At 56.0% G+C, this 41,258-nt stretch carries 38 protein-coding genes and 1 pseudogene; 24 read left to right on the forward strand and 15 right to left on the reverse strand.

Annotated elements, in window-relative coordinates:
- Positions 1 to 249: 249 nt before the first annotated feature.
- Positions 250 to 1,353, reverse strand: a complete 1,104-nt coding sequence (locus ACQZ5Y_RS27615; RefSeq protein WP_174049461.1) for an O-antigen ligase family protein — start codon at positions 1,351 to 1,353, stop codon at positions 250 to 252.
- A 336-nt stretch (positions 1,354 to 1,689) separates the two neighbouring features.
- Positions 1,690 to 1,938, reverse strand: coding sequence for a hypothetical protein (locus ACQZ5Y_RS27620; RefSeq protein ID WP_174049460.1), 249 nt, complete (start codon positions 1,936 to 1,938; stop codon positions 1,690 to 1,692).
- A gap of 69 nt (positions 1,939 to 2,007) precedes the next feature.
- On the opposite strand from ACQZ5Y_RS27620, the gene ACQZ5Y_RS27625 reads away from it, so the two are divergent.
- A complete protein-coding gene (locus ACQZ5Y_RS27625; RefSeq protein ID WP_174059872.1) occupies positions 2,008 to 3,069 on the forward strand; it encodes an acyltransferase family protein in 1,062 nt (353 codons plus the stop codon).
- On the opposite strand, the gene ACQZ5Y_RS27630 is transcribed toward ACQZ5Y_RS27625, so the two are convergent.
- Positions 3,066 to 3,782 (reverse strand): SGNH/GDSL hydrolase family protein, encoded by a 717-nt coding sequence (locus ACQZ5Y_RS27630; protein WP_174049458.1) that lies wholly within the window; start codon positions 3,780 to 3,782, stop codon positions 3,066 to 3,068. The genes ACQZ5Y_RS27625 and ACQZ5Y_RS27630 overlap by 4 nt on opposite strands.
- 52 nt (positions 3,783 to 3,834) lie before the next feature.
- Here ACQZ5Y_RS27630 and ACQZ5Y_RS27635 point away from each other — a divergent pair, with 52 nt between their 5' ends.
- Positions 3,835 to 4,905, forward strand: coding sequence for an acyltransferase family protein (locus tag ACQZ5Y_RS27635; protein WP_174049457.1), 1,071 nt, complete (start codon positions 3,835 to 3,837; stop codon positions 4,903 to 4,905).
- Between the two features lie 86 nt (positions 4,906 to 4,991).
- Here ACQZ5Y_RS27635 and ACQZ5Y_RS27640 read toward each other — a convergent pair.
- A pseudogene (locus tag ACQZ5Y_RS27640) lies at positions 4,992 to 5,675 on the reverse strand (IS5 family transposase).
- 273 nt (positions 5,676 to 5,948) lie between these two features.
- Positions 5,949 to 6,287 carry a hypothetical protein gene (locus ACQZ5Y_RS27645; protein ID WP_003515252.1) on the reverse strand — a complete coding sequence of 113 codons (339 nt, stop codon included), beginning with the start codon at positions 6,285 to 6,287 and terminating at the stop codon, positions 5,949 to 5,951.
- 319 nt (positions 6,288 to 6,606) lie between these two features.
- Between ACQZ5Y_RS27645 and ACQZ5Y_RS27650 the strand changes: the two genes are divergently transcribed.
- The 9 genes from ACQZ5Y_RS27650 (at position 6,607) to ACQZ5Y_RS27690 (ending at position 16,811) form a co-directional block, all read left to right on the forward strand.
- On the forward strand, positions 6,607 to 7,695 hold the full coding sequence (locus tag ACQZ5Y_RS27650) for a septal ring lytic transglycosylase RlpA family protein (RefSeq protein ID WP_025593441.1): 1,089 nt from the start codon (positions 6,607 to 6,609) through the stop codon (positions 7,693 to 7,695).
- A gap of 76 nt (positions 7,696 to 7,771) precedes the next feature.
- Positions 7,772 to 8,944 carry a D-alanyl-D-alanine carboxypeptidase family protein gene (locus ACQZ5Y_RS27655; protein WP_174049456.1) on the forward strand — a complete coding sequence of 391 codons (1,173 nt, stop codon included), beginning with the start codon at positions 7,772 to 7,774 and terminating at the stop codon, positions 8,942 to 8,944.
- A 137-nt stretch (positions 8,945 to 9,081) separates the two neighbouring features.
- Positions 9,082 to 9,756, forward strand: coding sequence for a dTMP kinase (gene tmk, locus ACQZ5Y_RS27660; protein WP_003515249.1), 675 nt, complete (start codon positions 9,082 to 9,084; stop codon positions 9,754 to 9,756).
- Entirely contained in the window at positions 9,749 to 10,774 is a 1,026-nt protein-coding gene (locus tag ACQZ5Y_RS27665; RefSeq protein ID WP_013636095.1) for a DNA polymerase III subunit delta', read from the forward strand. The genes tmk and ACQZ5Y_RS27665 overlap by 8 nt, the downstream gene beginning before the upstream one ends.
- A gap of 104 nt (positions 10,775 to 10,878) precedes the next feature.
- Complete coding sequence (metG, locus tag ACQZ5Y_RS27670; RefSeq protein WP_174049455.1) at positions 10,879 to 12,429, forward strand: methionine--tRNA ligase; 1,551 nt, start codon at positions 10,879 to 10,881, stop codon at positions 12,427 to 12,429.
- 11 nt (positions 12,430 to 12,440) lie between these two features.
- On the forward strand, positions 12,441 to 13,223 hold the full coding sequence (locus ACQZ5Y_RS27675) for a TatD family hydrolase (RefSeq protein ID WP_174049454.1): 783 nt from the start codon (positions 12,441 to 12,443) through the stop codon (positions 13,221 to 13,223).
- Positions 13,224 to 13,225: 2 nt separating this feature from the next.
- Positions 13,226 to 14,056, forward strand: coding sequence for an MBL fold metallo-hydrolase (locus ACQZ5Y_RS27680; RefSeq protein WP_174049453.1), 831 nt, complete (start codon positions 13,226 to 13,228; stop codon positions 14,054 to 14,056).
- A gap of 21 nt (positions 14,057 to 14,077) precedes the next feature.
- On the forward strand, positions 14,078 to 15,859 hold the full coding sequence (locus ACQZ5Y_RS27685) for a chloride channel protein (RefSeq protein WP_174049452.1): 1,782 nt from the start codon (positions 14,078 to 14,080) through the stop codon (positions 15,857 to 15,859).
- A gap of 178 nt (positions 15,860 to 16,037) precedes the next feature.
- The gene (locus ACQZ5Y_RS27690; protein WP_013636092.1) at positions 16,038 to 16,811 is read left to right on the forward strand and encodes a class I SAM-dependent methyltransferase; all 774 of its coding nucleotides are present in this window, start codon (positions 16,038 to 16,040) and stop codon (positions 16,809 to 16,811) included.
- Between the two features lie 65 nt (positions 16,812 to 16,876).
- On the opposite strand, the gene ACQZ5Y_RS27695 is transcribed toward ACQZ5Y_RS27690, so the two are convergent.
- Positions 16,877 to 17,257: an RDD family protein gene (locus ACQZ5Y_RS27695; RefSeq protein ID WP_013636091.1), complete on the reverse strand. Its 381-nt coding sequence runs from the start codon at positions 17,255 to 17,257 to the stop codon at positions 16,877 to 16,879.
- A 118-nt stretch (positions 17,258 to 17,375) separates the two neighbouring features.
- On the opposite strand from ACQZ5Y_RS27695, the gene ACQZ5Y_RS27700 reads away from it, so the two are divergent.
- The 12 genes from ACQZ5Y_RS27700 (at position 17,376) to ACQZ5Y_RS27755 (ending at position 29,832) form a co-directional block, all read left to right on the forward strand.
- Complete coding sequence (locus ACQZ5Y_RS27700) at positions 17,376 to 17,849, forward strand: ribonuclease H family protein (RefSeq protein WP_174049451.1); 474 nt, start codon at positions 17,376 to 17,378, stop codon at positions 17,847 to 17,849.
- A 300-nt stretch (positions 17,850 to 18,149) separates the two neighbouring features.
- Positions 18,150 to 19,172 (forward strand): substrate-binding domain-containing protein, encoded by a 1,023-nt coding sequence (locus tag ACQZ5Y_RS27705; protein ID WP_003515239.1) that lies wholly within the window; start codon positions 18,150 to 18,152, stop codon positions 19,170 to 19,172.
- 119 nt (positions 19,173 to 19,291) lie between these two features.
- Positions 19,292 to 20,785, forward strand: a complete 1,494-nt coding sequence (locus ACQZ5Y_RS27710; protein ID WP_174049450.1) for a sugar ABC transporter ATP-binding protein — start codon at positions 19,292 to 19,294, stop codon at positions 20,783 to 20,785.
- On the forward strand, positions 20,782 to 21,726 hold the full coding sequence (locus ACQZ5Y_RS27715) for an ABC transporter permease (RefSeq protein WP_019566277.1): 945 nt from the start codon (positions 20,782 to 20,784) through the stop codon (positions 21,724 to 21,726). The genes ACQZ5Y_RS27710 and ACQZ5Y_RS27715 overlap by 4 nt, the downstream gene beginning before the upstream one ends.
- 1 nt (position 21,727) lies before the next feature.
- Entirely contained in the window at positions 21,728 to 22,696 is a 969-nt protein-coding gene (locus tag ACQZ5Y_RS27720; RefSeq protein ID WP_003515236.1) for an ABC transporter permease, read from the forward strand.
- 3 nt (positions 22,697 to 22,699) lie between these two features.
- Complete coding sequence (locus tag ACQZ5Y_RS27725; RefSeq protein ID WP_003515235.1) at positions 22,700 to 23,722, forward strand: LacI family DNA-binding transcriptional regulator; 1,023 nt, start codon at positions 22,700 to 22,702, stop codon at positions 23,720 to 23,722.
- Between the two features lie 33 nt (positions 23,723 to 23,755).
- Positions 23,756 to 24,805 carry a sugar phosphate isomerase/epimerase family protein gene (locus tag ACQZ5Y_RS27730; RefSeq protein WP_174049449.1) on the forward strand — a complete coding sequence of 350 codons (1,050 nt, stop codon included), beginning with the start codon at positions 23,756 to 23,758 and terminating at the stop codon, positions 24,803 to 24,805.
- Positions 24,806 to 24,816: 11 nt separating this feature from the next.
- Positions 24,817 to 25,986 (forward strand): Gfo/Idh/MocA family protein, encoded by a 1,170-nt coding sequence (locus ACQZ5Y_RS27735; RefSeq protein ID WP_065687374.1) that lies wholly within the window; start codon positions 24,817 to 24,819, stop codon positions 25,984 to 25,986.
- A gap of 128 nt (positions 25,987 to 26,114) precedes the next feature.
- Positions 26,115 to 26,969, forward strand: coding sequence for a sugar phosphate isomerase/epimerase family protein (locus tag ACQZ5Y_RS27740; protein ID WP_025593424.1), 855 nt, complete (start codon positions 26,115 to 26,117; stop codon positions 26,967 to 26,969).
- 153 nt (positions 26,970 to 27,122) lie between these two features.
- Entirely contained in the window at positions 27,123 to 28,808 is a 1,686-nt protein-coding gene (locus ACQZ5Y_RS27745; protein ID WP_174049448.1) for a GMC oxidoreductase, read from the forward strand.
- On the forward strand, positions 28,808 to 29,368 hold the full coding sequence (locus ACQZ5Y_RS27750; protein WP_112959057.1) for a gluconate 2-dehydrogenase subunit 3 family protein: 561 nt from the start codon (positions 28,808 to 28,810) through the stop codon (positions 29,366 to 29,368). Before ACQZ5Y_RS27745 ends, ACQZ5Y_RS27750 begins: the two co-directional genes overlap by 1 nt.
- A gap of 68 nt (positions 29,369 to 29,436) precedes the next feature.
- Positions 29,437 to 29,832: a c-type cytochrome gene (locus ACQZ5Y_RS27755; protein WP_174049447.1), complete on the forward strand. Its 396-nt coding sequence runs from the start codon at positions 29,437 to 29,439 to the stop codon at positions 29,830 to 29,832.
- Between the two features lie 160 nt (positions 29,833 to 29,992).
- Here ACQZ5Y_RS27755 and ACQZ5Y_RS27760 read toward each other — a convergent pair whose 3' ends face one another.
- The 9 genes from ACQZ5Y_RS27760 to ACQZ5Y_RS27800 all read right to left on the reverse strand — a co-directional run bounded on the left by ACQZ5Y_RS27760 (position 29,993) and on the right by ACQZ5Y_RS27800 (position 39,609).
- Entirely contained in the window at positions 29,993 to 31,153 is a 1,161-nt protein-coding gene (locus tag ACQZ5Y_RS27760; protein WP_003515227.1) for a glucoamylase family protein, read from the reverse strand.
- A 224-nt stretch (positions 31,154 to 31,377) separates the two neighbouring features.
- A complete protein-coding gene (locus ACQZ5Y_RS27765; RefSeq protein WP_025593416.1) occupies positions 31,378 to 31,761 on the reverse strand; it encodes a response regulator in 384 nt (127 codons plus the stop codon).
- On the reverse strand, positions 31,758 to 34,076 hold the full coding sequence (locus ACQZ5Y_RS27770) for a GAF domain-containing protein (RefSeq protein ID WP_448782563.1): 2,319 nt from the start codon (positions 34,074 to 34,076) through the stop codon (positions 31,758 to 31,760). Before ACQZ5Y_RS27770 ends, ACQZ5Y_RS27765 begins: the two co-directional genes overlap by 4 nt.
- A gap of 27 nt (positions 34,077 to 34,103) precedes the next feature.
- Positions 34,104 to 34,529, reverse strand: a complete 426-nt coding sequence (locus ACQZ5Y_RS27775; protein ID WP_003515224.1) for a response regulator — start codon at positions 34,527 to 34,529, stop codon at positions 34,104 to 34,106.
- 11 nt (positions 34,530 to 34,540) lie between these two features.
- A complete protein-coding gene (locus ACQZ5Y_RS27780; RefSeq protein ID WP_065687379.1) occupies positions 34,541 to 35,650 on the reverse strand; it encodes a PAS domain-containing protein in 1,110 nt (369 codons plus the stop codon).
- 232 nt (positions 35,651 to 35,882) lie between these two features.
- Positions 35,883 to 36,659 (reverse strand): ABC transporter permease, encoded by a 777-nt coding sequence (locus tag ACQZ5Y_RS27785; protein ID WP_003515221.1) that lies wholly within the window; start codon positions 36,657 to 36,659, stop codon positions 35,883 to 35,885.
- Positions 36,646 to 37,467 (reverse strand): ABC transporter ATP-binding protein, encoded by an 822-nt coding sequence (locus ACQZ5Y_RS27790; protein ID WP_013636075.1) that lies wholly within the window; start codon positions 37,465 to 37,467, stop codon positions 36,646 to 36,648. Before ACQZ5Y_RS27790 ends, ACQZ5Y_RS27785 begins: the two co-directional genes overlap by 14 nt.
- A gap of 9 nt (positions 37,468 to 37,476) precedes the next feature.
- The gene (locus ACQZ5Y_RS27795) at positions 37,477 to 38,478 is read right to left on the reverse strand and encodes an ABC transporter substrate-binding protein (protein ID WP_003515219.1); all 1,002 of its coding nucleotides are present in this window, start codon (positions 38,476 to 38,478) and stop codon (positions 37,477 to 37,479) included.
- Positions 38,479 to 38,526: 48 nt separating this feature from the next.
- On the reverse strand, positions 38,527 to 39,609 hold the full coding sequence (locus ACQZ5Y_RS27800; RefSeq protein ID WP_174049444.1) for a 4-oxalomesaconate tautomerase: 1,083 nt from the start codon (positions 39,607 to 39,609) through the stop codon (positions 38,527 to 38,529).
- A 105-nt stretch (positions 39,610 to 39,714) separates the two neighbouring features.
- Here ACQZ5Y_RS27800 and ACQZ5Y_RS27805 point away from each other — a divergent pair, with 105 nt between their 5' ends.
- Positions 39,715 to 40,611: a LysR family transcriptional regulator gene (locus tag ACQZ5Y_RS27805; RefSeq protein ID WP_003515217.1), complete on the forward strand. Its 897-nt coding sequence runs from the start codon at positions 39,715 to 39,717 to the stop codon at positions 40,609 to 40,611.
- The last annotated feature ends 647 nt before the right edge of the window (positions 40,612 to 41,258 follow it).

The following is a 41,258-nucleotide window of genomic DNA, read 5'->3' on the forward strand; positions in this document are numbered from 1 at the left end:
CTCAATTGGATGCTTCGTCATATGACTACTCCTGGTGTTACCACTAGGACTGGCAGTCAGAAGGCCGTCATCGCAAGACGGCCTTCACCGTGGGCTTACTCACTGTCTTCGCATCAACCGGCTGATTGTGATCTTCGGGCATGGTGAGAATGTCACCGGCCCACTTTGCGGCGTTCGTGGCGATGTAGGCGCAGAGCTGGGCGAACTTCGCTTCGGCAAGCTACTACTGACAGCGATCACGCGGGCCATCTAGGAGTTAAAAGCAGGTAATCTAGCGACGTCAGAGCTAACGGGATGCTGCTCAGAAAGTCTTTTTGACATGTAGCGCAGAATTACCCGCCCCCGAACCAACCGATAATCGAGATCCAAGCAGGTGTAACCGATCAACAAACCTACCCAAGCCATAAAGACAGCGTTGACATCCAATTCTTCAAAAAGATAGCCGCAAGTCAGTGTGACTGCGACGTAAAGAAAAAAACTAACCTTTCTGAAACGAAACACGATATACGCGACAGAGCTTACAACAAAAATACAAACCAATATGCCGGCAGTAAATGCAGTCGAAATAAAACCGTTATGAGGTGTGCCCAAGTTGCTGAACATCTTCATCTCAGCAACCCTGGCCATAAGTCCTACGCCAAAAGGATTGTTGAGAGCTACTTGGATGCCGTAGCCTAGCGATTCAAGTCGCTCAAAAATATTTGAGCTGGCGTTCTCGTCCTCGATAAACCTTTTCGAGATCGCGTCATCGAGCCAATCAAATGACCCAAAAGAAAACATAACTGAGATAATTAAAGTTCCAATAATGGCATACACTAATGTCAAAGCCAATTTCCGGCTCGAAATAGAAGACATGTACGACATTAGCCCTATCAAAGCCACCGTACCCATCCCTGATCTATTTAATGTGGCCGTAAACGAAATAAGGTATACCGCTAAAAATGATGCAAATATAAAAAAGCTACGCCGCCTCTCTGCTAAATATGCCGCGGCGGTGGCTGCCAAGGCGAACACTGGACCAGCTTCATTTCCGTGCGTCCAAAGTCCGCCAGCTTTTTCGAAGCGCAGTAAAGGTGCATTATAGTCGCCGCTTGCTGCAGCATCAGCTACTGCCTGATAGTCAAAGATAAGGGCCAAACCAACCTTTGTAAGCGTGTATGGAGCGTACAAATCAACAAACAAAAATACCGTTGTCGCTACAAATCCTGCCAAAATTCCCCAGCAAAATAAATTTAGAGAGTCTTCCCGGAGTAATGCGAAAGTAAACGGGAGAAAATAAAGTATATATAAAAACGTAAAAACGGATGAATATAACTCCCCATTGCCTCTATCGTTAAAAAAAGTCAGCGACATCAGGAGTGCAAAAATCACTGGAACAAGATGAATTAGGATAATTGCATAATTGAACATCCTAATATAAATTATATACAATATAGGTATTGTTGTTATAACGATCATGTCCGTCATTCGAAGAAACGGAAGCCCAAAGGCTGTCGGAATAACGTTACATTGCAACAAGAAACCAAAAACGAATATAAATAAACGTATCATTCCACGGGACACAACTATCCGACCGGGATACATAGGTAGCGCTTCAATGAAACTGGGCAATTCATCGCGTTGCCGCTGTCTGCTTAGCTCTAGTCGCTGCACTTTGGAAAGCCTTCTACATAGATATTGTCGCTAGACTCACCAAGCTAAATCGGAAAACATTTCCTCTTTTTCATCTTCGCTTAAAGCACGATATTCGTAGTTGTTGGCGTCTCCCCGCCGCATAACCACATGTGAAAGTTTCTCACCAGCAATCGAGGTTACGGGAAAGAAAACGTGCGCGCGAACCCATTCATCTGGATCGCGCTTGGGCTTGTTACGTTTGAAGAATGCAGCTATCTCTAGGAACTTGACGTATAGTAGTGATGGCATAACTACCGAATTCATTTTTACCCCAATCTTTTTTCTTAAAATATAAAAAAATATCAAAAAACCTTTTTAGCCTAGGAATCGACCTTGATCAAGAACCTTCATGCTCTCAGGGCTTTTGCCGCACTGATGGTAGTTTATGTACACATCGTTCCGGATTTACGACGTGCATATCCCGATCTTCCAATCTTTGTCTCTGCAAATGCTGGCGTTGACATATTTTTTGTGTTGTCCGGCTTCCTCATGGTAACAAGCGTCGAGAAGGCAAAAACAACAATATTTGACTTCTATTTCAATAGATTGGCACGGATAGTGCCGTTGTATTGGCTACTCAATTTGCTCATCTGTGCTGCATATCTTTTAGGTCTGCGGCCGATAGGCGTCACCACCCTTCCGCTAGATGATGTTGTCAAGTCCTTCTTGTTTCTACCGGTCCATAGAAATGGCGTCGAGTATCCTATTTTGTATGTAGGATGGACCTTGATTTACGAAATACTTTTCTATTTTGTATTTGGAATTTTCGTTTGGATAAAAGACAGATTTTCTGCATCGCTTTTTGTTACGCTGATATTAATAATTTTGGCCGCACTACATTTGGTTTTGAATGTTGAAGATTCCATATTCTTACGATTTTACACGAACCCGATTATACTAGACTTCGCGTTAGGCGTTTGGCTCGCACGCTTTTCCTTGGCTTACGATTTCAGAAGTCTGCCAGCTTACTGCTTGATAGGAAGCATGTTAGCAGGGGCGGTACTCATTGCTCTACCCGATATTATTTCCCTTCCGTCGTACGAGGGGTTTACTAGGCCTGCAACTTGGGGGGTGGGAGGAAGTTTAGTAATTTTTGCGCTGTTGGGTTTAGAAAAACGAGGGATATCCGTGAATTACTCACCCGTGCTTACGATTGGCTCAGCGAGTTATGCAATATATCTCATCCATCCATTTGTGTTACAAATTGTCGCGAAGATGACATCGCACATCGTGGAATATCGCCCACTATTTTGCGTTATGACTGTGGTTGGCGGGATTGGGTTGACCCTTCTTATCAGCGTGCAAACATGGCAGCGGTTTGAAGTCCCCGCAAACAAAGTGTTGCGAAATTGGCTGGCGTCGAGAGCGCTCCGAATAAACGCAAATGAGGTTTAGTCCCGGACAGGATCAAGCGCGAGTATGCAAATTCTCTTCGATACCGCGCGCGCAAGCGCTTGATTGGCCGCCGCACTTAGGTGCAAGCCGTCTACCCATTTTTGGGGGATATCTGACATTGCTGCCGAGGCATCGACGAAAAACAGATTCCGTTCACGCGCCGAACTCCGAACGACCTCGCGATACGCTTCTAAACCCGCGTCTACAGCGCCTGTGGCAATAGGGGGAGGCGTCACGAGAAGAACTTGGCCCCCCGTGAGTGTGCGGCGATTGATTAACCGTTCTAAGTTTACTTTAAATTCTTCTGTTGTAAGCGACCTCTCCAGTTTCCCGAAGTTGCCGAAGTCGTTGGTCCCATACATCAAAACTGTCAGATTGGCAGTTTTCTTTGCCGCCCATCTTCTGATGCCGTCGATACTTCTGTCACCTGGGAAGCCATGATTAGTGACTTGCAAATCCTTTAGAATTTTGCCTACCTCTTCCGGAAAAGGAACTTTGCTTCTTCGTGGCCATGCGCCGTTGATTTTTGGCTCACCCGCAATTTCGCTTTCATCAAAGCCATAGGTTAAGCTATCTCCTTCAAAAACGATTTCCGAATTGGGCGTGACAATAATTTGGTCAGATAAACACGTTCCATGACTAGGGCTGGCGAAGATTAGCAGAGCGACCAGGCAGCCTGGAAATGCGAAGTGGGAAAAAGACTTTGTCAGCATTAATTTTCTCGTGAGATATATTTTTGTAACGATATTCTGAGGACTTCATATTATGATAATGAATTTGCAAGTTTTAAGAGCAGTGGCGGCTTTTCTGGTTTTTTTTCATCATTTTATTCCCAATATAGATCGAGTTTTTCCAGGGGCAAAAGCCTATGAATTCGGAGCTGCTGGAGTGGACATTTTTTTTGTCCTCAGTGGGTTCATCATGGTGTTAACAACGTTCGATAGAGATGGTGACCCAGCGAAGTTCTTCGTTAATCGAATTGTCCGTATCGTACCTATATACTGGATAATGACATTAGCTATCGTTGCCCTGTTCTTGATTGGGTTTCGCCCCATTGGCGTGCTCGATCTGGAAATAAGCTACATTTGGAAATCACTTTTATTTATCCCGTTTACTCGCAACGGCCTATGGGAGCCAATATTATCTGTTGGTTGGACGCTGAATTTTGAAATGTTTTTTTATACGCTATTTGCGTTGCTGCTTATTTTTCCTAATTTTAGACTTAGAATATCTCTCCTGGTATCAATTTTAACGTTTTTCGTTGGTGCTGGAATGGTTTTCCCGCTGAACTCTTACCTCGAATATTATGCCAGCCCCGTAATATTGGATTTTGCTTTTGGAGCAGGATTTGGAGCTTACTATGTTTCGAAACGCGCTAGTTCTCTCTCAGGAAAAAAAGTCGGCGCGTGGCTTCTAATAGCCGCAGGAGCACTTCTTATTGCCGCAACAGGCAGCGGACTGGGGCTTAGCTCAAGTAGTAATATATTGCGCCCAATGACTTGGGGCTTGGCTGGCGTATTGCTGATTTACGGCTGCGTGCTTCTCGAGGAACTTGGCTTGGTTGCACGAAACAGATTTTTGATTCAACTTGGAAACGCGAGCTACTCGATATATCTCGTTCATAATCTGATGATTCAGGTTTCCGTAAAAGCGGTAAGTGTATTTTTTACGCCCGGTTTGGTTGCGCTAGTGATAATGGTTTTGTGCGCTTTGGCGATGACAACGATATTTGGTTTGGCCTCGTATAAATTCATTGAGTATCCAATAAACCAAAGTTATCGTCGACTAACTATTAAGCCGCAAAAGATGGAATCGATGGCAGGATCGCGACTGTAGTAAGTATCGATATGCCGGTTTGCGCTAAGACGCGGACTCACTACCTGACGCGAGATCCTCGTGGCGGCAAGTTTGAGCCCGGCAAGTTAATGATCTGCACGTCTGTCGTATCGCGTTGCCAGACCACGCGTCTGTTTGATGCGATTGAAGAAACACTCCACCAGATTGTGTTGGCGATATACCCAGCGGCTGAAACTGGAGGTCTGTTTGCGGTTGGCTTTGGCGGGGATATTGCCCAGCACTTACGTTGCTTGGCAAAGTTACGGATCGCGTCGTTGTCATAGGCCTTGTCGGCAAGCAGCGTCGAACCAGGCTTAATGTCACTTAGCAGCTTTTCGGCCATGGGAGCATCCGCAGCCTGACCCGCGCTCAATTCCAGTCGAACAGGCAAACCATCAGCATCAACGAGCGCGTGGATTTTTGTCGTCAGGCCGCCACGCGAACGTCCCATGCAAGGATCGGCAGATCCCCCTTTTCTGCGCTGGCACCATGCTTGTGAACGCGGACACAGGGGTAATCGATCATGACGACCTCTCCGGAATAATGCCTTGAAACAGCACCGAGAAGACGATCCCAGACGCCCACCTTGCGCCACCGCGAGAAGCGATTGTGTAGCGTCTGCGCGGACCGTAGCGCTCCGGTACATCACGCCAGGATGAGCCGGTCCGAAAGTGCCAAAGGATACAATTGATCATCCGGCGGTCGTCTACTCGCGCAACTCCACGGCTATTGCTCGGCAACACCTGGAGTGCCCCCGTTTCGCCAGACAGTCGGAAGGCTGAAAAAGGCTTCCTGAAAACTGAAAAATATTCCCGGTATAAAACCGGGTACATTTCAAAATGACCAAAAAATTGTGTAGCCAATTTCAACGTACTAGGGGTTTGAACGTTACAGACACCCCATCTGCCATAAAATTCCAAACAGACAGTTTGAAATCAAGAGAACCGGCAGCGTTAGCGACGCGGTGTTCTCTTGGCTTGGAAATTTCTTGTATCACCGAAATGAAGAAACCCGCCTTTCGGCGGGTTCCGTTGATTAATGTATTAGAGTTCAGGACAGCCGCGTTCATTCGCGAATGTGATGCGCTCCGGTCCTCGGCGGGTGAAGCCCTGGACGACGACGCGACCGGGGGTGACGCGCACGATTTCGGGGTCGCGCAGGCCTGCCTCGCGGGCGGCGGCGCGGGCTTCGCGTTCGCCGCAGCCACGCATGCGCGGAGGTCCTCGTCGGTCCATGTCGCGGTCGCGATCACGTATAACCGGGCGAACGCCGTCTGGGCCGATCCGCAGCTCCATGTCCTGCGCACTTGCGTGAATAGGGGCGGCAATGGACACCAATGCGATGCCGAGTGCCAGGCCGGCGGTTTTTATTGACTTGATCATGTTCCCTCACTCAGCCGAAAACCGGCGGAAGCTCGTGTGTTTGCGAGGAGAAAACGCGGTCGGGCTTCGTTTGTTCCTTGAGCAGGAGACATCTCAAGACGGCGCGTTTACAGGCGCATCAGGCTTCCCGCGCTGCGGAAAAGACATAAATCGTTAACCACGTTCGTTACAATTTTATCGAATTTGCAGAAGTCGTTCGCATTTTTGCCACGTTATGCACAAGATTAAGCGACTGTTAGGTGCTTCGATGGCAGGGGCATGCATCGAGGCAAATGAGGGTGCGGTTCTTCGAGCCTGCAAGCAGCGTGGGGCAGACGATTTGAAATCTACGGTCAAGAAACTCGGCATCAACGCCAGATCGGGCGTGAAGTGGCTTGCAATTTCCGTGCTTTGCGCCGCGACAGCCTCGTGTTCCACCACCTCTGAGACCAAACCGAAGCAGAAGCGCAGCAAGGAATATTTCTCCGAATCGGAATATGGCGTCAAAGCCAGCCCGCGCGTGGCCGACGGCCAGAACATTCCCAAGGGCGGCGGGCGTGAGCTTCTCGGCAATGCCTATACCGTCAAGGGCCGACGTTATTTTCCGAAGGAAGAGCCGGGTTACAACAAGACCGGTCTTGCCTCCTGGTATGGTTCCGCCTTCCACGGCCGCCTGACGGCAAATGGCGAGGTCTATGACAAGGAACATCTTTCCGCTGCGCATCCGACATTTCCCCTGCCGAGCTATGCGCGCATTACCAATATGGAAAACGGTGCATCGGTTCTGGTGCGCGTCAACGATCGCGGCCCCTTCCATGAAGGTCGCCTGATCGACGTTTCCAGCAAGACCGCAGATCTTCTCGACATGAAGGGCACTGGAACGGCGAATGTGCGGGTGCAATATGCAGGCCGTGCGCCGCTTGATGGGCACGACATGCCTTATCTGATGGCGTCCTATGTTCCGAAGGGCTCTCGTTCTCCGGGTGTTGCGCCGGAAGGGCAGATCGCGACTGGTGTCATGGTGGCTTCGGCTTCGCCGAATTTCGTGCCGGCCCCGACATCAAACCCGAATTACGGTGCTTCGACGCAGACGGCGCTGGTTGGTACCAAAAAGAATGCAGCGCTCCAGGCCATGCCGCTGGTCAACGGCCCCGCACCGGCCTTCGAACAATTTGCAATCCTGCCGGAAATCGGTCCGTTCCTGGCGGAACGCCCGGAAGGCAATTTCACGCGTGAGCCGGCAGCACCTGGCGGCAACTATCTGCGCGTGCCAACGCCGTCGTCCAAATATGCAGCGGCTTATTCCGAGGAATCCTCTGCTGTTTCGAGAACCTCACGTGCGTTCGACAGCGTGCTCGTCGATCGCGGAGCGCTCAATGAGGATTCCATACTTGCCCATGTGAAGCGTCAGCAGGCGAAGACGCGCTGACGGGTTGAAGAGTTTATGGCTGACTTGCGTTTTCGTCGCGAGCGGCGGGTTGCGGCAGGGAAAGCTGGGCGGTTTCATGCACAAGGCCATTCATCGTTCTTTTCTCCCGGTCGCGGCAGCGCTCGCATTTGCGTTTTTCGGTAACGGTCCGGCGCAAGCGCAAACGCAAACAGCACCTTTCATCGCCAAGGCCGAACAGGCCTATATGATCGATGCCGAAACCGGCACGGTGATGCTTTCCCAGAATGAAAATCAGTCCTTTCCGCCCGCTTCGCTTGCCAAGCTGATGACTGTGGAGGTGATGCTGGATGCGCTGGCCAAAGGGCAGGTGACGCCCGAGACAGCTTATCCCGTTTCTGAATATGCCTGGCGCACGGGTGGTGCGCCGTCGCGGACCTCGACCATGTTTGCGGCGCTGAAATCCTCCGTCAGCGTCAACGATCTTCTGACGGGAATTATTGTGCAGAACGCCAATGATGGCTGCATCATTGTCGCCGAAGGCATGGCAGGGTCCGACTCCGCTTTCGCCAAGCGCATGACGGTGAGAGCCGGCGAACTCGGCATGAACCGCAGTGTCTTTGCCAATTCGACGGGTCTTCCCGATCCGGGCAACCAGACGACCGCGAAAGATATGGTGCTTCTCGCCCAGCATCTGCGCGATACCTATCCCGATCGCTATGGGCTTTTCACCAAGCCGGATTTCGAATGGAACCGGATTTTCCAGCGTAACAAGAACTCGCTGCTGGGTAACGGCATAGACGGTCTCGGGCTTGGTTTTGCGGAAGGCAGCGGTTTCGCAGCGGTCGTGTCGGCAGAGCGGGAAGGGCGCCGGGTCTATCTGGCGCTTGGCGGCATCGCGGACGACAAGACGCGGCAGGACGAAGCACGCCGGGTGGTTGACTGGGGGCTGACGGCCTTCGAAAAACGCCATCTTTTTGCAAAGGACGAAGCCGTCGGTTCAGTCAGCGTCTACGGTGGCGATGTCTCGCATATAGACCTGTCGCCCCGGGAAGATGTCAGCGTGCTGGTACCGGTCAATAATCCCGAGCGTATTTCCGGGCGGATCGTCTATCGCTGGCCGCTCAATGCACCGCTCGACACTGGTGCGAATGTCGGAACACTCAAGGTTTTTTCGGGCGAAAGGCTGTTGCGGGAAGTGCCGCTTTACACGAGAACGGCAGTCGGCAAGGGCACGTTGACCCAGAATGCAGCCGGGGCTCTCAAGGAATTGCTGCTGTTCTGGCTCTGATGCCTATCCCGCAAGCCGCAACTTTCCCTATGCTTTTGTTCAGACACCGGATTTTCTGAAAAGCGCTTCACACTTTTCGGTTCGATGCTGTAAACAGGCATTTCGATATTTCTGAGACTTCCTCACAGGACGTGACATTGGCCGAAAAGACCGGATTGTTCATCAGCTTCGAGGGCGGCGAAGGCGCTGGCAAGTCGACGCAGATTCGCACGCTTGCCGAGGCGCTTCGCGACCGTGGTTTCGATGTGATCGTAACCCGTGAGCCGGGCGGTTCGCCGGGGGCAGAGGCCGTTCGCCATGTTCTGCTGTCGGGTGCTGCCGAATCCTTCGGCGTGCGCATGGAGGCAATCCTGTTTGCGGCAGCGCGCAACGACCATGTCGAGGAGGTCATTCGCCCGGCACTAGAACGTGGCGCAATCGTGCTTTGTGACCGGTTTCTTGATTCCTCACGTGTCTATCAGGGTACGACCGGCAATCTGGAGCCGGATTTCATCGAGACGCTGCAACGCGTTGCTATTGATGGCGTCGTACCGGAACTGACGTTGATCTTCGATATCGCCGCCGAAAAGGGCCTTGCCCGGGCCAGAAAGCGTGCGGATGAGGGTGCCGCACCGGACCGTTTCGAAAAAGAGGAAATCGAGACCCACGAGAAGCGGCGTGAAGCCTATCTGGATATTGCGCTTGCCGAGCCGCGTCGTTGTCGGATCGTCAATGCCGATCAGCCGGAAGAAAAGGTGACGGAAGACGTCATGTCATTTGTCGAGCCTTTGCTCGAGCGGCTGGAGACTGCGGCGGGCACGGCGCATGAGTGAGGTTCAGGGCGTTCTCGACGGCGCAATTGCGCCGCAGCAGAACACGAAGCTTTTCGGCCATGGCGAAGCGGAGGCGTTTCTTGCGCAGTCCTATCGCTCCGGCAAGGGCCACCATGCGATCCTGATCGAAGGCCCTGAAGGCATTGGTAAGGCAACACTCGCTTTCCGTTTCGCCAACCATGTACTTACCCATCCCGATCCAGCCACAGCACCGGATTTCCTGGCCGATCCCGATACGGAATCGCTTGTCAGCCGGCAGATCACCTCCGGTGCGTCGCATAATCTGCTGCATCTGACCCGCCCGGCGGATGAAAAGACCGGCCGCGTGAAATCCGCCATCACGGTGGATGAGGTGCGGCGGGCAGGGCACTTCTTCTCGCAGACGTCGGGCACCGGCAATTGGCGTATCGTCATCATCGATCCGGCTGACGATCTAAACCGCAATGCCGCAAACGCCATTCTGAAAATACTGGAAGAGCCGCCAAAGCGGGCGATGTTCCTCGTTTTGTCGCATGCGCCGGGCAAATTGCTGCCGACCATCCGCTCGCGCTGCATGCCGCTCCGGCTGCTGCCGCTTTCGGATGCGGATATGGTGCAGTCGCTCGATCATCTCGGTATCAGCCCTGCTGGCGAAAAGCGGGATGCGCTGCTTTCCGCCTCCAAGGGCAGCGTCGCGCAGGCGTTAAAACTGATGAATTACGGCGGCTCCGACATTGTGGAGGCGCTCGCCTCCGTCATGACGGCCGAAGGGCCCGGTGCACGCAAGCAGATGCACAAGCTTGCCGAAGTTCTGGCACAGAAGGACGGCGATATTGTTCTCGGCTTCTTCATGGAGCACGTGACGGAGGAGTTGATGGCGCGTGCGAGAGCGGCGGCGATGGCCGGTGATATCTCGGCGGCAGAGAAACATGCGCGCCTTTCGTCGACGCTTTCGGAACGAATTACCGTGGCGCAGGCCTATAATCTCGACAAGAAGCAGATGGTGCTTTCCATTCTGGAAGATGTTCGCGGCGTGTGAGACCCAAGAGATCGTACGGAACGTACGCTTTTGCTTTCGCTGTTGCGAACAATCGTTTAAGAGCGGTCTATCCAAAAAACAGCCTGTAAAGTCGATAGACCGTCATGACAGACAAGACACCCTTCTACATCACCACCGCAATCTCCTATCCTAACGGCAAGCCGCATATCGGCCATGCCTACGAGTTGATTGCGACGGATGCCATGGCACGCTTTCAGCGCCTGGACGGAATGGATGTTTTCTTCCTGACCGGCACCGACGAACACGGCCAGAAGATGCAGCAGACAGCGCGGGCGGAAGGCATTTCGCCGGAAGAGCTGGCGCAGCGCAATTCCGACCAGTTCCGCGAGATGGGCAAGCTCCTTAACGCCTCGAACGACGATTTCATCCGCACCACGGAAGAACGTCATCATGAGACCTCGCGCAATATCTGGAACCTGATGGCCGACAGCGGCGACATCTACAAGGACAGCTATGCCGGCTGGTATTCAGTGCGCGACGAGGCCTATTACGGCGAGGACGAGACGGAAGTGCGCGCCGACGGCGTTCGCTATGGGCCGCAGGGCACGCCCGTCGAATGGGTCGAGGAGGAGAGCTATTTCTTCAAGCTCTCCGAATATCAGGACAAGCTGCTGAAGCTCTACGAGGAAAACCCGGATTTCATCGGTCCCGCTGAGCGTCGCAACGAGATCATCTCCTTCGTCAAATCCGGCCTCAAGGACCTGTCGATTTCCCGTACGACGTTCGACTGGGGCATCAAGGTTCCTGATGACCCGAAGCATGTCATGTATGTCTGGGTCGATGCGCTGACCAACTACATTACCGCTACGGGTTACATCGAAGACAAGAACGGTCCGCGTGCAAAATATTGGCCGGCCGACGTGCATATCATCGGCAAGGACATCATTCGCTTCCACGCGGTCTATTGGCCGGCTTTCCTGATGAGCGCCAAGCTGCCGCTGCCCAAGCGGGTTTATGCGCACGGCTTCCTGCTCAACAAGGGCGAGAAGATGTCGAAGTCGCTTGGTAACGTCGTCGATCCGGTCAATCTGGTCAACCATTTCGGTCTCGATCAGGTCCGCTATTTCTTCATGCGCGAAGTCTCCTTCGGCCAGGACGGCAGCTATAGCGAAGAGGGCATCGCCACCCGCATCAACGCAGATCTTGCCAATGGCATTGGCAATCTGGCCAGCCGCTCGCTGTCGATGATCGTCAAGAATTGTGACGGACAGATCCCGACGCCCGGGCCGTTGACCGATGAAGACAAGGCGATGCTCGCCTCCGCCGACGGGCTTCTGGCACTCTGCCGTGAGGAAATGGGCAAACAGCTCATCCATCGCGCGCTTGCAGCCATCATCGCCGTCGTTTCGGAAACCGACCGCTATTTCGCGTCGCAGGAGCCGTGGGCTCTGAAGAAGACCGACCCAGAACGCATGGGCACCGTGCTTTACGTGACGGCGGAAGTCGTCCGCCAGATAGGCATTCTGTTGCAGCCCTTCATGCCGGGATCCTGCGAGAAGCTGCTCGATCTCGTAGCCGCCCCTGCCGACAAACGGGATTTTGCCGCACTCGGCGAAGCCGGACGTCTGTTTCCGGGAACGCCGCTTGAGGCACCGAAGCCGGTATTCCCGCGTTACGTCGCACCGGAAGCGTGAAGGCGACGACCATGCTGATCGATACGCATTGCCATCTGGATTTTCCCGATTTCGAGGCTGAGCGCGACGATATCATCGCTCGCGCCCATGCTTCCGGCGTTGCCCAGATGGTGACGATCTCGACCCGGGTGCGCCGTCTGCCCGAGCTTCTGAAGATTGCGGAAAAATATCCGTCGGTTTTCTGCTCGGTCGGCACGCATCCGAACAATGCCGACGAAGAACTCGACATTTCGGCCGACGAGCTTGTGCGGCTTGCCGAGAGCCACGACAAGATCGTGGCGATCGGCGAGGCGGGGCTGGATTATTTCTACGACACGCAAAAGCCGGAAGACCAGAAGACCGGCCTCGTTCGCCACATCGAGGCGGCGCGGAGAACCAAGCTTCCGCTCGTCATCCACAGCCGCAGCGCTGATGAGGACATGGCTGCGATTCTGCGTGAAGAAAGCGACAAGGGTGCTTTTCCCTTTATCCTGCACTGCTTTTCCGCAGGTCCCGATCTCGCTAACACCGGCGTCGAACTTGGCGGTTACGTATCCTTTTCCGGCATTCTGACGTTCCCGAAATCGCAGGATATCCGCGATATTGCAGCCACCGTGCCGCTCAACCGTGTGCTGGTGGAAACGGATGCGCCTTATCTTGCGCCCAAGCGTTGGCGCGGCAAGCGCAATGAGCCTTCTTATGTGGTGAACACGGCGGAAGTGCTGGCGGAGGTACATGGCATCTCGTTCGAGCGCATGGCCGAAATCACCACCGAGAATGCTTTCCGCTGCTTTTCGAAGATGACAAGGGTGTAGGCGTGGCAATCTACCGTCGCCGCTTTACGGTTCTCGGATGTGCGTCGTCTCCCGGCGTACCGCGCATCAACGGCGACTGGGGCGCCTGCGATCCTGAAAACCCCAGGAATCGGCGTACTCGTGCGGCCTTCATGGTGGAGCAGATCGGACCTGATGGTGGTAAGACCACCGTCGTCATCGACACTGGGCCTGATTTTCGCGAGCAGATGATTGCCGCCAAAGTGGAGGCAGTCGATGCGGTTCTATACACTCATGCCCATGCCGACCATTTGCACGGTATTGACGATCTGCGCATCTATTTCGCCATTCAGCAGAGCCGCATTCCGATCTATGCCGATCCAGTCACCATGGCGCGCATCTGGGATGGTTTTGCCTATTGCCTGGAAACGCCTCCGGGCAGCAATTATCCGCCGATCGTCGAGCCGCGGATCATCGCCGATATCGACGCGACCCTGATCATCGAGGGGGCAGGCGGGTCGATACCTTTCAACGTGCACATGCAGCAGCATGGTGACGTGCACTCGCTCGGCTTTCGGATTGGCGATGTTGCCTATTGCACCGATGTCAGCGATTTTCCGACCGAAAGCGTGCCCAAGCTTGCCGGTCTCGACGTCCTCGTCATCGATGCGCTGCAGCACCGTTATCACCCCAGCCATCTCTCGCTCGAACAGGCGCTCGGCTGGATCGATAGATTTGCACCCAAAAGGGCGATCTTGACCCATATGCACATTCCGCTCGATTATGACACGGTGATGCGCGAAACGCCTGATCATGTTGAACCGGCTTACGACCAGATGCGTTTCGAAGTCGAACTCGAGATTGAAGCGCCCTAATACCGCCTGAAAAGGAACAGCATGTCGACCCGGCCTTTCCGTGCACCCAGTATGGCGAGCTTCTTCGACAATCTGCGCTCCAGTCGCCTGCGGGCGATGTTCCGGCGCGGCGAGCTGGGGCTGGTGGCTCTCGCCGTCCTCATCGGCATTGCGGCCGGCCTTCTGGTGGCGTTGATCGGCAGATTGAGTACGGCCCTGCATGTGTTGGTCTTCGGTGTCGAGCGGCTGAGCAGCAGTGAACTCTCCGGCTGGATCGTGCTTGCCGGGCCGGTCATTGGCGGCATCGTACTCGGCCTGATCCTCTTCATTCTTTCGAAAACCCGCAAAAAGCCGATGGTCGACCCCATCGAGGCGAATGCGCTGCATGGCGGCCGCCTTTCGCTGACGGACAGCATCATCGTCTGCGTGCAGAACATCGTCTCAAACGGTTTCGGCGCATCTGTCGGGCTTGAGGCAGGCTATACGCAGATCGCCAGCGGTGTGGCCTCCAAGATCGGCATCAAGCTAAAGCTGAGACGAGGAGACATGCGCATCCTCGTCGGCTGTGGTGCTGCTGGTGCCATTGCCGCTGCCTTCAACGCGCCTCTAACCGGGGCATTCTATGCCATAGAACTCATCATCGGCACCTATACCGTCGTGACACTCGCGCCGCTCATTGTCTCTGCGCTGGTTGCCAGCATCGTGGCAGGGCTTATCGGCGGACATGGCCTGTCCATCGATATCTATGATGCCAGCCGTGTGACGCCGCCGGATTATGTACCGGCCATCTTTCTCGGCGTGGTATGTGCGTTTATCGGCATCGTGCTGATGCAGACGGTCTCCCTTATCGAGGAAACGGCCCGCAAAAGCGCGATTCCCGGCTGGCTGCGTCCAACAATCGGTGGCGTGGCGGTGGGCGCACTTGCGCTGATTTCACCGCAGGTCCTGTCGAGCGGCCACGGTGCGCTCCATCTCAACATCGATGCCGATCTGACGATATACGGGCTGGCCGGGCTTTTCCTGCTGAAGGCTGCGGCGAGCGCGATTTCCATCGGCTCGAATTTCCGCGGCGGTCTGTTTTTTGCCTCGCTGTTCATGGGGTCGCTGGTCGGCAAGATTTTCGCACTCTGCGCACCCTATATCGGCTATGGCTCGACAGCACCCGTGGTCTACGCCGTGGTCGGCATGAGTGCTTTTGCCGCCGCCATTATCGGCGGTCCTCTGACGATGACGTTTCTGGCGCTGGAACTGACCGGAGACTTCCAGATCACGGCTTTGGTGCTCGCGGCCGTCATCACGACATCGCTAGTGGTACGCACCACCTTCGGTTACTCCTTCGCCACTTGGCGTTTTCACCTGCGGGGCGAAAGCATTCGCAGCGCCCACGATATCGGCTGGATCCGCGACCTGACGGTGGGCAAGATGATGCGCGCCGATATTCGCAAGGCCAATGTCAGCATGGGTCTTCCCGCGTTCAAGGAGAAGTTTCCGCTAGGCTCTACGCAGCGGGTTATCATGACACATGACGACGGGCGTTATGCCGGAATGGTCCTCGTGCCGGAAATCTACGCCGATCCGATGGATCGCGATCCCTCCAAGATCAGCCTCGAGACCTACCTCAATTACAAGAACGACGTGCTGCTGCCGGCAATGAACGCACGTCAGGCGGCGGCAGCCTTCGATGCTACCGAAAGCGAAGCTCTGGTTGTCGTCAACGACAAGATCGAAAACCGACCGGTTGGCCTGCTGACGGAAAGCCATACGCTGAGGCGGTATAGCGAAGAGCTCGAGCAAAGGCGCCGCGAGGCATCAGGAGAGTTATAAATCACATCAGGAAACTGCACTTATATGTTGAAATAGATAGGTTTATTATGATCTAGATCTTGGGGCGACAGACTTGTGATTTTCCAGCGATGTCGCATGGGCTAACTTGGCATCACATTGTGAAGCAAGCTGTCATTCGCCGCAGCGGATGCGATTTGAGTACTCAAAGGAATAGACCATGGATGGCGGCAACTTCGATCTCAAGGAGGAAATCCGCGATTATTGGTCGAAAAGATCAGAGACTTTCGATCTGGCCTTTGGACACAAGATAGCAGCCGGCGCCGAGGCCAATGCATGGCAGAAGCCGATCCGCGACCTGGTGGGACCTGAGCCGAAACATATCCTTGAACTGGCCTGTGGCACCGGCGAGGTGACGCGACTTATTCATGATCTCGGCCACGAGGTCACGGCACTCGACTTTTCAGAAGCGATGTTATCCGTAGCGCGCGCCAAACATGCGGGAAAACCAAGGCTACGTTTCGTGATGGCGGATGCCGAAAACACCATGGAGCCGGATGCGTCCTATGATGCGATCATTTGCAGGCATCTGGTCTGGACACTGACGCAGCCTGAGGAGACCTTCCGCGAGTGGTTCAGGCTGCTTCGTCCGGGCGGTCGGCTCCTGTTTTTCGATGGTGACTGGGCAACGCCAAAACCGGCAGGGCGTCTTGCCAGCCTTTTGATCCGGCTCATCGATCTTTCGGTGGGGGCCGACAAGAATTACGATGGCGCCCAAAGCAGCCATCATGCCGCAATCATGAAGGCGCTTCCGTTCGGGCAGGGGTTGCGCCCGCAGATGCTGACGCCGCTCCTGATCGCCGCCGGCTTTACCGGCATCGAACTGCACTCACATGCCCCGATTGCGAGAGCGCAGCGGAAAAACACCAACCTGCGCAACAGGCTGCGAACTTTCGTCTACCGTCGTTTCATCCTGACCTGCCGCCGTCCTTGAAACGGGACTGGTAATGGGAAACGGGAAAGGTGAGGGGCCGAGTGTGAAATCACACAACCACAAACTCAGCGGTCCTTTACAATAGCACCACCCGAGAAATGGTCGCGGTACCAGGGCAGAAACCATATTGCGAGCGGGCCGAAGACCATGCGATAGAGCGCTTGCGTAAAAGTCAGTCTTTCGCCGGTGCGCCGGACGACCTTTAATCGCATTAGCAGTTTTCCGGGAGTTGCCATGAAGGCGCTGCTTTCGAAGGCCGGGAAATAGCAAAACAACACGGATGCCAGCCATAAAAGCGTTACGCCCATCAGAGGTGTCGGCGGTTGCCCCGCTGGAGCGTCCATATATTGCGGTAGCCACTCTGCGGCGATGAATGTCGGTGCAAACGCCACACTGATGAGCAAGATGAGATCGACTATTCCTGCGACGATGCGTTTGAAGATCATGTTTCATCCCTGGACGTGAATCTGACTCGAATAAGATGATTGTACAAGCTATCTACAGAAAACACCCGAAAGCGCTGTCAGTCTTTCCAAACGCCTTTGACGCAAGGAAATGAGCTACATGACTGCTCCACTCGTCATCTACGCGGATGGTTCATACGACCCCGTTGCATTATCGGGAAGCTGGGCATTCATCGTGTTTGAAACCGAGCGGCAGATCCATGCTGCGCGAGGAACGGAAATCGGACTTACGAACAATTCGTTTGAAGTCATGGCGGTCATGAATGCACTTTTGTGGCTCGATGCACAGGCTCCAGGCCGGCCAGCCAAGCTCTGGACAGACTCCGCTCACGTGATGGAAGGTTGCCATCGCTGGCGCGAAATCTGGCGGAGCAACGGGTGGAAGCGCATCAATCCAGATTCGCGAAAACGCAAACGACAGATACCAGATGGCGGTCTGTGGCAGAATGTGGATCGTTTGCTCCTTTGTAATCCGACCGTCGAGATAGCGTGGTGCAAGGGACATTCCGGTATAGCCGGGAACGATCTCGCGGATGCTTTGGCCCGTACCAAGATGGTGGATGGGGGCAATTAGTCTCACGCCAACCGGTCTATAGACGCACGCCAGCAGCTTGTTCTTGTTGAAGTAGCGGAGCTTCAAGCTGTCCGTGCATGAACAAAATTGGGGCGTTATCAGCCCTGCAATCCACGCCAATATGGTGCCGCTGTTCCTCCTTAAATTGCCGCCCCATCTCTCCGCCAAGGCTCGGCAATTCGTTGTGGCAACGAGAGCATAAAAAATCCCAGCTGGGTTGACTCATTTATGAAACCGGTTACATTCCTTCATGTAAACGGTTTCATCGGTTAAAAACCGTGCTTGGAGGAGCAAATTTTCATGTTTAAACATTTGATGGCTGCTGCCGCTATGGTGCTGGCGGCGGGCACGTCCGTGCATGCTCAGGAACAGAGCTTCAAGATCGGTCTTTCCAATTCTTTCGTCGGCAGCGAGTGGCGCACGCAGATGATCGAGGAAGCCCAGGCTGCCGCAAAGGCGTGGGGCGAAAAGGGCGTGAAGGTCGAAGTCGTCGTTCAGAGCGGTAATGTCGATGTGCAGGGGCAGATCGGCCATATCCGCAATTTCATGAACCAGGGCGTTGATGCGATCCTCATCAATCCCGGCAGCCCGACTGCCTTTGATCCGATCTTCGCTCAGGCGAAGGCACGCAACATTCTCGTCATCGCAACCGACGCGGAAGTGTCCTCTAAGGACGCGATCTACGTCGGCATCGACCAGAAGGCCTGGGCGGCACAGTCCGCACAGTGGCTTGCGGATTCGCTCAAGGGCAAGGGAAGCGTCGTCGCGATCAACGGTATCGCCGGCAATCCCGCCAACGAAGCCCGCGTCGCCGGTTACCGCGAAGTGTTCAAGAAATATCCTGATATCAAGGTGCTGAACGAAGCCAATGCGAGCTGGGATCAGGCGCAGGGCCAGCAGGCGATGCAGAACCTTCTCGCCACCTATCCCGATATCAGCGGTGTGTGGGTGCAGGACGGCATGGCCGACGGCGCATGGCGCGCAATCGAAGCCGCCGGCAAGACCAAGGACATCGCCGCGACAGGTGAAATCCGCAAGGACTTCATGACGCGCTGGGAGAAGGAAAAGTTCAACTCCGGCGCCTCCGTCAATCCTCCGGGTGTCATGGCCAGCGCACTCAACGTTGCGGTTCTGAAGCTGCAGGGCAAGGAATTCAAGGACGGCATTTTCGGCGGTACCTACGGAAACGCCATCTATATTCCGATCCCCTTCGTGAGCAACGACAACCTCGCGGACAACATCAAGTCCGCCGAAGGTAAGCCGGGCTATTGGTCCGTCACGGCAACCGTGACGCCGGAACAGGCCGGCGAGTTCTTCAAGTAAGATCAGTCTCGGGCTGGCCGCAAACGCCAGCCCGAAACCTGAAATTCGAATGTGGACCGCGTATTGCGCGCGTCCGCCAGTGACGAAGCACAATGACAAGTAAAATTCGGGGACATGCGATGGCGAACGCTCTGGAAGCGGCCGGCATACAGAAGAATTTTGGCGCCGTGCGTGCGCTTTCCGACGGCAGGCTGACCGTTGGTCGCGGTGAAATTCACGCGCTGCTGGGCGCAAATGGTTGCGGCAAGAGCACGCTCTGCAAGATCGTTGCAGGTGCGGTCGCGCCGACCAGCGGCACCATCAGGTTCAACGGCGAAAACGTGCGCTTCAAAAGCCCGCGTGATGCCGAAAATGCCGGCATTGCGCTGTTTTATCAGGAGCTAAGCCTCATTCCGCAGCTTTCCGTCGCTGACAACATTTTTCTCGGTCGCGAACCGAAGCGCGGCGTTTTTGTCGACGGCAAGGCCCTGAAAGCCGAGGCGCGCAGGCTGATCGCGCTGTTTGACGGTGTTGCCTGCACCGGTCTGGAGCCGGATGCGATCGTCGGCAATCTGCCGCCCGATCAGCGCCAGCTCGTCGAAATCCTGAAAGTTTTCGCCCAGAATGCCAGCCTCATGATCATGGATGAGGCAACGGCGGCACTTGATGGCCGCCAGTCCGAGCGTTTTTTTGAGATACTCAGAGCCAAGAAGGCGGAGGGTATCTCCACCATCATGATTTCCCACCGGCTCGATGAGGTTTTTGCTGTCTGCGACCGCATCACCGTCATGCGTAACGGTGCGACCATTTCGGAACTCGACACCGCCGCTACCACCCGCGAGGCCGTGGTACATGACATGGTCGGCGATGTCCGCGCCGCGCCTGCCCGCCAGCAGGGACGCGCAGGTGCAGCGCCCAGCCTGAAGGTGACGGACGTTGCGGGCGAGGGTGTTCGCGGTGTCAGTCTTGAAGCCTATCCGGGTGAAATCGTCGGTTTGGCGGGATTGCAGGGGCAGGGCCAGTCGGCCTTGCTGAAGGGCCTGTTCGGCGCAAGCCCCTTTGCCGCCGGGCAAATCCACTTCGAGGGCCGTGATGTCGCCATCGGCAAGCCTTCGCAGGCGGTTCATAACGGTTTTGCCTATGTGTCGGGCGACCGCGGGCGTGATGCCTCGCTTCAGGGCCGGTCGATCTTCGAAAATCTTGTTGCAGCTCTGATGGTGCGCGAAAAGATGAGACTGGTCCGGCCCGCGACGCTGAAGCCGCGTGTGCAGAAGGTCGCGGACGGCATGAAGACGAAGTTTGCCGGCATGGATATGCCTATCGGCACGCTCTCAGGCGGCAACCAGCAGAAAATCTTCATTTCCCGCTGGCTTGCCACCGCGCCGAAACTGCTGCTGCTCGATGATCCGACCAAGGGTATCGATCTTGGCGCCAAGGCCGATCTCTTCGCGCTGATGCGCCAGCAGGCTGACGCGGGCGCGACCATTCTTCTCTATTCCTCGGAAGATGCGGAAATCCTCGAATATGCCGACCGCATTCTCGTGTTCAACGGCGGACGCATTTCTGCGGAGCTGACCGGAGCCGACATGACATCCGTCAACATGACCCGCGCCGCCTATGGAGACGCCGCATGAATTCCCTCGGTTTTGTGCGCAAGCAACCCTGGATCATAACCCTCGTGGTTCTGGCCGTTCTCATCGGCGTCAACACGTTTCTGCAGCCGTCTTTCGTGCAGCCGGCCGTATTGCAGTCGAACCTGACGACATTTCTTCCCCTGATCCTGGTCGCCATCGGTCAGACCTATGTCATTCTGGCGGGGGATATCGACCTGTCGGTCGGAAGCATCGTAGCGCTCGCCAATGTCGTTACCGTCAGCGTCATCGCTGCACTTGGCGGAACGGCAGGTGCCGTCGTTGCAGGCATGGGAGCGGGAGTTGCGGTCGGACTGATCTGTGGGCTGGTCAACGGCCTGTTCATATCCGGCCTGCGTTTCCAGCCCATCGTCACCACATTCGCGACGGGCATCATCTTTGCCGGTCTGGCGATCTGGGTTCTGCCGCAGGCCGGTCTTCCCGTGCCGGAAGCCTATTGGCAGACCTATTCCGGCAGCTTCATCGGTTTGCCTTTCGTGCTGTGGATGCTGTTGGCTGGTATTGCCTTTACGCTCGTTGTGTCGCGCATTCCGTTTCACGTGCATTTGTTGGCCGTGGGCGGCAATCGCACGGGCGCTTTCCAGACGGGCCTGCGCCTCTCCGGCATTCGCATTGGCGCCTACATGATTTCCGGTCTGTTTTCGGCGCTCGCAGCGCTGTGCCTGACGGGCGAGACCGCCTCCGGCGACCCCTTGCTCGGTGCAAGCCTGGCGCTCTCCTCCATTTCGGCGGTCGTTCTTGGCGGCACCGCACTGTCCGGCGGGTTCGGCAGCTCGACAGGATCGATCGCCGGCGCGCTGGTGCTGGGCATGATTGGCAATGTGATTTTCTTTGCGGGCTTGCCCTTCGAGTACCAGACTTTGGTGCAGGGGTTGATCGTGCTGACGGCACTTGCCGGCGGCGTTCTGGTGACGAGGCGTTGAGATGACAAATTCCGGTTTGAAAATCAAATCCATCATCACCGATCCGCTGACCATTGCGATTGGCGCGTCAGTGTTCCTGCTGCTGGTCGGCGAACTGTTGTCGCCCGGCTTCGCACAGGGGTCGCAGATCGTGCGGCTGCTGACGATCGCCGCTATTCTCGGTATCGTCGCGGCAGGCCAAAATCTTGTGATCCTCGGCGGACGCGAAGGCATCGATCTGTCCGTCGGCGCGATGATCTCGCTCGGCGCGGTCCTTGCCGGCAACATGATGAACGGACAGAATGTCGGAATACCGCTCGCCATACTGGTCGCAGGTGGTATTCCCTTCCTGATCGGCCTCATCAATGGCCTCGGCATCACCTTCGTGCGCATTCCGCCGCTGGTCATGACACTCGGCATGACAGCGGTGATCCAGGGCGGGCTGGTGGTCTATTCGCAGGGCGTTCCATCAGGTGCGGCGGCGCCCCTCCTGGCGGGTTTCATCAACCGGCCTCTCGTTTTCGGTATTCCCGGCGTCCTCTTCGTCTGGCTTGGCATTGCCGCGATCATGCTGTTCGTGCTGCGCCGCACGGCCTTCGGCTTCTCCATTTACGCCATCGGCTCCAACGAGCGGGCGGCGACGTTGGTCGGATTGCCCGTGTCTTTGATCCGCACGCTGCTTTACGGCCTGTCCGGCCTGTTTGCCGGTCTGACTGGCGTCTGCGTGATCGGTTATACCGGCACCTCCTTCATTTCTGTCGGCGACCAATATGTCCTTCCATCGATCATCGCTGTTGTCATCGGCGGCACTTCGCTTGCCGGTGGTGCGGGCGGATATATCGGAACCATGGCCGGGGCAGTTGCGCTCACCATTCTGCAAAGCGTACTGATAACGCTCAACCTCGATGTATGGGCCCGGCAGATCATATTCGGTGTCACGTTACTTGCGCTGATGCTGCTTTATGGCCGCCAAAAGCAGTTGCGTGTGTGACAGATGAGCAAAGACCAAGGTTCGAATATCAGGGAAGTTGCAGCTCTCGCGGGCGTTTCAATCGCGACCGTGTCACGGGCGCTGCAACAACCCGACAAAGTCCGCCCGGAAACTAGGAAGAAGGTTTTCGATGCCGTCAGGCAGGCGAACTTCGTTCCCAACGCCCAGGCCGCAAGCTTCAGGCGTCAATCCAACAATACCGTCATTCTTCTCGTTCGCGATATCGGCAACCCCTTTTATCTCGAGATCTACAAGGGCGTGGAGGAAGCGGCGGGGGAGGCGGGCTTCAAGGTGCTCATGGGCGACGCCCGTAACGACGAAAACCGCGTGGCGACACATATCGACATGGTCAGGCAGAAACATGCTGACGGCCTCATCCTGATGACCGGCCAGTTTCCTTCAGAGCTTCTCGGTCAGGGTGACGCGCTGCCGCCGATCGTCATCGCTTCGGAAACCGTGCCAGGCATCGCGCTGCCCACCGTCAAGGTCGATAACCGCGCCGCGTCCAAAAACGCCGTGCATCATCTGATCGAAGCAGGGCACACGAAGATCGCGCATCTCGCCGGACCTTTTCCGGAAAGTCTGGCACAGGAGCGTTTCGAGGGCTACCGCGACGCGCTTGAGGAAGCGGGTATCGGTTACGCGGATGAACTCGTCGTGACAGGCGATTACAGCATCGAAGCCGGTAGACAGGCGATTGCCGGACTTCTCGAAAACGGCATTTCCTTCACCGCCATCTTCGCCTCGAGCGACCAGATGGCGATTGGCGCGATCAGCGAGCTGCGCGGGCGCGGGCTGTCCGTGCCGACCGATGTCTCGGTCATTGGCTTCGACGATATAATTTTCGCCAATGCCTTCGAACCACCGCTAACGACAGTGCGCCAGCCCCGGCAGGAAATGGGCCGCAAAGCCATGGCGCTGATGGTCGACCGGCTTAATGGCAAACGCACGGCCGAAACCATCGTGCTGGATACGGAACTGGTGGTGCGCGGCTCGGTCGCGCCCTGCCGTTCGCCGCACCGGTAGCGGCCAGACAGTGAATGCAAGGAGTGTAAGGACATGAAGACGATCAAAGGCCCGGCGATTTTCCTCGCGCAATTTGTCGGGGACAAGGCACCCTTCGACACGCTCGACAATCTCGGCCAATGGGCGGCTTCCCTTGGTTACAAGGGCATTCAGGTGCCGACCGATCCCAAGCTCTTCGATCTTGAGAAAGCTGCCGCTTCCAAGGCTTATTGCGATGATATCAAGGGACGTCTGGCCGAGACAGGCGTCGAGATCACCGAGCTTTCAACCCATATTCAGGGCCAGCTCGTCGCTGTTCATCCTGCCTATGACGAGATGTTCGACGGTTTTGCGCCCGCCGAACTGCGCGGCAAACCGCAGGCGCGTCAGGAATGGGCGGTCAACCAGCTGAAGTGCGCGGCGAAAGCCTCGCAGCATCTGGGCCTCAAGAGCCATGCGAGTTTTTCCGGCGCGCTGGCGTGGCCTTTCATTTATCCCTGGCCGCAGCGCCCCGCAGGTCTTGTCGAAATGGCCTTTGCTGAACTCGGCAAGCGCTGGACGCCCATTCTCGATACATTCGAGGAGAATGGCGTCGATCTCTGCTACGAGCTGCATCCCGGCGAAGACCTGCATGACGGCATTACCTTCGAGCGTTTTCTGGAGGCGACCGGCAATCATTCCCGCGCCAACATCCTTTATGATCCCTCGCACTTCGTGCTTCAGGCGATGGATTATCTTGATTTCATCGATATCTACCACGAGCGCATCCGGGCCTTTCACGTCAAGGATGCCGAGTTCAATCCGACCGGCAGGTCCGGCGTCTATGGCGGTTATCAAGGCTGGGTCGACCGGCCGGGGCGCTTTCGTTCACTCGGCGACGGGCATGTCGATTTCGGCGCGGTGTTTTCCAAGCTCACCCAATACGACTTCGAAGGATGGGCCGTGCTGGAATGGGAATGCGCGCTGAAACACCCGGAGGACGGGGCGCGTGAAGGTGCCGGCTTCATTGAAAATCACATCATCCGCGTGACTGAGCGGGCTTTCGACGATTTCGCCAAAAGCGGCGCCGATGATGCTGCCAACCGTCGCCTTCTCGGGCTTTGAAAGGGATAGACATGTCCTCCGCAACAGCAAGATTTAATAGCCGCCGCATTCGTCTCGGCATGGTGGGTGGCGGTCAGGGTGCCTTTATCGGCGCGGTGCATCGTATCGCCGCGCGGCTCGACGACCGTTACGAATTGGTCGCTGGTGCACTTTCCTCCGACCCGGCACGCGCCAGCGCTTCGGCAACCCTGCTCGGCATTGCGCCCGAGCGGTCCTACGCTTCTTTTGAGGAGATGGCGTCGGCCGAGGCCGGTCGTGAAGACGGTATCGAGGCGGTCGCCATCGTCACTCCCAATCACCTGCATTTCGCCCCGTCCAAGGTCTTTCTCGAATCTGGCATCCATGTCATCTGCGACAAGCCCGTCACCGCGACGCTGGAGGAGGCCAAGGAGCTGGCGAAGATCGTGAGGGCATCCGACAGGCTGTTCATCCTCACGCATAATTACACCGGCTATGCCATGTTGCGGCAGATGCGGGAGATGGTGGCCAACGGTGCCATCGGCAAGCTGCGCCATGTCCAGGCAGAATATGCCCAGGACTGGCTGACCGAAGCGGTCGAAAAGACCGGCGCAAAGGGAGCGGAATGGCGCACCGATCCGAGCCGCTCGGGCGCGGGCGGGGCAATCGGCGACATAGGCACCCACGCTTTCAACGCCGCCGCCTTCGTGACCGGTGAAATTCCCGCGAGCCTCTACGCAGATCTCACTTCCTTCGTTCCGGGCAGGCAGCTGGATGACAGCGCCAATATTCTGCTGCGTTACGAAAGCGGCGCGAAGGGCATGCTCTGGGCAAGCCAGATCGCTGTCGGCAATGAAAACGCCCTGTCGCTCAGGGTCTATGGCGATAAGGGCGGCCTTGAATGGCACCACCGCGTGCCGGACGAGCTGTGGTTCACACCTTACGGCGAGCCCAAGCGGCTGATTACGCGCAATGGCGCGGGTGCAGGCGCTGCCGCCAACCGCGTCAGCCGTGTGCCATCAGGGCATCCGGAGGGATATCTCGAGGGTTTTGCGACGATCTACCGTGAAGCCGCAGACGCAATCATCGCAAAAAGGGAGGGAAAAGCAGCCGCCGGGGATGTGATTTATCCCGGCATAGAGGACGGCCTTGCGGGTCTCGCATTCATCGATGCGGCCGTGCGGTCCAGCCTGACCTCGTCCTGGGTAGAGATCGACATTTAGATCACTGGATATCGGGGACTGACGACGCAGGGCATCGGAGGTTGTGCCCAGCATTACCCGACTAATTGTTCGGAAGAGCACGGGCAGGCGTGTCGTCATATTGATCAAACGGAAAGGGAGTCACGCGTTTGAAAACGTTCAAGTCAAAATTCGCAAAGATGGCATTCGTCGTCGGACTGGCGGCCGGTTTCGCAAATCCGGTTTTTGCCGATGACAGCAAGACGCTGCCGATTGCCGCGCAGATGTACACACTGCGCAACGCCGGAACGCTTGAGGAGCAGCTTGCCATCCTCAACCGCGCGGGCGTTTCCGCCGTGGAAACGGTGGATATGCAGAAGGTCAGCGCCAGCGAGCTGAACGCGCTTCTGGAAAAGCACAAGATCAAGGTCATTTCCTCGCATGTGCCGATCGACAAGCTTCGCGGCAATCTCGACGAGGTCATCACCGAGCAGAAGGCTGTCGGCAATCCGGTCGTGACCGTGCCGTTCCTCAAGCCCGAAGACCGCCCTAAGGACGCTGCAGGCTGGACAGCCTTCGGCAAGGAACTTGGCGGATATGCCGACAAGCTTTCCGCGGCTGGCCTCTCCATGGCCTATCACAACCATGATTTTGAAATGGTCAAGTTCGACGGCAAGACGGCGCTTGAACTGCTGCTCGACGCCGCAGGCCCGAAACTGCAGAGCGAACTCGACGTCGCCTGGGTGGCGCGCAGCGGCAATGATCCGGCTGAGTTCCTCGGCACTCTGAACGGTCGGGTTTTTGCAATCCACGCCAAGGACAATGCACCGGCCGGCACGGCCGAAAACGAGCGCGGCTTTGCAACGATTGGCACCGGCGTTCTCGACTGGAAGACGATCCTGCCGGCGGCCAAACATGCCGGTGCACAATGGTTCATCCTTGAACACGACCTTCCGCTCGATGCCGAAGCGGTCGTGACCAAGGGCAACGCGTTCCTGAGCGAGCGCCTGCCGACCATTCAGTAAACACTACCAGTAAAACCAGAACCGCACCCCGGCGGCCGGTTTCGCCGGGGCGCATAAGGTTCGACAGACGCATGATGAAGTTTCCGCCGCGTTGCGACGGGGAGCGCATTGTCTCGTCGACTTTTTACCCAAGTACCAATCGGAGGAGTTATCATGGCGGACAATCATTATGATGCGATTGTTGTCGGTTCAGGCATAAGTGGAGGCTGGGCTGCAAAGGAACTCACGGAAAAAGGCCTGAAGGTTCTGCTGCTGGAGCGCGGCAGAAACATCGAGCACATTACCGACTATCAGAATGCCGACAAGGAAGCCTGGGACTATCCCCATCGCAACCGCGCCACGCAGGAGATGAAGGCGAAGTATCCGGTGCTCAGCCGCGACTATCTGCTGGAAGAGGCCACGCTCGGCATGTGGGCCGACGAGCAGGAAACGCCCTATGTCGAAGAAAAGCGTTTCGACTGGTTCCGTGGTTATCACGTCGGCGGCCGTTCGCTGCTGTGGGGACGCCAGACCTACCGCTGGTCGCAGACCGATTTCGAGGCCAATGCCAAAGAAGGGATCGCCGTTGACTGGCCGATCCGTTATCAGGACATTGCTCCCTGGTATGATTACGTCGAGCGTTTCGCCGGCATTTCCGGCAGCCGCGAAGGCCTGGACATTCTTCCTGATGGTGAATTCCTGCCGCCTATTCCGCTGAATTGCGTTGAAGAGGATGTGGCACGCCGGTTGAAAACCGCCTTTAAAGGCACGCGACACCTCATCAATTCGCGCTGCGCCAACATCACCCAGGAACTTCCCGATCAGGAGCGCACGCGCTGCCAGTTCCGCAACAAGTGCCGGTTGGGCTGTCCTTTCGGCGGCTATTTCAGCACGCAGTCATCGACCCTGCCGGCGGCAGTCGCCACCGGAAATCTTACGCTCCGGCCTTTCTCCATCGTCAAGGAAATCCTTTACGACAAGGACAAGAAGAAGGCGCGCGGTGTCGAAATCATCGATGCCGAAACGAACCTGACCTATGAATACACCGCCGATGTGATCTTCCTCAACGCTTCGACGCTCAACTCGACCTGGGTTCTGATGAACTCGGCCACCGACGTGTGGGAGGGAGGGCTCGGCAGCAGCTCGGGCGAACTCGGCCACAATGTGATGGACCACCATTTCCGCATGGGCGCCACCGGCGAGGTGGAAGGTTTCGAAGAGTTTTATTTCAAGGGCCGCCGCCCGGCGGGATTCTATATTCCCCGTTTCCGCAACACCGGCGACGACAAGCGGAGCTATCTGCGCGGTTTCGGTTATCAGGGATCCGCCAGCCGTTCGCGCTGGGAGCGGGAAATCGCCGAACTCAACATCGGAGCCGACTACAAGGAAGCACTGACCCAGCCGGGCGCCTGGACTATCGGCATGACTGCCTTCGGTGAAATGCTGCCTTATCACGAGAACCGCGTGAAGCTGGACCACGACAAGAAGGACAAATGGGGCCTGCCGGTCCTGTCGATGAATGTCGAGATGAAGCAGAACGAACTCGATATGCGCGAAGACATGGTCAATGACGCAGTCGAGATGTTCGAAGCGGTCGGCATCAAGAACGTCAAACCGTCGAGGGGTAGCTATGCGCCGGGCATGGGTATCCATGAAATGGGTACGGCCCGCATGGGACGCGACCCCAAAACTTCCGTGCTCAATGTCAACAACCAAGTCTGGGATGCGCCGAACGTCTTTGTCACTGACGGTGCCTGCATGACTTCGGCCTCCTGCGTTAACCCGTCGCTCACCTACATGGCGCTGACGGCGCGTGCCGCCGAATTTGCCGTTTCCGAACGCAAGAAGGGTAACCTGTGATGAACAGACGTGAACTGCTGAAACTGATAGCCATTGCCTCCGGTCTTCCGTTGATCGGCGCTGACGTGGTCACTGCGGCGGAAAACGCCGCCAAGCCTGCCGGCGACGTCCACGTGTTCAGCCCGGAGGAAATCCGGCTTCTGGACGAGGTGGCTGAAACGATTATCCCTCGCACATCCACCCCGGGTGCGAAGGACGCTGCCGTTGGCGCATTCATGGCAGTCTATGCGGCCGATTGTTACACGGGCGAACAGCGGAAACTCTTCCTCTCCGCTATGGCTGACATCGAAAAACGCAGCCGGACGGAATACAAGAAGGCGTTTCTGGAGCTGACGTCGCAGGAGCGGCAGACGCTGATTTCTGCGCTGGACAAACAGGCCCGGGCGGAACAGACACCGACCGCACCGCATCCCTTCACACTCGTCAAGCAGCTGACGCTGCTCGGTTTCTTCACCTCGAAGATCGGCGCCACCGAGGTTCTCGTTTACGACGAAATCCCCGGCGGCTTTGAGACCTGCGTTCCCTACAAGAAGGGTACGCCCGCCTGGGGCACGACCTGAATTGAGAACAAGCCGCCCGCCTGCATTCGCAGGCGGGCGCGTTCATACGGCAGAACAAGGATGACACGATGCGCAAGAGAATGATCATCACGGCGGCAATGCTGGCAGCAAGCGCCATTCCCGCTTTTTCAGAGGGCGATGTTGCAAAGGGGGAGGCGGCCTTCAAGCGCTGTTCCGCCTGTCACGCCATCGGCGAGGGCGCGAAAAACAAGGTCGGCCCGCAGCTTAACGGGATCATCGGCCGCACTGCGGGCGGCGATCCGGACTATAATTACTCGAATGCGATGAAGAAAGCAGGCGAGGAAGGGCTGGTGTGGACACCGGAGGAACTGCGAGACTTTCTCAGCGCTCCCAAGAAGAAAATCCCCGGAAACAAGATGGCCTTGGCGGGCATCAGCAAACCGGAAGAACTGGATAATCTTATCGCCTACATCGAAAGCGCGTCTTCGAAACCAGCCGAATGACAGCACGCCGTTTATCGAACATCAAAACTCCCGCAGTTTTGAGACGATGACCACGACTTTACCCTAGCATATCCTGCGCGCCGAAGGCCTTGCCAAGGAATTGCCAAGGCCTTCCGGCGTTGTCTTCAAGGATGCATTTGCGGTACTCAAACACCGGTTCTCAGGGGTCGGTCCGTCCTTCCTGCAGGCTCGACTTTTCGAACGACTTGTCCTGATGGAAGCCCAGTTTGGCCAAGCCGTTTTTCACCTCCGGTGCGTTCATGAATAAATCCCAGATCAGGCCGCTGCGATAGTTTTCCATCATCGCAACAACAGGCCCTTGATTGATCGCAAGATGCGTTCCGGACACCCAGCCGGTTGAGGGCTGGAATGAATCCATGAGGCCAAAGCGGCCGATGAGTGCACCATTGTTCCATTGCAGAAAACGCAAAGCCGCCTCGCGTGACCGATGAGAAAAGAAGGGCATGCTAGAGAGGGCTGCCGTTGTCGCAATGATGCCGTCATCGTCGGTCGGAGAATTTACGACATAGCCCTTTGGCCCATCACACGCAGACAGACCCCACCCGGCCTCACTTGGGTAACGCGTGCGGCAATAGCGGTAATTGATCATGCAATGCGCGTGAACCTGCTCCAGATAGTCGTGACAATAAACGTCGCCGAGACCGCGCGGATCGAGTGTGCAGAAGGAATAGTGGGACAGGAAAAGCGGTCCTCCATACGGCTGGCCAAGCGGCAGCCGAACACCGAGATACATCGATCCGTTCCGGATTTCGCCATCGCTTGCCCATCCGGAATGATAAGACTCGGCGCTGATTGCATGCGTCGTTGAACCCGCCGCGAGCACATAACAGACGAGGGCCTCGTTCCAGCCCACAATCGGCAAGTTTTTCGCCCAGGCATACCGACGGCTCCAATGCCAGAACAGCGGCCCGGGCTTTCCCCTGGTAAACCAGCCCCACTCCACCGTCTCGACGATTTCATTTATGGACCGGCGTAAATCGATTTCGGAGGATGTCTGCGCGCCAAAAAACTGCCTGACGCAGATCAGCGCCTGAACCAGAAGAGCGGTTTCAACGAGATCTCCGCCGTCGTCGAATTTCGCGAAGGGTATCGTTCTTCCGCTGGACGCATCGATGAAGTGAGGGAAGGCGCCATGAAAACGCTTCACACTTGCCAGCGATCTCAACATCCGGCTCGCCCGGGCGATGGCTTCCTGTTCGGTTATCCAAGAACGGCGGACACCAACGATGAGCGAAAGAAAACCAAACCCGATACCGGAGACCGACGCGATTTCATGGATCGAAAGACCATCGGATCGCATACGATCCCGCGGTAGGCCACTCTCCGGGTGGCTCCCGGACCAGAAATATTCAAAGGTATTGCGATGCAAACCATCAAGTTCAGCAGGTAATTTGTCCGTCAATTCCAACCTCAGCGACCAGCGGCAATCAGTCGGCAGATCGACTGCCAAGCCTTATCCGACTCTGTCACCATCTCCAAATTTCAAGCGGAGCGGTGAATGCCGGTAGCCGCAAAAATTCTCAGCTACCGCAGCATCTGTCTTATCGTCTCCACGATCTGCTCTTCGCAGTAGGGTTTCGTAAAGAAAGCCGTATCTGCCGCGATCATATGACCGGGATCTTCGAGATGGCCGGAAACCAGGATAACTTTGATAGGGGGCCACCTGTCACGAACAATGGCTGCCAGTTGCAGGCCGTCGACGCCGCGTGGCATATCGATATCAGTGAAAACAATTCGTATGTCTGCGCGTGCCTCAAGGATATTGACCGCCTCCGTAGCATCTGCCGCAGCGAGCGCTGTGTATCCTGCGGTTTCAACCAGATCCACGGCGGCAAGGCGTAGCAGCGGCTCATCCTCGACGACGAGTATTGTTGCCACATCGGCAGCATTCGAGGTCACGGTCATCATGACTGTCTCAAATGGGAAACCAGTCCCTGCATCGTTACCCGCAGGCCGTCAGGATCAAAATTTACCTCGACACCGCCTGTACCCATCAGACCAAGCTGGATGAGCTTCGATCCGAAACCTTTACCCGATGGAGCGGTCACCGGCGGGCCGTCCTGCTCCTTCCATTCCAGAACAAGCGCGTTCTCGCCGCCTGCATCTTCTATCGTCCATGAAATAACGACGGTTCCGGCATCAGAAGACCAGGCTCCGTATTTCAAGGCGTTTGTGCCAAGCTCGTGCATCAGGAGAGCCAGCGATAGCGCAGTCCTTGGCCCGATTTCCATGTCGGTGCCCGATATGCGGTATCGCTCGGGAAGAGAAAGTTGGCGAAGCACGGAATCGATCACTGCCACCATGCGCGCCGACGACCAGTCCTGATTGAGGAGAACCTCATGCGCATTGGAAAGCGCGCGTAATCTGCTCGTGAAGGCTTGGACAGGGGCTCTGTCGGTGACGGGGCGAAGCGTCTGTGTCGCAATCGCCTGGACCATGGCCATCGTGTTTTTGAGCCGGTGGCTGATCTCGTGATTGAGAACCTGCTGTTCCTGCTCGGCCCGAATCCTCGAGATCGCCTCACGCGTCCGGTCCGCTATCGCACGCACAAAATCACGCTCCTCGGACGAGAATTCATGCGGCTTGTCGTAGTGTACGAACATGACCCCCGCGAATGCACCTCTTTCGATGATTGGCACATTCACGAGGACGGAGATGCCTAATGAGTGTAGAAGCTCGGCTGAAGCGGAGGTTCTCGGATCTGTCGCCACATCGGGTATGATGACCGTCTCGCCGCGCTTCAAATCCTGGATGTAGGATCCGTAATTCCTGAAATGATGGAGCCCCGCGACGGTGAACATTCCCTCCGCACACCAGTCGGGAAGCATCTGCACCGTCTCGGCGATAGGATCAACGATGCCGTAGCCCGCCCGCGTCGCGCCTCTCAGACTCCGTGCCAAAATCTCGGCGGCGGCAAATGCCACTTCCGCAACAGTATCCAGCTCGCGGATCTTTTCGCCGAGTTCCAGGAATGCAAGCTGCCTGTCCTCCGACAGTTTTTGAGCGGTGGCGTTGCGTGCGACCTTGATATATCCCGGGACCTTGGGCGACGAATGGTTGGACATCGGCCGGATCGTGCCGTCCAGAAAGATGCTGGAGCCATCGGCAGCGAGGTGCCATCGGCGGTCGGGTGCAACCCCTTCGGACGTGGCTCTGCTCACTTCAGCCGCAGGAACGCCGGCTGCCCGGTCCTCCTCAGTAAAAATCGACTCAAACGGCCGTCCGAGCATCTCGGCTTCCGACCAGCCAAATGTCTCCTGCGCTCCACCAAACCAGCTTGTAATGCGCTGGTCTTCATCGATCGTCATGATAATATAGTCTTTGGCGCCTTCGACGATCAGGCGAAGCTTCGTTTCGCTGTCGCGTAAAGCCTCCTGGGCTTGCATACGATCAGTAACTTCAACAAACATGATGACGAACGCGTCTTCACCAGTGGCTTGAACATAGCCGTCAAACCACCGGTCCATCGATCCGATCTTGCGGGTGAAACGCTTGCTTTGTTGGGTCTCGACGGCCTCCACCACATCGGAAACCCACTCATTCTCGAATTCTGGAAAGAGTTCGCGCATGGTTCGACCAGGCACATTATCGCCTGGTAATCCAAGAAGACTGCTCCATGCGGGATTGACCGTCTCGTACCGCCAATCGACAATCGTTCCGTCGACGTCACGGATCACCGATCCTACGACGATGCCTTCCTCCAATTGCTGGAAAAGCGCACCCCAGCGCCGCTCGGAAAGGAAGGTCGCAATCTGGTTCGAGGCGACCCTTCCGATCTGGTTCAGTAACTGCAGCTCGCTTTCCGTCCATGTGCGTGGTTCTCCATCGATTGCTGCGAGCGCGCCGATCACCATGCCATCAGGGAGGGTTACAGGCACTCCCATGTAGGAGATCACGCCCAGATCGGTTATGGCCAGATTATTTCTAACGAGATCATGAACCGTCGCATCCCCGATGATCAAAGGCTGTCTGTCGCGAACCACATGCTGACAGAATGAATGCGTGAGTGGCGTTTCCGCTGCTTCAGCCCATTTGGGTGGCAACCCGACATGAGCGATGAAAACCTGCCGGTGCTCGTCCAGAATGGAGATCAAAGCCACTGGGCATTTCAGGCCGGTTTTGACGACCTCGATAATATCCTGGAATTCGGGTGGGCTCTGGACATCAAGCAGCCCAGAGTTTCGAACTGCGTCAATGCGTTCCGACGGTGAATTCAAGGTCAATCCTTATCCGCACAGGGGCGGCGTTGGTCAAGCCGACAAGGCGGCAAGCAGTTTGGGCGAAACAACAAGGCTGGGAGGAGGGGTAGCGGAACGCTCTGCGCCAATAACGATGCCTTCAATGAACTGCAAGGCATTTTGCAAACCGTTCATCGTGTAGGGTTTCTCGATCGCTCCAAGTGCGCCCGCAAAGTCCTCAGGTATTCTCTTCAGGTTACCCGAAACAAAAACATAGGGGATGGAGCTCGAGGAAAGATATCGGCCGACTTCTATGCCCGTTGGACCATCCAGCAATTGAATGTCTACAAATGCGAATTGCGGCAGTGCCTTGTTGGCAAGTTCGATAGCTTCCTTGCTGTCGGCAGCGATCCCCACAATCTCGTGTCCGGCGTCTTCCACTTCGCTTTCAAGTTCCATCGCCAGCAGAGCTTCGTCCTCTACGATCAAGATTTTCACAGGAGATCCTTTCAGTCTTTTACAGAAAGCGTGACACGAACATCCGAGAGGCTACCTTCAACCGTCCGAACTATCGTAGCACGCAATTGTTTTACGCATGCTTCCAGCATCTTTTTGCTAAAGGCTGCTTCTTCCTTGTCCACTTCGCCCGGCGTGACGGTATCGGCAACCCTGACAAGGAAGTGGCCGTTGAGGCGCTTGACCTCCAGGTGCAATTGCCCGCCACGGTCCTTCAATCCTCTGCGAATGGCGTCGCCGATGAGTTCGTTGATGATCAAGGCAAGGGGGGAGGCCTTGGTCGCCGGAACCACCACCTCATGAAGATCGGTGGTGAGGATGATGTCGGTTCGCTTCAAGGCTCCGATCTTGTCGAGCATCAATGTATTGGCAAAATCTGCGACATCGAAATGCCCTACATCTTCATCGTTCAGAAGCTTGCGCTGGACGGTGCTGAGTGCTTCGACCCTGTTCAGCACAGACATCAATGTGCGCTCGACAACATCATTGTCAGTCATCCGCGCCTGAAGCTTCACGATTGAGGCGATTGTCAGGAGGTTGTTTTTTACGCGATGATCAACTTCGTGGACGAGGGTTGTTTTTGCCCGCAATGCCTCAGTCAAATCCGCCGTTCGCAGCGCCACCTCTCCCTCCGCGATGTGGCGGGCGCGAGCGAGTTCGGCTTCCTTGCTCTTGATATCGGTGAAGTCGAGTTGCGAGGCGAAAAAATAGATGACGGTTCCGGAAGCATCGCGAACAGGACTTACGAAGAGAGCATTCCAAAACTCTGATCCGTCCTTGCGATAATTAAGGATGTCGATCGCCAAATCCTGCTCGGCTGCGATTGCCTCACGCAGCTTCGTAACTGAGCCAGGATCCGTGTCTGGACCCTGGAGCAGACGACAATTTTGACCAACCAGCTCTTCGGCGGAATAGCCCGTCAATCTGCTGAAAGCAGCATTGCAGAAGATGATTGGATTGTCGTTGAGGAGTGGATTTGTGATGATCATGGGCATGCGGGTGGCCTTGAAGGCTGCCGCAAACGGATCTTCAGAAGCGTGGCCAGATACTAGACGCTCTCCAGCGTCTTGGGCATCCTGCCGGAGGAGATCATTATCTTTCATGCAAGGTCCTGAAGGTAACGGTCCCCTAAAATGTGTGAATGGGAATTTGGTTCCAACGAAAAAGTGAATTATTCCTGTTTTACAGGGTAGGGGATCCACCATCTTTTTGCATATTGTCCGTGAGCAGGTCTGTCGGCGTCCGATAGCCGAGAGATCGGCCTGATGACGTCAGTAGAACAAAAACGGGGCGACCAATTGGCCGCCCCGCTTGATGTGAGACTGGGTCGAAACCTCAAGCAGGCCGTTCTTCGCCCGCGTTCGGCCTCCAGGTGATTAGCTTTCTCTCGGCGACATCGAGAATGAGATCGATGACGAGAACAAAAATGGCGAGAATGATGATACCGGCGAAAACGCCGACCGCGTCGAAGTTACCTTCCGAACGGGCGATCAGGTAACCGAGGCCTGCGGAAGACCCGAGATATTCGCCGATGATCGCGCCAACCACCGCAAATCCGACGGATGTGCGCAGCGACGACAGAATCCAGCTGGCTGCCGCCGGAAAATAAACATGACGCAAGAGATCAGAGCGCTTTGCACCGAGAATGCGCGTGTTGGAAAGCACGACGGGGTTTACTTCGCGAACACCTTGCATAGCGTTGAAGAACGTCACGAAGAAGACGAGGGTGACCGCAAGAGCGACCTTTGACCAGAGGCCAAGCCCCAGCCAAAGGACGAAAATTGGCGCGAGGACCACACGCGGGATGGCATTCACGGCCTTGATGAACGGATCCAACACACGGGCCACGAAGGGACTGAGGCCCAGCCAGACACCGGCGCCGACGCCGAGACCTGTACCGATGAGGTAACCGAGAACCGTTTCACTCAAGGTGATACCGACATGTTTGTAAAAGCCGGCATCGGCAACCCAGGTGATGACCTGCTTGACGATGTCGATGGGTGCCGGGAAGAAGAAGCGGTCGATCGCCCCGGAGCTTACCCCGAGTTGCCACCCACCCAGGAGCACGACCAGAAGCACGATCTGGATGATGCGAACATTAACGGCTTGCATAGCTTTTCTCCACTTCGCCGCGCAAAGACGCCCATATATCGCGATATAGGGTCATGAATTTCGGATCGAGCTTGATTTCGGCCACGTTGCGGGGCCGTTCCAGATCAACCGGGAAGCTCTCGATAACCCGGCTCTTGGGGCCGGCGGCAAGGACGACAACCCGGTCGCCGAGTGCAATCGCCTCTTCGAGATCGTGCGTGATCATGACCACTGCACGGCGATCCTCTTGCCACAATCTCAGGAGTTCATTCTGCATAAGGTGGCGCGTGTGAATGTCGAGTGCGGAGAAGGGCTCGTCCATCAGGATGACCTTCGGCTCGGTTATAAGCGCCTGCGCCATCTGGACACGTTTGCGCTGTCCGCCTGAAAGTTGATGCGGAAAGCGCTCTTCAAACCCCTTCAGGCCAACTTTTTCCAGCCAGGCCAGAACTTTGGTACGGCGCTCATGTTCGGATACGCCGCGGAACAGCAGGCCAAGCTCGACATTCTGATAGGCCGTTTTCCAGGGAAGCAGCGCATCCTGCTGGAAGAGATATCCGATGTTGTTCTGCACGCCCTGCACGGCCGAACCATCGATGGAGACCTTTCCCTGCGCCGGTTTCAGCAAACCCGCGATGGCATTGAGAATGGTGGACTTGCCGCATCCGGTTGGGCCGACAATCGAGAGAAACTCACCATCTCCAACTTTCAGGTTCACATCCTGGACCGCAACGAACGCGCCAAAGGCCATTGTTACGTTCTCGATTGCCACCATTGGCTGAAGATTGAGTTCCGCCACGGGTTCTAGCTTTCTAATTGGCAAAGACATTGAAGACCCTCAGTTTACGCCCTTCGAAGCCGCAGCCTCGACGAACTTGTTGGTGTAGGTCGTGTTGAGATCGATCGTGGCCTTCGCGACTGCGTCGTTGAAGCTTTTCAAAACCGCCAACGGGGTTTCCAGATCGGCCTGGTTGAAGGTTCCATCTTCGGAGAAGATCGCCTTGGCGGCTTCGACGGCCTTGATGTAGGTCTGCTTGTCGCCGGACACGAAATCATCGGGAAGCTTTGCAACGATTTCCTCGGCCGAATGCTCCTTCATCCAATGCAGCGCCTTTACCGTGGCATTGGTAACCTTCTGAATCACCTCGGGATGTGCATCGATGTATTCCTGCGTCGCATACAAGACGGAGGTGGGGTAGATCCCGCCGTAGACATCCTTGGCGCCCTGATCGCTGCGGGCATCGATCAAAATCTTGCCAAGACCACGCTCAACCACGATCGTCGCAGCCGGATCGTAATTGACCAACAGGTCAATCTTGCCCTGCTGCAGAGCGGCAACAGCAGCAGCGCCAGAGCCAACGCCGATGATGGCGATGTCGTTGTCGCTCAAATTGTGCTGCTTCATGTAATAACGAATGAAGAAATCGGACGAAGACCCGGGCGAGGTGATCCCGACCTTTTTGCCCTTGATGGTTTCAGGTTTTGCCGGATCGAAGTCCGTATCGTTCTTTCCTGCGAGAACCAGCCCGGAATTGCGGGCAAGCTGGACGAAGCCAACCACGTGCTTGTTCTGGGACTGCATCTGGATCGTGTGATCGTAGAAACCGACGGCTACATCCGTGGACCCTGCGACGAGCGCCTGCAGGACTTTCGAACCGCCTTGGGCAAAGTTCTCGGTCGTCACCTCAAGGCCCTCGTCCTTGTAGAAGCCGAGGCTGGCCGCCACCGGAAAAGGCAGGTTGTTGAGGTTGTACGAACCAACACTCATTCTGACGGATTCTGCATTTGCCGACGCTGCCAGCGCACAGAGCGCCGCTGTTGCAAGCAAGTATTTACGCATGAGGGTCTCCTCCCAGTTTTGCTATGTTTTGAGCCAGTATGGCTTTGTCTAGGCTGCGTCTTCAATCGCAGCGTTTGGCTTGGCGAAGGCAAAGCCTTCGAAAAGTCTGCGGGCCGTTCTCACAAGCCCGGCTGTTATTGCTCCGTTCCGCATCTCAAGTTGCACGTCCAGCCGACCGGCGGGATGCTCGATGCAGATCTGGGTCGGAACAGATCGATTTCCCGCTTGTTCAAATGCCACGGAGCCTTCCGTGATCGCTGCGGTTGCTATGCCAACGGCGCCGGTCGTTGCCAGGGCAGGGTGGCACTCATTGGGCATGAAGTACCGGACAGACAGAGTGCCTCCCTTGCGGGCCGGCGCTACGATCACGGGTTTTGGTATGACCATATCCGTTACATTCCCCATCCCCATCAATTTGCCTGCCTGAATGCGTATGCGGGTCAATCGTTCGATGAGATCGCTATTGGAAGTCAGCGTTTGCGGATCTTCATATCCCGTGACGCCGAGGTCTCCCGCACGCATGAGGACCATCGGAATTGCGCAGTCTATCGCTGTCACATCTATTCCCTCAACCGTGTCGACAGGGTTTCCGGTGGGCAACAGTTTTCCGGTTTTCGCACCCGCCGCATCCACGAAAGTCAGGGCGATCGGTGCAGCCAGACCCGGAACGCCGTCGATGGATGCGTCTCCGAGATAAATTACTTCGCGACCACGCGTCGGCACCTTTGCCTCGATCAATTTTCCGGTGTTCACGTTGTGGATGCGAACAACGGTATCGCTTCCCCGAGCCTCCACAAGTCCCGCTTCGATCGCAAAGGGACCGACCGCGGCCAGCATATTTCCGCAATTGGGCGAATAGTCGACATACTGCCTGTCGGTACGAACCTGTGCGAACAGATAGTCGATGTCTGCGCCTTCAACGGTGGAAGGATCTATGATCGCCACTTTCGAGGTGACCGGATTGCCGCCTCCTATCCCGTCTATCTGCAGTGGATGACCGGAACCCATGATGGACAAAAGTGCCGCATCCCGTTCCGCTCGATTACGCGGAAGGTCAGACGCCAGGAAGAACGGTCCACGAGATGTTCCACCGCGCATCAGCACACAGGGTATCTTAAGCAGGTCGTTCATTTGTCGCCTCAATCTTGCATTTGGTGGATCAATCCGCCTTGTTGTTGCAATATGAGCAAAAGAATCTAATCTGTTAAATGCAATGTTTGGAGGTATTATTGCGATATGAGCATCAATTGCGAAATTCTGGATCTAAGAGCATTTCAAGCAGTAGTTGAGCTTGAAAGTTTTCATAGGGCTGCCGACGCGTTGCATATTTCGCAACCGGCGCTTACCCGGCGCATCCAGAAACTGGAACAGGCCATTGGCGCGCCACTCCTGGAAAGGACCACACGCCACGTTGCCCCGACAGCGATGGGTCAGGAGGTAATGCCGCTTGTCCGACGCATGCTGGAGGAGTTCGACGGATCGCTTTTTGCGATGAAAGATGGTGCACATCGGCGCGGCCTCATCACGATGGCCTGCGTTCCAACCGCAGCGTTTTATTTTCTACCCACCGTGATCAAAACATTTAGCAAGCAATATCCGCATATTAGGCTGCGTATCAGAGACCTTACGGCAAACGAGGGGCTGCAGGCGGTTGCGCGAGGCGAGGTGGAGTTCGGGATAAACCTCATGGGTAATTCTGATCCAGACCTGGCATTCGAACCTCTCATCGATGACCCGTTTGTGCTGGCGATGCGGAAAGACCATCCTCTGGCGGCTTTCGAAACGATCCAATGGAATCAACTGGAGCCTTACCCGCTGGTTGTCGTCGATCGCTCCAGCGGCAATAGAACGCTTCTGGATGGCGCACTCGCGCGGCACAATCTAAAGCTGAACTGGTTCTACGAGGTGACCCATCTCAACACGTCGCTTGGCCTGGTGGAGGCTGGGTTGGGGATTTCCGTGTTGCCGCGACTGGCTACCCCACAGGATGACCATCCTTTCCTCGTTACGCGGCCGATCGTTAATCCCGTGGTCTCCCGAACCATCGGTATCGTGCAAAGAAGAAGCAGCGCCTTATCTCCCGCCGCGGAGAAATTCGTGGAAATGCTGTTGAAGACCTGGAAAACGCCTTAGGGTTCACAATCGTGTATCTTGCCGCGAAGGGCCCGGGTCTGACGTCACCTGGTGGAAGGTCGAGAAACGGGCGAGGGTGACGCCGTCTTCTCAGACATGGTTGCGTCGTCACGCCGCCTTACCGGCTCTTCTAATAGCGGACCGCCTTGGCGTTCTGGGTCATAGATATGGGTTTTGCTGTTGCCATTTTGGCTGTTGAAGGAAACGGCGACGTGCGCCGCGCCGATTGACGTCAGCAAGCTCAATACTGATCAACCGTACAATGTAGATATGGTTAAAGATCATAGCCTGCTTATCGACTGACAAGGCATACTCGCAGCAAGAGCGACCTCCATCAGTATCCCTTGAGGCAATAATGTGAGGCGGAAATTGAGTGGTGTTTTGTTTAGAGCGAAAGGATGCGTTACGCTTCGACCCAGTGCGATAACGCAACAACCAGATAAGGTTCAAAACGAGTTCTGAAGGTTGCCCAAACGGTCATTTGGACTGAAAACGCAAGACATTTCAATCGGTACAAGTTCCATAATCTATCTTATGCGATTATCGTATGTAGCCGCAAAGTTAAAGTGTCCTGTTTCTGCAAAGTTGGAATGTCACACTCCCCGGACCTGAATGATACCGGGGAGATTGCGGATGGGATTGATCAC

This window comes from Agrobacterium sp. A3-95 (genome assembly GCF_053521785.1).

Coding starts and splice junctions, on each gene's coding strand:
- ACQZ5Y_RS27615 (WP_174049461.1), bottom strand. CDS start 1,353: ATGTCGCTGACTTTTTTTAACGATAGAGGCAATGGGGAGTTATATTCA.
- ACQZ5Y_RS27620 (WP_174049460.1), bottom strand. CDS start 1,938: ATGAATTCGGTAGTTATGCCATCACTACTATACGTCAAGTTCCTAGAG.
- ACQZ5Y_RS27630 (WP_174049458.1), bottom strand. CDS start 3,782: ATGCTGACAAAGTCTTTTTCCCACTTCGCATTTCCAGGCTGCCTGGTC.
- ACQZ5Y_RS27635 (WP_174049457.1), top strand. CDS start 3,835: ATGATAATGAATTTGCAAGTTTTAAGAGCAGTGGCGGCTTTTCTGGTT.
- ACQZ5Y_RS27645 (WP_003515252.1), bottom strand. CDS start 6,287: ATGATCAAGTCAATAAAAACCGCCGGCCTGGCACTCGGCATCGCATTG.
- ACQZ5Y_RS27655 (WP_174049456.1), top strand. CDS start 7,772: ATGCACAAGGCCATTCATCGTTCTTTTCTCCCGGTCGCGGCAGCGCTC.
- ACQZ5Y_RS27665 (WP_013636095.1), top strand. CDS start 9,749: ATGAGTGAGGTTCAGGGCGTTCTCGACGGCGCAATTGCGCCGCAGCAG.
- metG (WP_174049455.1), top strand. CDS start 10,879: ATGACAGACAAGACACCCTTCTACATCACCACCGCAATCTCCTATCCT.
- ACQZ5Y_RS27675 (WP_174049454.1), top strand. CDS start 12,441: ATGCTGATCGATACGCATTGCCATCTGGATTTTCCCGATTTCGAGGCT.
- ACQZ5Y_RS27685 (WP_174049452.1), top strand. CDS start 14,078: ATGTCGACCCGGCCTTTCCGTGCACCCAGTATGGCGAGCTTCTTCGAC.
- ACQZ5Y_RS27690 (WP_013636092.1), top strand. CDS start 16,038: ATGGATGGCGGCAACTTCGATCTCAAGGAGGAAATCCGCGATTATTGG.
- ACQZ5Y_RS27695 (WP_013636091.1), bottom strand. CDS start 17,257: ATGATCTTCAAACGCATCGTCGCAGGAATAGTCGATCTCATCTTGCTC.
- ACQZ5Y_RS27700 (WP_174049451.1), top strand. CDS start 17,376: ATGACTGCTCCACTCGTCATCTACGCGGATGGTTCATACGACCCCGTT.
- ACQZ5Y_RS27705 (WP_003515239.1), top strand. CDS start 18,150: ATGTTTAAACATTTGATGGCTGCTGCCGCTATGGTGCTGGCGGCGGGC.
- ACQZ5Y_RS27710 (WP_174049450.1), top strand. CDS start 19,292: ATGGCGAACGCTCTGGAAGCGGCCGGCATACAGAAGAATTTTGGCGCC.
- ACQZ5Y_RS27715 (WP_019566277.1), top strand. CDS start 20,782: ATGAATTCCCTCGGTTTTGTGCGCAAGCAACCCTGGATCATAACCCTC.
- ACQZ5Y_RS27720 (WP_003515236.1), top strand. CDS start 21,728: ATGACAAATTCCGGTTTGAAAATCAAATCCATCATCACCGATCCGCTG.
- ACQZ5Y_RS27725 (WP_003515235.1), top strand. CDS start 22,700: ATGAGCAAAGACCAAGGTTCGAATATCAGGGAAGTTGCAGCTCTCGCG.
- ACQZ5Y_RS27730 (WP_174049449.1), top strand. CDS start 23,756: ATGAAGACGATCAAAGGCCCGGCGATTTTCCTCGCGCAATTTGTCGGG.
- ACQZ5Y_RS27735 (WP_065687374.1), top strand. CDS start 24,817: ATGTCCTCCGCAACAGCAAGATTTAATAGCCGCCGCATTCGTCTCGGC.
- ACQZ5Y_RS27745 (WP_174049448.1), top strand. CDS start 27,123: ATGGCGGACAATCATTATGATGCGATTGTTGTCGGTTCAGGCATAAGT.
- ACQZ5Y_RS27750 (WP_112959057.1), top strand. CDS start 28,808: ATGAACAGACGTGAACTGCTGAAACTGATAGCCATTGCCTCCGGTCTT.
- ACQZ5Y_RS27755 (WP_174049447.1), top strand. CDS start 29,437: ATGCGCAAGAGAATGATCATCACGGCGGCAATGCTGGCAGCAAGCGCC.
- ACQZ5Y_RS27760 (WP_003515227.1), bottom strand. CDS start 31,153: ATGCGATCCGATGGTCTTTCGATCCATGAAATCGCGTCGGTCTCCGGT.
- ACQZ5Y_RS27765 (WP_025593416.1), bottom strand. CDS start 31,761: ATGATGACCGTGACCTCGAATGCTGCCGATGTGGCAACAATACTCGTC.
- ACQZ5Y_RS27780 (WP_065687379.1), bottom strand. CDS start 35,650: ATGAAAGATAATGATCTCCTCCGGCAGGATGCCCAAGACGCTGGAGAG.
- ACQZ5Y_RS27785 (WP_003515221.1), bottom strand. CDS start 36,659: ATGCAAGCCGTTAATGTTCGCATCATCCAGATCGTGCTTCTGGTCGTG.
- ACQZ5Y_RS27790 (WP_013636075.1), bottom strand. CDS start 37,467: ATGTCTTTGCCAATTAGAAAGCTAGAACCCGTGGCGGAACTCAATCTT.
- ACQZ5Y_RS27795 (WP_003515219.1), bottom strand. CDS start 38,478: ATGCGTAAATACTTGCTTGCAACAGCGGCGCTCTGTGCGCTGGCAGCG.
- ACQZ5Y_RS27800 (WP_174049444.1), bottom strand. CDS start 39,609: ATGAACGACCTGCTTAAGATACCCTGTGTGCTGATGCGCGGTGGAACA.
- ACQZ5Y_RS27805 (WP_003515217.1), top strand. CDS start 39,715: ATGAGCATCAATTGCGAAATTCTGGATCTAAGAGCATTTCAAGCAGTA.